At 69.4% G+C, this 57,671-nt stretch carries 48 protein-coding genes (1 of these 48 running past the window's edge); 29 read left to right on the forward strand and 19 right to left on the reverse strand.

The features are described 5' to 3' along the window. Positions 1 to 123: 123 nt before the first annotated feature. Positions 124 to 1,971, reverse strand: a complete 1,848-nt coding sequence (locus WBA97_RS01245; protein ID WP_424228752.1) for a tetratricopeptide repeat protein — start codon at positions 1,969 to 1,971, stop codon at positions 124 to 126. Between the two features lie 253 nt (positions 1,972 to 2,224). Continuing rightward, positions 2,225 to 3,070: a DUF5753 domain-containing protein gene (locus WBA97_RS01250; RefSeq protein WP_424228753.1), complete on the reverse strand. Its 846-nt coding sequence runs from the start codon at positions 3,068 to 3,070 to the stop codon at positions 2,225 to 2,227. A 900-nt stretch (positions 3,071 to 3,970) separates the two neighbouring features. Between WBA97_RS01250 and WBA97_RS01255 the strand changes: the two genes are divergently transcribed. After that, positions 3,971 to 4,843 carry a class I SAM-dependent methyltransferase gene (locus WBA97_RS01255; RefSeq protein WP_424228754.1) on the forward strand — a complete coding sequence of 291 codons (873 nt, stop codon included), beginning with the start codon at positions 3,971 to 3,973 and terminating at the stop codon, positions 4,841 to 4,843. On the opposite strand, the gene WBA97_RS01260 is transcribed toward WBA97_RS01255, so the two are convergent. Beyond that, positions 4,807 to 5,118, reverse strand: a complete 312-nt coding sequence (locus tag WBA97_RS01260) for a hypothetical protein (protein WP_424228755.1) — start codon at positions 5,116 to 5,118, stop codon at positions 4,807 to 4,809. The two genes, WBA97_RS01255 and WBA97_RS01260, sit on opposite strands and share 37 nt — an antisense overlap. Before the next feature lie 323 nt (positions 5,119 to 5,441). Between WBA97_RS01260 and WBA97_RS01265 the strand changes: the two genes are divergently transcribed. The 6 genes from WBA97_RS01265 to WBA97_RS01290 all read left to right on the forward strand — a co-directional run bounded on the left by WBA97_RS01265 (position 5,442) and on the right by WBA97_RS01290 (position 11,579). After that, a complete protein-coding gene (locus tag WBA97_RS01265) occupies positions 5,442 to 5,885 on the forward strand; it encodes a hypothetical protein (RefSeq protein ID WP_424228756.1) in 444 nt (147 codons plus the stop codon). After that, positions 5,882 to 7,102 carry an ATP-binding protein gene (locus WBA97_RS01270; protein WP_424228757.1) on the forward strand — a complete coding sequence of 407 codons (1,221 nt, stop codon included), beginning with the start codon at positions 5,882 to 5,884 and terminating at the stop codon, positions 7,100 to 7,102. Before WBA97_RS01265 ends, WBA97_RS01270 begins: the two co-directional genes overlap by 4 nt. Beyond that, entirely contained in the window at positions 7,099 to 8,826 is a 1,728-nt protein-coding gene (locus WBA97_RS01275) for a tetratricopeptide repeat protein (RefSeq protein WP_424228758.1), read from the forward strand. Before WBA97_RS01270 ends, WBA97_RS01275 begins: the two co-directional genes overlap by 4 nt. Positions 8,827 to 9,192: 366 nt before the next feature. Continuing rightward, complete coding sequence (locus WBA97_RS01280; protein WP_424228802.1) at positions 9,193 to 9,978, forward strand: ESX secretion-associated protein EspG; 786 nt, start codon at positions 9,193 to 9,195, stop codon at positions 9,976 to 9,978. Beyond that, entirely contained in the window at positions 9,962 to 10,447 is a 486-nt protein-coding gene (locus WBA97_RS01285; RefSeq protein ID WP_424228759.1) for a hypothetical protein, read from the forward strand. The genes WBA97_RS01280 and WBA97_RS01285 overlap by 17 nt, the downstream gene beginning before the upstream one ends. Continuing rightward, entirely contained in the window at positions 10,440 to 11,579 is a 1,140-nt protein-coding gene (locus WBA97_RS01290) for a PPE domain-containing protein (RefSeq protein WP_424228760.1), read from the forward strand. Before WBA97_RS01285 ends, WBA97_RS01290 begins: the two co-directional genes overlap by 8 nt. Positions 11,580 to 11,610: 31 nt before the next feature. On the opposite strand, the gene WBA97_RS01295 is transcribed toward WBA97_RS01290, so the two are convergent. Next, on the reverse strand, positions 11,611 to 12,417 hold the full coding sequence (locus WBA97_RS01295) for a hypothetical protein (protein ID WP_424228761.1): 807 nt from the start codon (positions 12,415 to 12,417) through the stop codon (positions 11,611 to 11,613). 50 nt (positions 12,418 to 12,467) lie between these two features. Then, positions 12,468 to 13,532: an LCP family protein gene (locus WBA97_RS01300; protein WP_424228762.1), complete on the reverse strand. Its 1,065-nt coding sequence runs from the start codon at positions 13,530 to 13,532 to the stop codon at positions 12,468 to 12,470. Between the two features lie 242 nt (positions 13,533 to 13,774). Here WBA97_RS01300 and WBA97_RS01305 point away from each other — a divergent pair, with 242 nt between their 5' ends. After that, positions 13,775 to 15,214 carry a polysaccharide biosynthesis tyrosine autokinase gene (locus WBA97_RS01305; RefSeq protein ID WP_424228763.1) on the forward strand — a complete coding sequence of 480 codons (1,440 nt, stop codon included), beginning with the start codon at positions 13,775 to 13,777 and terminating at the stop codon, positions 15,212 to 15,214. Here the strand turns inward: WBA97_RS01305 and WBA97_RS01310 are convergent. The 5 genes from WBA97_RS01310 to WBA97_RS01330 are packed head-to-tail and all read right to left on the reverse strand — an operon-like array spanning position 15,208 to position 19,646. Then, the gene (locus WBA97_RS01310; protein WP_424228764.1) at positions 15,208 to 16,578 is read right to left on the reverse strand and encodes a sugar transferase; all 1,371 of its coding nucleotides are present in this window, start codon (positions 16,576 to 16,578) and stop codon (positions 15,208 to 15,210) included. The genes WBA97_RS01305 and WBA97_RS01310 overlap by 7 nt on opposite strands. Next, positions 16,575 to 16,856 carry a hypothetical protein gene (locus WBA97_RS01315; protein ID WP_424228765.1) on the reverse strand — a complete coding sequence of 94 codons (282 nt, stop codon included), beginning with the start codon at positions 16,854 to 16,856 and terminating at the stop codon, positions 16,575 to 16,577. Before WBA97_RS01315 ends, WBA97_RS01310 begins: the two co-directional genes overlap by 4 nt. Beyond that, complete coding sequence (locus WBA97_RS01320) at positions 16,853 to 17,434, reverse strand: hypothetical protein (RefSeq protein ID WP_424228766.1); 582 nt, start codon at positions 17,432 to 17,434, stop codon at positions 16,853 to 16,855. Before WBA97_RS01320 ends, WBA97_RS01315 begins: the two co-directional genes overlap by 4 nt. Next, a complete protein-coding gene (locus WBA97_RS01325) occupies positions 17,431 to 18,672 on the reverse strand; it encodes a glycosyltransferase (RefSeq protein WP_424228767.1) in 1,242 nt (413 codons plus the stop codon). The genes WBA97_RS01320 and WBA97_RS01325 overlap by 4 nt, the downstream gene beginning before the upstream one ends. Then, entirely contained in the window at positions 18,669 to 19,646 is a 978-nt protein-coding gene (locus WBA97_RS01330; protein ID WP_424228768.1) for a GDP-L-fucose synthase family protein, read from the reverse strand. Before WBA97_RS01330 ends, WBA97_RS01325 begins: the two co-directional genes overlap by 4 nt. Before the next feature lie 138 nt (positions 19,647 to 19,784). Between WBA97_RS01330 and gmd the strand changes: the two genes are divergently transcribed. The 8 genes from gmd (at position 19,785) to WBA97_RS01370 (ending at position 28,475) form a co-directional block, all read left to right on the forward strand. Then, positions 19,785 to 20,816, forward strand: a complete 1,032-nt coding sequence (gene gmd / locus WBA97_RS01335; protein ID WP_424228769.1) for a GDP-mannose 4,6-dehydratase — start codon at positions 19,785 to 19,787, stop codon at positions 20,814 to 20,816. 24 nt (positions 20,817 to 20,840) lie between these two features. Next, on the forward strand, positions 20,841 to 22,019 hold the full coding sequence (locus WBA97_RS01340) for a glycosyltransferase (protein WP_424228770.1): 1,179 nt from the start codon (positions 20,841 to 20,843) through the stop codon (positions 22,017 to 22,019). Then, positions 21,998 to 22,804, forward strand: a complete 807-nt coding sequence (locus WBA97_RS01345; RefSeq protein ID WP_424228771.1) for a glycosyltransferase — start codon at positions 21,998 to 22,000, stop codon at positions 22,802 to 22,804. The genes WBA97_RS01340 and WBA97_RS01345 overlap by 22 nt, the downstream gene beginning before the upstream one ends. Further along, positions 22,801 to 23,466 (forward strand): acyltransferase, encoded by a 666-nt coding sequence (locus WBA97_RS01350; RefSeq protein WP_424228772.1) that lies wholly within the window; start codon positions 22,801 to 22,803, stop codon positions 23,464 to 23,466. The genes WBA97_RS01345 and WBA97_RS01350 overlap by 4 nt, the downstream gene beginning before the upstream one ends. Further along, entirely contained in the window at positions 23,451 to 24,965 is a 1,515-nt protein-coding gene (locus WBA97_RS01355; RefSeq protein ID WP_424228773.1) for a hypothetical protein, read from the forward strand. The genes WBA97_RS01350 and WBA97_RS01355 overlap by 16 nt, the downstream gene beginning before the upstream one ends. A 996-nt stretch (positions 24,966 to 25,961) precedes the next feature. Beyond that, entirely contained in the window at positions 25,962 to 26,717 is a 756-nt protein-coding gene (locus tag WBA97_RS01360) for an FkbM family methyltransferase (protein ID WP_424228774.1), read from the forward strand. After that, the gene (locus WBA97_RS01365; protein ID WP_424228775.1) at positions 26,714 to 27,595 is read left to right on the forward strand and encodes an FkbM family methyltransferase; all 882 of its coding nucleotides are present in this window, start codon (positions 26,714 to 26,716) and stop codon (positions 27,593 to 27,595) included. The genes WBA97_RS01360 and WBA97_RS01365 overlap by 4 nt, the downstream gene beginning before the upstream one ends. Positions 27,596 to 27,650: 55 nt before the next feature. Then, entirely contained in the window at positions 27,651 to 28,475 is an 825-nt protein-coding gene (locus WBA97_RS01370; RefSeq protein ID WP_424228776.1) for a class I SAM-dependent methyltransferase, read from the forward strand. A gap of 15 nt (positions 28,476 to 28,490) precedes the next feature. On the opposite strand, the gene WBA97_RS01375 is transcribed toward WBA97_RS01370, so the two are convergent. Then, a complete protein-coding gene (locus tag WBA97_RS01375) occupies positions 28,491 to 29,147 on the reverse strand; it encodes a hypothetical protein (RefSeq protein WP_424228777.1) in 657 nt (218 codons plus the stop codon). Between WBA97_RS01375 and WBA97_RS01380 the strand changes: the two genes are divergently transcribed. Next, positions 29,128 to 29,544 (forward strand): hypothetical protein, encoded by a 417-nt coding sequence (locus tag WBA97_RS01380; RefSeq protein WP_424228778.1) that lies wholly within the window; start codon positions 29,128 to 29,130, stop codon positions 29,542 to 29,544. The genes WBA97_RS01375 and WBA97_RS01380 overlap by 20 nt on opposite strands. 6 nt (positions 29,545 to 29,550) lie before the next feature. Here the strand turns inward: WBA97_RS01380 and WBA97_RS01385 are convergent, their stop codons facing one another. Beyond that, on the reverse strand, positions 29,551 to 30,255 hold the full coding sequence (locus WBA97_RS01385) for a DUF4328 domain-containing protein (protein WP_424228779.1): 705 nt from the start codon (positions 30,253 to 30,255) through the stop codon (positions 29,551 to 29,553). A 91-nt stretch (positions 30,256 to 30,346) separates the two neighbouring features. Beyond that, entirely contained in the window at positions 30,347 to 30,547 is a 201-nt protein-coding gene (locus tag WBA97_RS01390) for a hypothetical protein (protein WP_424228780.1), read from the reverse strand. 573 nt (positions 30,548 to 31,120) lie between these two features. Here WBA97_RS01390 and WBA97_RS01395 point away from each other — a divergent pair. From WBA97_RS01395 to WBA97_RS01425, 7 genes are read left to right on the forward strand one after another with little or no spacing between them, the layout of a single operon-like run. After that, positions 31,121 to 31,927 (forward strand): SCO2525 family SAM-dependent methyltransferase, encoded by an 807-nt coding sequence (locus WBA97_RS01395; protein ID WP_424228781.1) that lies wholly within the window; start codon positions 31,121 to 31,123, stop codon positions 31,925 to 31,927. A 20-nt stretch (positions 31,928 to 31,947) separates the two neighbouring features. Further along, entirely contained in the window at positions 31,948 to 33,786 is a 1,839-nt protein-coding gene (locus WBA97_RS01400) for an SCO2524 family protein (RefSeq protein ID WP_424228782.1), read from the forward strand. Then, positions 33,783 to 34,703, forward strand: coding sequence for an SCO2523 family variant P-loop protein (locus WBA97_RS01405; RefSeq protein ID WP_424228783.1), 921 nt, complete (start codon positions 33,783 to 33,785; stop codon positions 34,701 to 34,703). The genes WBA97_RS01400 and WBA97_RS01405 overlap by 4 nt, the downstream gene beginning before the upstream one ends. Positions 34,704 to 34,705: 2 nt before the next feature. Next, positions 34,706 to 35,662: an SCO2522 family protein gene (locus tag WBA97_RS01410; protein WP_424228803.1), complete on the forward strand. Its 957-nt coding sequence runs from the start codon at positions 34,706 to 34,708 to the stop codon at positions 35,660 to 35,662. A gap of 13 nt (positions 35,663 to 35,675) precedes the next feature. After that, on the forward strand, positions 35,676 to 36,647 hold the full coding sequence (locus WBA97_RS01415; protein WP_424228784.1) for an SCO2521 family protein: 972 nt from the start codon (positions 35,676 to 35,678) through the stop codon (positions 36,645 to 36,647). Positions 36,648 to 36,675: 28 nt separating this feature from the next. Beyond that, positions 36,676 to 37,626, forward strand: a complete 951-nt coding sequence (locus WBA97_RS01420; RefSeq protein WP_424228785.1) for a hypothetical protein — start codon at positions 36,676 to 36,678, stop codon at positions 37,624 to 37,626. A 29-nt stretch (positions 37,627 to 37,655) separates the two neighbouring features. Then, positions 37,656 to 38,168, forward strand: a complete 513-nt coding sequence (locus WBA97_RS01425) for a GNAT family N-acetyltransferase (protein WP_424228786.1) — start codon at positions 37,656 to 37,658, stop codon at positions 38,166 to 38,168. A gap of 12 nt (positions 38,169 to 38,180) precedes the next feature. Here WBA97_RS01425 and WBA97_RS01430 read toward each other — a convergent pair whose 3' ends face one another. Continuing rightward, positions 38,181 to 39,458: a PHB depolymerase family esterase gene (locus WBA97_RS01430; RefSeq protein WP_424228787.1), complete on the reverse strand. Its 1,278-nt coding sequence runs from the start codon at positions 39,456 to 39,458 to the stop codon at positions 38,181 to 38,183. 234 nt (positions 39,459 to 39,692) lie between these two features. On the opposite strand from WBA97_RS01430, the gene WBA97_RS01435 reads away from it, so the two are divergent. Further along, a complete protein-coding gene (locus tag WBA97_RS01435) occupies positions 39,693 to 40,520 on the forward strand; it encodes a PaaX family transcriptional regulator C-terminal domain-containing protein (RefSeq protein WP_424228788.1) in 828 nt (275 codons plus the stop codon). A 9-nt stretch (positions 40,521 to 40,529) separates the two neighbouring features. Here WBA97_RS01435 and WBA97_RS01440 read toward each other — a convergent pair whose 3' ends face one another. From WBA97_RS01440 to WBA97_RS01450, 3 genes are all read right to left on the reverse strand, one after another. Next, entirely contained in the window at positions 40,530 to 41,606 is a 1,077-nt protein-coding gene (locus WBA97_RS01440) for a tartrate dehydrogenase (RefSeq protein WP_424228789.1), read from the reverse strand. 89 nt (positions 41,607 to 41,695) lie between these two features. Then, positions 41,696 to 42,403 (reverse strand): hypothetical protein, encoded by a 708-nt coding sequence (locus WBA97_RS01445; protein WP_424228790.1) that lies wholly within the window; start codon positions 42,401 to 42,403, stop codon positions 41,696 to 41,698. An 88-nt stretch (positions 42,404 to 42,491) separates the two neighbouring features. After that, complete coding sequence (locus WBA97_RS01450) at positions 42,492 to 42,947, reverse strand: hypothetical protein (protein WP_424228791.1); 456 nt, start codon at positions 42,945 to 42,947, stop codon at positions 42,492 to 42,494. A gap of 311 nt (positions 42,948 to 43,258) precedes the next feature. On the opposite strand from WBA97_RS01450, the gene WBA97_RS01455 reads away from it, so the two are divergent. The 3 genes from WBA97_RS01455 to WBA97_RS01465 all read left to right on the forward strand — a co-directional run bounded on the left by WBA97_RS01455 (position 43,259) and on the right by WBA97_RS01465 (position 47,240). Next, positions 43,259 to 44,569 carry an RICIN domain-containing protein gene (locus WBA97_RS01455; RefSeq protein ID WP_424228792.1) on the forward strand — a complete coding sequence of 437 codons (1,311 nt, stop codon included), beginning with the start codon at positions 43,259 to 43,261 and terminating at the stop codon, positions 44,567 to 44,569. A gap of 42 nt (positions 44,570 to 44,611) precedes the next feature. Further along, entirely contained in the window at positions 44,612 to 46,105 is a 1,494-nt protein-coding gene (locus tag WBA97_RS01460) for an RICIN domain-containing protein (RefSeq protein ID WP_424228793.1), read from the forward strand. A 460-nt stretch (positions 46,106 to 46,565) separates the two neighbouring features. Continuing rightward, complete coding sequence (locus WBA97_RS01465; RefSeq protein WP_424228794.1) at positions 46,566 to 47,240, forward strand: GOLPH3/VPS74 family protein; 675 nt, start codon at positions 46,566 to 46,568, stop codon at positions 47,238 to 47,240. Between the two features lie 13 nt (positions 47,241 to 47,253). On the opposite strand, the gene sbnB is transcribed toward WBA97_RS01465, so the two are convergent. Both sbnB and sbnA read right to left on the reverse strand, forming a co-directional pair. After that, a complete protein-coding gene (sbnB, locus tag WBA97_RS01470; protein ID WP_424228795.1) occupies positions 47,254 to 48,270 on the reverse strand; it encodes a 2,3-diaminopropionate biosynthesis protein SbnB in 1,017 nt (338 codons plus the stop codon). Between the two features lie 11 nt (positions 48,271 to 48,281). Then, positions 48,282 to 49,280: a 2,3-diaminopropionate biosynthesis protein SbnA gene (gene sbnA / locus WBA97_RS01475; RefSeq protein ID WP_424228796.1), complete on the reverse strand. Its 999-nt coding sequence runs from the start codon at positions 49,278 to 49,280 to the stop codon at positions 48,282 to 48,284. Between the two features lie 150 nt (positions 49,281 to 49,430). Between sbnA and WBA97_RS01480 the strand changes: the two genes are divergently transcribed. Continuing rightward, positions 49,431 to 57,671 carry the 5' portion of an amino acid adenylation domain-containing protein gene (locus tag WBA97_RS01480; protein WP_424228797.1) on the forward strand. It continues 1,491 nt past the right edge of the window, so only the first 8,241 of its 9,732 coding nucleotides appear in the window; the start codon lies at positions 49,431 to 49,433; its stop codon lies off the right edge, out of view.

Below are 57,671 nucleotides of genomic sequence, written 5' to 3' on the forward strand. Positions count from 1 at the left end.
CAGGCGGCCGCTGGCGGCGTTGCGGGAAAGCCCAAGTACAACCCGGTACGAGCGGCTTTCCCGCGCCTTGCCAGCGACCACCTGGATCCACGGACAAACGACCCACTTCACCTTGACGGGGCACTAGCCATCGGGCCGCAGAATGTTTTCCGCCTGCGCCCGGTGGTGCCCGGCGCGATCAGGGTCGCCGCTCAGGTCGTGCACGTCGGCGAGCGCGTGGTGCGTGGCGGCGAGTTCGTGGTCGGCCCCGACCTGCTGGAGCAGAGCGAGTGCGTCATCGAGTAGTCGGCGCGCTGGTTGAGGCTCGCCCTGAAGCAGGTGGGACTGGGCCAACAGCCGGGTTGCCCGGGCCGTGTTGTACGGGTCGGGCGGGTCGAGCGCGCCGAGGAGACTCACCGCCTCCGCCAAGCGGACGGCGGCCTGTTCGGAGCACCGTAGGTCGAGGAGGGCTCGGCTCTCGTCGATGAGCGCCAACGCCAACGAACGGGCAGAGCCGATATCACGCATGAGCCGGGTGGCCTCCTCGAACATGAGGACCGACTGCTCGTGCTCTCCTCGTCGTGCGTGCAGTCCGCCGAGGGTCTTCAACCCGCTGGCGATAGCACGATGGTCATCTCTGCTCTGCGCGTCGTGGAGGAGCTGATCGATGTGCTGGCGCGCGTCGTCGAGTTCCTCGAGGCGCAGGTGCGCGCGTGCCAACCTCTTGCGCATGTTTGCTTCGGCGGGCCAGTTGCCCCACCTGCTGGCGGCGGTCACCGCGAGGCCGTTCACCTCGACCGCTTCGCGGTTGTGCTTGTGCAGGATGAACAGCGGCTGCATGGCGTCCGCCAGCTTGTAAGCGATCTCGTTGTCGCCTCGCGTCACCGCGGCTCGCACTACTGCTGCCAGGTCGAGACGGTGCCGTTCAAGCCAGGCGAGCGCTCCGTTGTGATCATCGATGCCGACGGGAAGGTCATAGCGCGACGTGAAGTCGAACTCGAGTGATCTTCGGGCCGGCATGACGGTCCGGCTTGCGGCCTGTGCGGCGAACAGGTGCCACTCGAACACCTGACGTTCCATTGTCGCCCTGTCCTCGGCTGACACCATCTGATAGGCGATCGTGCGCGCGTGAGTTCGGAGCAGGTCGTGGCAGTGGTAGATGTGCGGAGCGAGCTCGCGGAGCACCTGTGCGTCGACGAGAGCATCAATTGCGGTGGCGACATATGCGGGAATGATCGAGCACGCTGCTGCGAGCAACTCGGTGGTCACCAATGAACCAGGGTGCATACCCAACGCTTGGTAGGCGTGTGCGGCTGCTGGGGAAAGAAGCCGATAGGAGACGTCGAATGTCGTACGTACCGACAGGTCCTCGTCGACCGACAGCACATCCAGTCGACGTCGCTCGTTGTCGAGTTCGGCCACCAGTTCGGCGATCGAACGCCGGGGCCGTAAGACCATCAGCGCCGCCGCGACGGCAAGTGCGATCGGAAGGCCTTCGCACCGGTTGATCAGCGCCTCGGTCGCCGCCCGCTCCGCGTCGAGACGGCTCTCCCCGACGTGGCGTTCGATCAGGTCCGCGGCGGCTGCCGGATCCAGTGGCTCGGTGGTCATCATGACCGCGCCCTCTGGCAACAACCCAGCGAGCGGACGTCGGCTCGTCACGACGACCACGCTCGTCCCAGAGGCCGGCAGAAGTGTCCTGACCTGACCCGCAGAGTACGCGTCGTCGAGCAGTACCGCGATCGACCTGCGAGCGGTCATGGAACGGAACAGGGCCACGCGCTCGCTCATGGCCCCAGGCACTCGGTCGGGCAACACACCCAGTGCTCGCAGAAACTGGCCAAGCACATCCTCTGCGGCCACCGGGTGACCCGTCGATTCAGTCAGCACGGCATACAGCGCGCCATGCGGTAACCGATCGAGCTCACTGTCGAGCCAGTGCAGGGCCAATGCGGACTTGCCGACACCGCTGGGGCCGTTGATAACGATCAATCGCGGCGCACGTCTCCCGCGTGGTCGTACCTCACCCATGCGAGCCAGTTCATCTACGCGGTTGGTGAAGTGTACCGGCGGAGCCGGCAGTTGCTGAGGGACGAATCCGGGCTCGTCAGACGATCCGTCCGACAGTCTCTCTGATTTCGGCGCGACAGTATCCCCGTTGTGGCCCACAGCATCGTCCCCATCCCCACTTACCCAACCCGCAACCATCCACTATACGTCATGTCGATGTGACCGTACGTAGTCGTCAGGGTGTGCTGGAGGCGGTGAACTCGCTGAGCCAGGTCCGCGAGCCGTGCTCATCGAGCGCGGTGTTCTCCAGGTCGGCGAATGCGCGGTGAAAGACCTCCACGGTGGTGGGTTGTTCGAGGAATCCCGCTACGTTCAGCATCTCCAGATACACAGCGGGCTTGCCATCGCTAAAGGAGAGCAGCGCGAACGCCGGGTATCCGCGGATCAGGCCCGCGCCGTCGGGGAGCACTCGGATCGTGACGTGGGGTCGGTCGGATAGCCGGAGCAGGTGGTGGACCTGGTCTACCGCAGTCCGGCGCTCGGCACGTGAATGAGTCAGGGCGTGCTCTTCGACAATGAACTGCAGCCGGGGCGGTTCCTTGCGGTCGATCACGGTTTGCCGGTGGTTCAACAAGGCCACGTGCTTGTCGATTTCGCCGGGATGCACTGCTGATCCCGCGCGGAGCAGTGCCCGGGTGTAGTTCGGGACTTGGAGCAGTGCGGGCACCAACGTGGGGTGAAACGAATCTATCGCTGTCGTGGACCCTTCCTGGCTGCTCACGACAGGGAGTTGTGCCGGAAGCCGGTCGCCGTGCTCCCGCCACCAACTGCACTCGTAGGGACTGGCCGCCAGGTCGAGGATTTCATCGCGGTCCGTTCCGCGCACACCAAGATGGCCGAGGGCAGTGGCGACATCGAGGACATTCGTCCCTCGCTTGCATGACAAGAACCGACTGGTCCTGCTTTGGGTCCACCCCATAGCTTGACCGAGCATCGCCACGGTCCAGCCCTTGGCCTTCAGCGCCAGGTGGAGCCGAGCGGTCAGCGTCCGGGACCGTACGGTTGTGTCGCGGTCGTTCATCGTGCCGAAGTCCAGAGCCGCTGCGCATACACAGTCCGCACCAGACTGAGGCCAGGTATTGCGTCGCCCCCCGGCGATCTCTTGTCTCCCACCCGTCTCCTTCCTTACCCTGGGTGCCACCCAGTGTCCTTCTTCGTGTTTCTATTGTGGGAATCCGAATTCGAACAACGGTGGCCGCAGGCAGGGTCACCAGGCGCTCGACGAATCCGATGTTAGTGGGCGACGGAACAGCCTGCTGAGCCGAAATTTGTCTTCACCCGCACGGGTGATCGTGGTTGAACGCACGCAAAACGATACGGTCCAGGCAGTGTGTGCTGCCCGCTTCAGTTTTTCGCGTCGGGGCCCAGATTCGGACGGATGCGTGTTATTAGAACTCCGTGCTCGCGCCGCTTGCCGGTCGACGAACGACTCGGCCGCTGCGTTGTCGAAACACGATCCGGGTTCATCGACTGTCGAATGCCGAGCTTGTCACAGCGCGCGGTGAAATCGTGTGCGGTGTAGGCCAAGTCGCGGCCGCGATCGGCGCGGCCATCGCGTCGCCGGACCCGGTCGCCGCGTTGTCCATCGGCCGCCGTGCCGGTCTGCTACCCCGTTAGATCACCTTCGTCGAAGGCGAGGGCTGCTCAACAACGCGACCGCGCGAGCCGGTGGAGGTAGGCCCCAGCGTCGAATCGTCCATCCAGCCAATGCAACGGGCTGCCGAACTATGGCTGGAGCGCTACACGAATCGCGTCATCGAACTGTCCGCGGTGGAGAACGACGAGTTGCCTGCCGCGAGTGTGGCGAAGAAAACCCGACTTCACGCCGCATCCTCGATGGTGCTGGACCGGGGTCGGCGAGAAGTCGGATGGCGTTGGGGTGCCAGGACGACGTCCCGCATGTTGAACATGTTGGAAAATCTTGGGGGTAACGCTGTGTATCCTCGAAATCATGCGAGAGAGTGAGATGTCCTCAGGGCTGTCGCCGGTGGTCGAATCTGTGTACGGGAAGGAAGATTTGAGCCGGGATCCCTGTTTCGCAGGGGGCTTCATCAACTTTGGCTACTGGGAGTCGATCGACATCGACGCCCCCTTGGGGGAAGCCGATCGTGTGCGTAGTCAGGAGGACCTGTACCGCTTGGTGTTGGGTGCCGTCGGTGTGGAGGAGTCCAGTCGCTTGGTCGAAGTAGGTTGTGGCCGGGGGCTCGGGTGTGCGCTGGCGTTGGTGGAGTTCGGGCCTGCGCAGGTGCACGGTGTGGATGCCCATCCTGAGCAGGTGCGCCGGGCGCAGGGGAGCAGGGCCGACAATTCCGGGCGGTTGAGCTTCCGGCTCGGGTCCGCGTCGTCGTTGCCGTTTCCCGACAACAGCGTCGACTGCCTCTACTCGGTCGAGGCCGCGCAGCATTTTCCGTCCCATCAGGAATTCGTCGCCGAGGCCGCTCGGGTACTCGTGCCCGGCGGCCGAATCGCGGTGTCCACGTTCTTCGCCATGCGAGCCGGGCTCGGCGACCGGCTCAGCGGCCTGCTCGACTCTTTCGCCACCGGACTTGACGTTCCGCATTCGTTGCCGTCGTTGCTGGATTTCCTCGCGGCGAGTGGGTTCTCGGAAATATCCGCGGTGCCGATCGGCGTTCACGTCTGGCCCGGCTACGACCGATGGGTCGCGAGCACCAAGTACGCCGACTCCTGGCCGAGGAACTACCTGCGTGCCTACACAGAAGGACTACTGGACTACTTCCTGGTCACCGCCGCGGCCGGTCATCCGCGCCGCGCCGACTCCCCTGGCGGGACGTAGAGGTCGTAGTAGTAGTCGAGTCCCTGCACCCGGCCCTCGCAGTGGTAGTCGGACCACCGGCCCTGCTCGACGCCCTGCCGGCCGTACGCCTGGCAGCTCGGGCACGACATGAAACCGTTCCGTACCCGTTCCCAGTCGGCGGGGGCGGGGAGGAGGCACAACGTCCCCTGGTCGGACGTCGCGGCCGCGCACCGCACACGCTCGGCCGTGGCCGTCGGAGCGGAGAGCGTCAGTGCGGCGAGTAGTGTCACCGTCGCGGTGAGGAGCCAGCGCATGACCGGAGTATCGGCGCGGCCATGTGGGGAGAACAGGGGCGCGTGGAGTTCCGGTGACAAACGCGGAGCTGCCGGCCGTCGTTCGGCCCAACGGCTGGGCGATGGAAGTACTCCAGGGCACTGAAGGCTCCGTCCATTGGGGACGTGACGGAAAGCGCTGCGGTAGGCGCACCGAGTGATCGCCGGGTGGCCTGGTCGATGTGCGAAGAAACTGTGTCCACTGTGACATGTCCGACCGCCTGTTTCGTCGTGATCGACGGCATGCTTGTCTCTGGGCCTGAACCCGGACGCGCGGACAGCATGAGCAGACGAGAGAGCACCGAATGACCAGAGACAACAACCCCGAGATGGTCGCCGAGCTGGACCGCCTCGACCAGGCGGTCAAAGCAGCGCCAGCAGGAGACACGACGGCGCAGATCGCGCTCTGGCGGCAGGTGACCGGGTTGGAGCACTGGTTCTTCATCGCGCGGGGCGGAGCCGACCAACCCCGTCCCTATGTCGTGGCCGCCGAGCAGGGGCCGGTGATCTGCCTCTACAGCAGCGCCGCGGGGGCGAGCGAAGCCGCCCGCGTCCTCGGGCTCGCCGACCCGGAGGGTGGCGCGGTGCCGTTGTTCGGCGTGCCGATGCCGACCGCGATCGACTATGTCGCCTCGTTCGGCAAGGCCGGGGTCGTCGGTGTGACGCTGGACCATCCTCGGCTCGGTCACTACATCCCGCTGGCGAACCTGGGTCTGCTCAAGGGCTGGATCGAAGGGGCCGCGCGGTGACCGGTGCCAGTCCAGACGACGGCTTCGTCGAGGTGATCGCGCGCGAGGTGGCGGCCGATCCCAGCAATCTGGCGCTGCGTGAGGACTTCGTCACGCTGCTGCTGGCGCAGGACCCTGGCCGCGCGGCCACCGAACTGGAAACGCTGGAGGCCCTGGGCGGTGATCCGGCGCGGATCCGCCTGCTGCGTGCCCGACTGATGGCGGCGCGGTTGCGAGCCTCGAATCCGCCGCCGCCCGCCGAGGCCTCGGCGCCGGCGGCACGCTCCGGGGGACCGGTGCCGACCCCCGCCGACGAGGACCGTCAGGACAGCGGCGCCGCCGTGCCGGCGTCGCTGTGGGACGCCGAGCGTCCTGCGGTGACGCTGGCCGACGTCGCGGGTCTCGCCGAGGTCAAGCGGCACCTGGACACCACGTTCCTGGCTCCGCTGCGCAATCCCGAGATGGCGGCGGCGTTCGGGCAGAAGCCGGGCGGGTCGCTGCTGATGTACGGCCCACCCGGTTGCGGCAAGACGTTCATCGCCAGGGCCATCGCGGGCGATCTCGGCGCGTCCTTCATCCACGTGACCCTCGCGGACCTGCTCAGCAAGTGGATCGGGGAGAGCGAGAAGGCCATCCAGAGCGTGTTCCGCAATGCCCGCGCGGCAGCGCCGTGCGTGATCTTCTTCGACGAGTTCGACGCGCTCGGCGGACGACGTACCTCCGGTGGCGGCGGGTCGCAGTCGATGCGGATGCTCGTCACTCAGCTGCTGGAGGAGCTCGACGGCGTGGCCAGCGAGAACGACGGGGTCTACTTCCTGGCCGCGACGAACCGGCCGTGGGACATCGACTCCGCGCTGCGCCGACCTGGCCGGATCGACAAGACGGTGCTGGTGCTGCCACCGGACGCGGTCGCCAGGGCGGCGATCGTCCAGGGCGTGCTGGCGGGCAAACCGGCCGACGATGTCGATGTCGTGGCCGTCGCGGCGGCGACCGAGGGGTTCTCCGGTGCCGACCTCAGTCACCTGACGACCACCGTCCTGCAACAGGCGATGGTCGAGTCGATGAGCAGCGGTGAGCTGGTGCCGGTCACCACCGCCGCGATGCTGGCCGCGGTCGGCGGCATCACGCCGTCCACGACGTCCTGGTTCGACCAGGTGGCGCCGGTGCTGGAGTACGGCGTCGACGACGGCACCTTCGATCAACTCCGGGCTTACCGGGTCAAGCGAGGCATGCGATGAGTGACAACGATGCCCTCGAGCGAACCCTTGACCTGGCCTGGGAGCTCTTCGAAGCACAGCCGACGCATCCCAGGGTCGCCGAGCTGGCGTCGCAGGTGCTCGCGGCCCAGCCGGAGCGAAGCAGCGTGTCGCTGTTGCTCGGCAATCATCGTGAGATCTGTGGCGAGGCTGACGAGGCGCGGCGTCTTTACCTCCAGGTGGCTGGTCGCCGCGACGGCCAGTTCATCAACGCGGCTCGTGCCCTTCGGCATCTGGCGTTTGCCGAGCGCGATCATGCCGAGGCGCTGCGGTGGGCGCACACCGTGCTGGGCGAGGACCACGAGGATTGGGACGACTGGATGGAGCTGGGCTCTGCCCAGGCGCTCTGCGGGGAGCACGAGGACGGGTGGCGCCAACTCGACGAGGCGGTGGCACTGTGTGCTCGGACGGCACCGGACGAGCTCCCCGAGGCGTTCGGGAAACGCGCGGCGTACCTGCTGGGGAGCTTCGCACCACCCGAGCGGTTCGTCCCCGCTGCCGAGGAGGCCATCCGGGCCGACGCGGCGAACTCCTGGGTCGCTCTGATGCTCGGCTGGGCCTACCTGGTGCAGTACCGGTTCGCCGACGCCGAACAACTCGGTCTGCGACTGCTGCGCGAGAACCCGACCGAAGACATGCTGCAGAACATGATGGGCACGGCTCGGACGTTGCGAGGGATCGCCGAGAACGCGCACGCCAAGGACATCACGATGGACGACATCCGCAATACCGGGGTGATCGAACTGGGGTGGCAACAACTCCGCGACCAGATGCTCGGCACCGACCTGGCCTCCGCGCTGGCGGCGTTGGACGACGTGATGCCCGCCGACCTGCGCGCCACCCTGCGACCAGGGGCCTCGATCTCCGATGAGCCCGAGAGTGACAAGGTCGGCGCCATGGTCGCGGAGGACCTGGTGGCCTGGCACGACGGCCAGCAGCCCGGCTCCGGTGCCGTCTGGGGGCTGGCCGAGCCGTTCCGCCTGATGTCGGCAGCCGAGATCATCGCCATGAGCACCGAGATCGAGGCCGACCCGGCAGCGCACCCTGACTGGCCTGAGAACGACGTCTGGGAACAGGTGATGACCGACGACGCCGGGGCGTACCTGGTCGCCGTCGGGTTCGGGGCGCTGGTCAAGCGTCGGCCCGGACAGCCCGACGAGCCCGTCGCCGCGTCGATGGCCGACTGGATCTGGGACCGGGTGGCCGCACTCGGTGGTCCGGACCCGCGACCGGCACCCCGCAAGACCGAGGAACTCCCAGCCGACCCGCCCCCTGTCTCGGAGACGTCGCTGACCGGCGTCATCGAGACCATGTGCGCCGCGCTGGGTGCGTCCGAGACCTCCGCGGCGTACGCGGAACTGCGCGGGCTCTTTCCCGGCTCGACCGTCCGGCAGAATGCGCTGGACCCCGTGGTCCAGGGTCCCGACGGCGTCGACATCGCGTTGCTCGACGGGCTGGTCAAGAAGGTCACTGTCGAGGTCGCGCACTGCCGCAGCGCTGACCGCGTGATCTCCGGGCTCGACCTCGATGGGCACCGCGGGCCGGTCGATGCCTTCGTGCGGGCGCGCGGCGCCGTTGCGCACAACAGCTGGGAGAACCGCGCCACCGGCGAGGTCACCGTCAACTACGACCTCGCAGAGCATCGACTCGGCCTGCAGTGGGAGACCGGGAGACTCGCCCGGATCTTCGTGTCCGCCACCGACTGACCGGGAGCTTGCCCGACAGCTCGTGGAAATTCGAGTACAGGCGGGCGGACCTCCTCGGCGTGGAGGTCCGTGAAGATGGCCGGCGCCGCGCGCAGGTGTTCTGCCGCGGTGTCCGGCTCGCCCGTCTCCGGACCCGTTCACGAGATTCTTGAGATCACCCGCGAATCCCTCGCGCAGCCCGCCGCCGTCGGACTTCGTCCGATCTCGTCCGGAATTCTTGCGTGCGCGCTCACCATCCACGTATAACCTGCCTGGGGGGTTTCTTCGCGCTGGTTTCCTGGCGGCGCGAATCCTCACCGCGCCCGTGTTTCGACGATTGTCGGGAGGCTGTTCAGGTTGCCCGGTTGGACGCTGTCCACTGCGGAGGTGGATGTCCTCGTCGAGACGTCGCGCCTGCCGCCGTTGCCGTACCCCCTGGAAATCCCCGTCACGGGGGATACCGTCGGCGCGCGCCGGCGTCACGTGGCCTCGATGGCGGCGGTTCTCGCCGAGCGCGGGCTGATGGAGGACGGCGAGGTCGTCCCGGGGCTGCGCAACGCGCTCCAATTGCTGGCGTCCGGTGAGCTCGTCCTCGACGGGCGGCTCGGCGGGCCCCGGCCTGCCGACATCGTCGCCGTCGTCCGCCGGGACCGGGCGGTGGTCGCCGTGCAGACGGGGGACTCGGTACGGCTCGACCGGGTGCCCGACCACGCCGTCGTCGGCATGGTCGTGGACCTGTTGCCCGCGACACGACAGCTCCAGGGCGGCTCGACAGCCATCCGGCAGGACACGCTGGACGCGGCGCTGTCCTCGGCCGTCGACTCCGGTGACATCGGTGAGCTGACGCGGGTTCTCCGCGACGGCGGCGTGCGGGACCGCGACGTGCACATGGTCGCCGACCTGGCCAGATCGGACGGCATGGCCGCGCAGTTCGGCGTCGCGTTGCGCAACCCGGCCACCGAACGCTATCGCGAGCGCGGCGTGTGGTCCTGGTACGCGACGAAGAGCGGTGGTGTCCTCCTGTGCCTCGACCAGGACGGAACACCGCCGTGGACGACGTTCGTGCCCGCCGACCCCGCCCGCGTCGGGCGGTACCTCCAGGACGCGCTCGACGCCCGCAAGCACGCCCGCCACACGACCCCGAGGGAGGCACGTCGTGTCGTACGAGGTTGACGACAAGAAGGACGTCCGGGAGAAGCTCGACGAGCTGGGGATCGACAGCGTCGACGACGTCAGGAGGGCGGGCGGCGCCCGTCACCGCGACGTGCCCGCGCTGATCGAGGCCGAGCGGCTGGACCTGACGGCCAACGGATCGCCGGACGCGATGGCCGCGGTGCCCGACGAGCTGGTGCGGATCAGCAGGTGCGTCAGCGACGTCCGCGACCACATCCACGAACTGCTCGGCGAAGTCAGGCACCTCGCGGGACACCAGTTCGACGGGTGGGGCCCGATCGCGAAACGCATGGCGGCCTGCATGACCGACCGGGCGAGCGCCGCCACCGGCGCGGAACTGGCGGTGAACGGATATCTCGCCGAGCTGGCCGCACTCGACGCCGCACTGAACAGCGCGGCGGTCACCTACGCCACGCGGGACCAGGAGAACGCGGCGAACCTGAGAAGAGCGGTGGGCGACTGTGGCTGAGCGCAGGAAGGCGGAGCGGTACGGCATCGTCGACAACGGGTCGGTGGTCAGCGGCCTGAAGGGCTCTGACGACGGTGTCTTCTGGGAGGGGTACTCCCACCAGGAGATGTGGGGCATGATCATGCGCTCCGAGCCGTCGAAGCTGTTCGAACGGGTCGACCAGTGGCAGCGGGTGGCCGCCAAGCTGGAGGAGCGCAACGTTCAGCTCCAGACGGAGCTCAACAACCTGCTGAAGACGTGGCAGGGTCCCGCCGCCGCGGCCGCGGCGGCGAGCCAGCAGAAGTTGCTCACCTGGGCGCAGGACGCCGCCACCCGCGCGAGCACGATCAGCACACAACTGGCCGACTACGGCAACGCCCTGGTCGACGCCAGGATGCGGATGCCCCAACCACAACACCGGCAAGCCGAACTTGGCTTCCGCGACGACGAGGGTGCGACGGTCCAGGACGGCACAGTAGGCGCGTACAAGCTGCTCCAGTTGAACTCCGACCGCTTGCCGACCGAACAGCAGCGGCGAGAGGCCAAGAACGAGGCCGTCCGCGTCATGCAGCGGCTGGAGAAGGACGCGGACACCGCGGAACGTGCCATGCCGCGGTTCAGCCCCGCGCCCCCGGTGACGGTGGCCCCGGACCCCGCCCCGCCCGCACGTCCGGCTCCGGCGAACCCCGCGATTCCCGATGCCCCACAGGATCCCGGCCCGCAGACGCCGCCCGGCATGGGCTCGCCAGGGTTCGCGTCCGGCGCCCCGACCGCACCCTCGGCAGTGTCGTTCGACGCTCCCGGTACGGGCCTCGGACCGGGCGCCCCCGAGTCCGGCGGGCGCCCGTCGTACGGCGACGGCCGGTTCGGCCCGCCGGGCAACGGACCGCTGGGCGCCGGGCCGTTCCGCGGCGAGACAGGAGTTCTCGGCGAACGACCGGTGGCAGGGGTGGGCCCGGTGACCCAGTCCGTTGGCGCGTCTGGCATGCCGGGACGCCCCGGCAACGGCGGACACGCTCCCGGCGTCATGCCGGGCTCAGCAGGCACCCGCGGCGACGAGGACAAGGAGAAGCCGTTGGCCGACTACCTCGATGGACCGGATGACGTGTTCTCCGTCGACCAGCCGGCATACCCGCCCGTACTGGGTACCTGACGACGTGACTCTCCGCTCGACCTGTCGTGGGTCAGGTGTAGAAGAAGCTGACAGAGCGGGTGAAGGCGTCTCCTCCCGGCCCGACGACACGATGACGGATCTTGCGGTCCCTTTTGGAATCACCCTCCCACCTGGTCCACTGCCAGTATCCGGTCGGCAGGTGCCAGGTGTACAGCTCCTTCCAGTTGCCGATGACGTTCTGGTAGTAGTGAGTTGTCGCGCCCGGCCCGAAACAGGTCGAGGTGATACCGAGTGAGTTGCGGCGCTTGTGGTCGTCCGTCCAGCGTTCGCGTTGGGAGTTGTTCGCCGCTGGGTCACACCACCACCAGGTGTTGGCAGGGAACGTCGACACGTCACACATGTCCTTCTCGAACAACGCGGCGCCGCCCTGACCGCAGTACTGCGAGCCGGGACCCCCACCCGCGTCGCCCGACCGGACTCCGACGACCTCGATGCCGAGGACATCGATGTCCACCTCGATCGGCTCCGGTATGGACTCCACGGTTCGTTCCACTGGGTGCGCCGGATCCGCGTAGCGGGCCAGCATCTCCGGGACAGGGTGGTCCGGCGCAAGTCTCCTGAAGATGTCCAGTGTGGACAGTTCGATGGTCCGCAGGACTGCTGCCGAGCCCGGCCGGGGGTCGCCCCCGAGCTCGCGGACGCCCACCCCCGCGCCGTCGCCGGTGTCCGCCACGGCCACGAACTCGATCGTGTTGCCGTTGGTCAGCTGGATTCGGGCCAACTCCTGGCTACGCGGTCCGTCGACCGCGACCGACGATCGCTCCGGCGCGCGCCCATCCGTGGTGTCGGTACTTTCTCCGTCGGAGTCGCAGCACATGAATTTCTCCTTGCGTATGTTGGTCTTCTTCGACACAGGTGATCCCGCGGCTACGGCGTCGTGGGGCCGAGTGCGCTGCCGGGGTTCGCGCGCACGTAGTCCGCGATCTTCCCGGCGTTGAACAGGTCCCACAGTTGCGCACCGCGTGCGGCGTCGAGATGGACGACCGACTGTTCGCCCTCCCAGCCGGTCCCGGCCACCGGTGCGGTCAGGAACGTGATGCCCTCCGGGCGCAGGTCCTGGAGTTCGCTACCGAGCGTGCGGAGACCCTCGTTGGTCAGGCTGTCGTCCACGGTGATCCAGCGGCTGAGCTCGTTGAGGAAGCTGAGCGACCGGATCGGGTCGTTCATCGGTCCACCGGTCGCGATCTTCGCGAGGAACGCACGCAGTGCGTTCTGGTGCCGTGCCGCCCGGTCGAGGTCGCCGCCGGGCAGGCCGACGCGCTGGCGGACGTAGTTCAACGCCTCCTCGCCGTTCAGGTGGTTGCGGCCCGCGTCCATTTCCAGGCCGTTGAACGTGGTGGCCGCCGCGACGTTCACGTCGATGCCGCCCACGGCGTCGGTGAGGGCCTGGAACCCGACGAAGTCGATGATCGCGAAGTGGTCCACCCGCACCCCGGTGAGATTCTCGACCGTGTTGACGAGCAGTGGCGGACCACCGTAGGAGTAGCTCGCGTTGATCTTCGTGGTGCCGTGGCCGGGGACCGGAACCCAGGCGTCCCTGGGGATGGACACCGCGGCGGCGGTGGTGAAGCCGGCGTCGATGCGCACGAGCATGATCATGTCGCTGCGCTGCGAACCTGGTGCGTACCCCGGCTCCGTGGCCGCGCTGCCGGTGGTGGCGCCCCCGGCACGGGAGTCGCTGCCCACCAGGAGGAAGGTCAGCCCCGCCGACTCCTGGGGACGGCTCGCGTCGTCCATGCCGACGAACACGTCAGGATATCGCCGCACCTGGTCGGCCAGCTGTTCGGTGATCAGATAGCCCGCGCCGATCACCATCGCGAGGATCGCGGCGAACAGGCCACTGAGGACCTTGAGCGCCAGCATCGTCCTGCGCCGCCTGCGGGGTGATTCCCGTACCTCTTCCTCTTCCTCGGGCCTGTTCGGTTCCGACATGAGACCTCGATCCACGGACCAAATTATCTCGGGACCTTACACATCTCCCCGCGACCTATCGGCTCATTCACCGGAACGGGGTACGGAACGGATTGTCCCCTTCGGACATCGTCCTACCCGGACGATCGAGTGGATCCCGGTAATGACGGGTGAACGTGGCTCGTTCGAACGATGTCGGATTGATAAGTGGGTCGGCCGACGCGAGACTGGGCGAACGGCCGGCCGAGCGCGGAGGACCCATCATGGAGCTTTCCGAGTACTTCCGTGCGCTCCGGGCGCGCTGGCGCTGGCTGCTCGCCGGCCTGCTGCTCGGTCTTGCCTGCGCGGGCATCGTGGTCGCCACGACGACCCCGGTCTACGAGGCCCACTCGCGCCTGTTCGTCTCCACCTCCGGCGGCGCCGACAGCAACCAGCTGAACTCCGGCGGCACCTTCTCCCAGCAACGCGTCAAGTCCTACGCACAGATCGTCACGCTGCCCAGGGTGCTCGACCCCGTCGTCGAGAAGCTCGGCCTTCCCGGTGACTCCACCGATCTCGCGGGCAGGATCACCGTCGACGCCCCGCTGGACACGGTGATCGTCGACATCGCCGTGCGCGACCAGGACCCCGGGCAGGCCGCCCGCATCGCCAACGAGGTCAGTGCCTCACTGGGCACCGTGGTGGACGAGCTCGAACGGTCGGGAGGAGAGGCCTCACCGGTCCACGTCAGCTCGGTCGGCGAGGCCAAGACGCCGGTCACGCCCGTGGTTCCGGCGACCACCCTCATCCTCGGTGCCGGTCTGGTGCTCGGCCTCCTGCTCGGCGCCGCGGCCGCGGTGATCCGGCACGCGACCGACACGCTGGTGCGGTCCGACACGGACCTCGGCGAACTGACCGGCGCGCCGGTGCTCGGCGAGATTCCCTATGACCGGCACGCCGCCGGTGATCCCGCGCTTCTCCGCGACGCCTACGGTCCACGCGCGGAGGCGTTCCGCACGCTGCGGACCAACCTCCAGTTCATCGAGGCGACGGGTCGGCTCAACTCCGTGGTGATCACCTCGTCGGTGGCGAGCGAGGGCAAGACGTCCACCGCCATCAACCTCGCGCTCACGTTCATGGACAGCGGCATGCGGGTGGTACTCGTCGATGCCGACCTGCGCCGCCCCCAGGTCGCGGCCTATCTCGGGCTGGTCGACTCGGTCGGGCTCACCACCGTGCTGACGGGCCGGATCGGGTTCGCCGACGCGGTACAGCGATGGGGCGAGGGCCTGTACGTGCTCACCGCGGGCGACCTGCCTCCCAACCCGAGCGAACTGCTCGGGGCGGCCCCGATGACCGAGTTCCTCAGCCGGCTCGAGCAGGAGTTCGACCTGGTCATCGTCGACACCTCGCCACTGGTCCCGGTGACCGACGGCGCGTTGCTGGCCGCTCGTGCGAGCGGCGCGCTCGTGCTCGTGGGGGTCGACCGGGTGCGGCGCGACGAGTTGGTCCGCTCCTGCCGGGCGCTGGCCGCCGTCGGCGGCCGTCAGCTCGGGTTGGTGCGCAACCTGGTACCGACCCGTGGCCAGCCGTTGGTCGACTACTACAGCGACCAGTACGCGCCGGCCCGCAGACAGCGACGGTGGCCGCGGCGCGAATCGTGGAAGCGCAGGTCGCTCGTGCGGACGGGCGGCGACAGCTTCGGGAACGGCCGCGCTCAGTAGGCGCCTGCGCCGCGGACCACGACCCGCACCGTCTTCCACAGGATCTCGAGGTCCGTCGCGAACGTCCAGTTCTCCACATAGGACAGGTCGAGCGCGATTCCGGCATCCCATGCCAGGTCCGACCGGCCGCCGACCTGCCACGGGCCGGTGATCCCCGGCCGGACCAGCAACCTGCGGCGGGTGTCCTTGGCGTACATGGCCACCTCGGTCGGCAGCGGCGGACGCGGACCGACCAGGCTCATCCGGCCGGAGAGGACGTTCGCCAACTGGGGGAGCTCGTCGAGCGAATGCCGCCGAAGGATCCTGCCCACCCTGGTCACCCGAGGGTCCGCGTGCATCTTGAACAAGGGACCGCTCGACTCGTTGTACGACAACAGTTCCGCGTGCCGGTCCTCCGCGTCGACCGTCATGCTGCGGAACTTCCACGCCCGGAACGGCTCGCCGTGCTGCCCGATGCGCCACTGCCGGTAGAGCGCCGGGCCGGGGGAGTCGCACCGCACGAGGGCCGCGATCGCCAGGAGCGCCGGGCTGAGCACCACGAGCGCGGTGGCGGCCACCACGACGTCGAACGACCGCTTGGCCAACTGGCGGACGCCGGTCAGCGCCGGCCCGTCGATGTTCAGCAACGCGAGGCCGGCGAGCGTCCGCACCCGCACCCTGGGCACGGAGACCGGCGCCAGCACCGGCGCGATCACCAGCTGGATACCGGTGCCCTCGAGCAGCCAGCCGAGACGTCGCAACGTCTCGGTATCGGCGGCATCGCACGTCGTCACCGCGATCATGGTCGCCGACTCGCGCCTGGCCAGCCGGAGCACCCTGCGGGCGCGGTCGATCGGCGGTGAGTCCACATCGGACATCAGGCAGGTGCCGACGAGCCGGTAGCCGGTGTGCGGCAGCGCGGCGAGCTGACCGGCGAACACGTCGACGCGCGGCTGCGAACCGGCCACCAGCACCCGGTCCGTCCAGCTGCCGCGCGAGCGCAGGTTGCGCAGCCAGCGGCGCCACGTCAGGCGGGCGAGCATCAGCGCCACTACCCCGATCGGCAACGCGACGAGCACGTAGTCGCGGGCCAGATCGGTGCGGACGAGGTAGTCGGCGCAGACGGTCGTCGCGGCGAGCACGGCCGTCGCCGCGAGGATCCGCCGGTACTCCTCGTACCCGGCCCCGAGGACCCTGGGGTCCCGGCTACCGGAGAGCGCGAGCGCCAACCACCACGCGACGACCGCGCCCGCCGTGGTGGCAGGCGGGTGATTCGCGTTCGGTGCCAACACGTGGACCGCTGTCACCGCCCACAGCACCAGTAACGTGTCCGTCCACAGCAGACAGAGCTGATAGCGCTGGTGCCACGGCGGGTCCCAGGTCACGACACCCTCGGCCGATCTGTGGTGGTGTACCTCGGGTCAGCTGTCCGGCGTGCGGGCGCCGGTCCGCCGACCGCACGCCGGTTCGGTCTGCTCAGCAGGACGCCGAGCAGACCGGTCAGCATGGCGACCACCCCGGCCCCGAGCCAGCACAGCAGCGCGAGGCGCGTACCGCCGAAGCCATGGAGCTCCCCGAGGAAGGCGGTCGTCAGCGCACCGGCCGTGCCGAGCGCGACGCACGTGCCCGCGACCGCGATGCCCGCCTTGCGCCACGGGGTCATGACGGCCGCCCGGCCGGCACGGCGGTCCTGGTGAGGTGCACGGCCACCGTGTCCACGTGCCGGATGACCGTCGCCGCCGCCGCGCGCACCGTCTCCAACGGCTGCCCGGCCGGATCCGGGATGTCGGTGTCGGCCGTCCCGTTGGAGCCGCGGTGCCGCACGGTCCACCGGACCAGACCGCGCAGCCGGACGCCGGGGCCGGCCGGGGCGGCCCTCGGCATGAACCGGCAGGTCTGCGCCAGCTCGCCGAGCGTGACCGCCACCGGGAGCGAGGCGGGGCTCCTGCGCAGTACCTCGTTCAGCTCGGCGCGGGTCATCGCGACCACGACGTCCGCCGTACGCAACAGATCGACCTCGAGCGGCCGGGTCCGGAACTCCGCCACCGACGGCCCGGCGTCGGCGAGCAGCTCAGCGCACACCGGGAGGATCGGCAGGCCCGGTCTGGCGGACAAGCCGGCGCTGGTGACGTCGATCGAGCGCTGCGCGCCGGTGCAGGCCAGCACGTGGGTCATGCGCAGGCGCGCCACGGCGGACCGGCACTCGTTGGCGCGGCACACGAACAACAGGCCGGTTCTCATGGGGTATCGCCTGCCGCCAGCCGGGTCACCCACCGGGCGTAGCGTTCGATCGCGCCCCGCTCGGTCAGCTTCTCCCGTGCGTACCGGGTACCCCGGTCACCGAGTTCCGCGCGACGGCGGGGATCGGTGCCGATGGCGCGCACGGCGTCGAGCAGCGCGCCAGGCTCACCAGGCGGCACCCGGACGCCTGCTCCCGACCTGGCAAGCTCGCGACTCGCCGGGCTGTCCGGCTCACTCGCGGCGACCACCGGCCTGCCGACGAGGAAGTACGAGGTCAGCTTGCTGGGCACCGACATCGTGTGCAGTCCGGGACGTTCGTTCACCAACAGCACGTCCGCCGCGGCCAGCACGTCGGGGAACCGGGCCTCCGCGACCGGGTCGAGCACGGAGACCGCGGTGACGTCCCTGGCATCGGCCACCACCGACGCCCGCCGGGAACCGTCGCCGAGCAGTACGAAGTGGACCCGGTCGCGGCCACCGGCGAGCCGTGCCGCCGCCACCACGTTGCCGAGCTCCTGTTTCGCGCCCATGTTCCCGGCATGCAGTGCCACTACCTGATCGGCGGGCCACCCCAGCTCGGCGCGGACTCGCTCCCGGTCGCCGCCCGGCGGGCGAATGTGGGTCCAGTTGCGGATGACCTCGACGCGCTCGGGGTCGACACCGTGCCGCCCGACGAGCGTGTCGCGGAACTGTTCGTGCACGACCACCACGCCGTCGGCGGCCAGGAGCAGCCCGCGTTCCAGCCGCAGCACCGCGGCGCCGCCGCGCCCGCCGAGCGAGCCGACCTCGGCGGCCGACTCGGCGTAGATGTCCTGCACGATCACCCCGAACGGCACCGAGAACCGACGTGCGGCCAGCCGCGCCGCGCCGACCGACAGCAGCGACGGGCTCACCCCGAGCACGACGTCGGGTCGTCGGCGTAGCGTGTGGGCGAGGGTGTGTGCCGCGAAGGAGGCTTCGTGGACCATCCGGCCGACCCCGGTCGAGTCCGACGGGACGAAGTGGCGCAACCGCAGCAGGTCGACGTCGCCGTCCCGTTCGTGGCGCGCCAGGCCGGCCCGCCAGCCTCGGTAGCCGGGCGCGGTGGTCCACTGTGGATAGTACGGGAATCCGGTCACCACCCGGACGCGGTGACCCTCGGCGGCCAGTCCTCTGGCGGTGCCGGTGGTGTACGGCGCGATCCCCGCGTGCTCAGGCGTGTAGTTGAGGCCGACGATCAGTATGTTCAGCGGGCTCATCTGCGGACGTGCTCCCGGTTGTCGAGGTACCACTGGTAGGTCGCGGTGACGCCGTCCGCCAGGGAGATCGTGGGGCGCCAGCCCATGGCGGAGAGGCGGGAGATGTCGAGCACCTTGCGGGGGGTCCCGTCGGGCCGGTCCTCGTCGAACGCGATCTCACCCCGGTAGCCGACGGCGTCGGCCACCGAACCGGCGAGGTCGGCGATCGGCAGGTCCTGGCCGGTGCCGACGTTGACCGGCTGGTCGCCGTCGTAGTGCCGCAGCAGGGTCAGGCACGCCCGCGCGAGATCGTCGGCGTGCAGGAACTCCCGCCTGGGCCTGCCGGTGCCCCACACCCGCACGACCGGCTCCGCGCGGACCCGCGCGTCGTGGAAGCGCCGGATCAGCGCGGGCAGTACGTGTGAGTGCTCGGTGTGGAAGTTGTCGTTGGGCCCGTAGAGGTTGGTCGGCATGGCCGAGATCCACGGCAGGCCGTCCTGCGCCCGCACGCCCCGGACGTGGATGAGCCCGGCGATCTTGGCGATCGCGTACGCCTCGTTGGTGACCTCGAGGGGACCGGTGAGCAGCGCGGACTCTCGAATCGGCTGCGGGGCGTCCCTGGGGTACACGCAGGAGGAACCGAGGAACAGCACCCTCGGCACACGCAGCTCCCGCGCGGCGTCGAGCACCGAGAGCTGGATGCGCAGGTTGTCGGACAGGAAGTCGGCGGGTGCCGCCGAGTTCGCCGCGATGCCGCCGACCCTCGCCGCGGCGAGCACGATCGCCTCCGGCCGGTTCGTGGTGAGGAACCGGCGGGTGGCGTCGCGGTTCCGAAGGTCCAGTTGGGACGAACGGCGAACGAGGATCCTGGTGAAGCCTTCCGCGCGGAGGCGCCGGAGCACGGCGGAGCCGACGAGTCCCGTGTGGCCGGACACATAGATCGGTTGGTCGCTGTCCAAATGGTCTCTGTCCGAACCGGACGATACCTCAGGCATCGAACTCCTCTACGGCTTGTCGGTGATCCTTTCGGGTGGATTCGGTGACAGCCACTGTGCGGTTGCAATTGTCTGCTCTAGCTTTCGATGGCTTCACCTAGGCACACCAACCCACGACCGCTTGGAGGTGGGGAACCGATGAAACGTGCTCTGATTACCGGGATCACTGGGCAGGATGGCAGCTATCTCGCGGAGTTGCTGCTCGAGAAGGGGTATGAGGTACACGGGATCGTGCGCCGGGCAAGCAGTTTCAACACTTCCCGTATTGATCATCTGTATGAGGATCCTCGAGAGTCACTCACCAGACTGAACTTGCACTACGGAGATATGACCGACAGTTCGCGCCTGGTCAGGTTGATGCTGGAAATTCGGCCGGACGAGGTCTATCACCTCGCCGCGCAGAGCCACGTTCGGGTGAGCTTCGACGAACCTGTCCACACGGCGGACGTCACCGGACTCGGTACCATGCGGCTGCTTGAGGCGATTCGGGCGTCGGGTGTCCCTGCCCGCTTCTACCAGGCGTCGAGTTCGGAGATGTTCGGCGCCACTTCGCCGCCCCAGTGTGAACTCTCACCGTTCCAGCCACGATCGCCCTACGCCGCGGCCAAGGCGTTCGCCTACTGGGTGTGCCGCAACTACCGCGAGGCGTACGGCGTCTACGCCGTCAACGGTCTTCTGTTCAACCACGAGAGCCCCCGGCGCGGGGAGACCTTCGTGACCCGCAAGATCACCAAGGCGGCCGCACGGATCAGCGCGGGCCTGCAGGACACCCTCTATCTCGGCAACCTGGACGCCGTGCGCGACTGGGGCTACGCGCCGGAGTACGTCGACGCCATGTGGCGGATGCTCCAGCGGCCGGAGCCCGACGACTACGTCGTCGCCACCGGAACGTCGCGCACCGTACGACAGTTCGTGGCGGACGCCTTCAGCCAGGTCGGTCTGGACTGGACACAGCACGTCCGGTTCGACGAGCGACATCTGCGCCCGACGGAGGTGCGTGTGCTGATCGGCGACGCGAGCAAGGCGCGCGAGGAGCTGGGCTGGCAGGCGACCGTGCACGGCGCGGAGCTGGCGCGGATCATGGTCGACGCGGATGTCGCGGCACTCGGCGCCACCCCGGTCAAGCGGGAGGCACGGCCGGTGCCCGTGATGCGCCCGGTGGCACCGTGAGGACGAGACGGTGAGGACGGCACGGTGAGCAGGCGGGTACTGCACGCGGTGGCGAGTGCCGGCGACTCCTACGGCGGGGTCTCCACCGCGCTCGCCTCTCTCGGCGCGGTCGAGGCGGCGGCGGCGCACGACGCTTCGCTGCTCACGCTGTACCGTCCGGAACAGGGCACGGCCGTCCTTTCGAGACTGCCAAGCTGGTTCGACGTCGAGGTGGTGCGGCCCGGCCCACTGGCGGGCCGGTTCCACGGCGGCAGCAGGCTGACCGCCGGACTGGAACGGTTGGTGCCGCAGCACGACCTCGTGGTGCTGCACGGTGTCTTCGACCTCGCCTCGCTGGTCGGCGGCCGGATGGCCCGTCGCTTCGGGGTGCCCTACCTGTTGTGGCCGCACGGCAGCCTCGACCCCTACGACCTCACCAAGCACGCGGTGGCCAAGCGGCGGCTCGCCGGTGTGTGGCGCGAGAACCTCGACGGTGCCGCCGCGCTGATGTGCACGACCACCAGGGAGGCGGAACTGCTCACCACGTTCGGCTCGCGGACCCGGCGCGAGGTGCTGCCGCTGCCGCTGCCGCTGCCGCTGTACGACGAGCTGTCCGAGTTGGACAGGCCGGCGGCCAGGAGGCTTCTCGGGTTTCGGCAGGAGGCACGGGTCGTGCTGTATCTCGGCAGGATCGATCCCAAGAAGGGGCTCTCGCTCCTGCTGGACGCGTTCGAACAAGTTGCCGAGCGGCACGATGTGCTGTTGATCGTCGGGTCAGGTGACCGGAAGCTGACCGAGGCGCTGCGGATGCGGGCGCACGCCTCGCGGAACGCCGACCGGATCCTGTTCACCGGCTGGGTGGACCAGCGGCGACGCGGCGAACTGCTCGCCGCGGCCGACCTGTTCGTCCTGTTGTCGGACAACGAGAACTACAGCATGGCCACGGCGGAGGCGGTCGCGGCCGGGCTGCCAACGCTGGTCAGCGACCAGGTCTACCTGGCGGACGAGCTGGCCAGGTGCCAGGCGACGGTCGTGGTGGCACGGTCTCTGCCGATGGTCGCGCGCCAGCTTCGGCGGCTGCTCGACGACGCGTCGCTGCGGGACGTGGTCGGGGCGACCGGCCGGCGGTGGGCGGCCGAGCACCTGAGCGTCCCCAGAGTGGCGCAACGGTACGCGAACCTCGTGGGAAAGGTGCTCACCTCGTGCCAAGCATCAGCGTACTGATGCCCTGTTACGACGCCGGCCGGTATCTGAGAGCCAGTGTGGACAGTGCGGTCGGGCAGCTGGGACCGGACGACGAGCTGGTCGTCCAGGACGCGTGTTCGACCGACGGGTCCTCGGAGCTGCTGGACGAGATCGCGGCGGCCGACCATCGTGTCTCGGTCCGCCACGAGCGGGACGACGGGCAATCCGACGCGCTCAACCGCGCGCTGCGCCGTGCGCGTGGTGACCTCGTCTGCTGGCTCAACGCGGACGATCTGCTGTTGCCCGGCGCACTGGCCGCGGTGCGGGCCGAGGTCCTCGCAGGCGGCCGCACGCCGGAACTGGTGGTCGGGGGCTGGCAGCTGTTGTCGGCGAACGGTCTGGTGCTCCGGGAGAACCCGGCCGAGCGGCTCGATCACCGGACGGTCCTGCGCCGGGGTTGCTACGTCTTCTCCGGTGCGTTGCTCGTCCGCCGCGACGTGCTGGTCGCAGGCGGCGGTTACGCCGCCGACCTGCACTACGTGATGGACTTCGACCTGATGCTGCGCCTCGCCGCCCGCCGCGACCAACTGCTCGTCCGGCATCCGCTGGCCGCGCTGCGCTACCACCGGGACAGCAAGTCCGGCGACGAGGTCGGCAGGTTCTTCACCGAGGCGCTCGGGGTCCGCTGGCGCGGTGTGCGCCACCCCGCCGACGTGCCGAGCGCCGCCGTGGGTTCGGTGGTCCACGGCATGGCCGTGGCCACCATGGGGCTCCGCTTCGGCGCCGTGTACTCCCGACTGCGCAGGAAGGCGATGACCCGATGACCTCACCGCGTGCCCGGCTGGCAGGTCTGTGCTGGCTACTGCCTCCCTGCCGGGCCAAGAACGCGTTGCTGACCCGGCTGGGGCATCGGGTGCATCCGAGCGCTCGGCTCGGCATCTGCGTCATGCTCGACGTCGGCGAGGTCGTCGTCGGCGCGGACACGATCATCGGCCACGGCAACGTCTTCCGAGGGCTGCGTGCCGTGCGCATCGGCGTCGAGGCGATCCTCGGCCAGTTCAACTGGTTCTCCAGGGCTCCCACGCTCACGCTGCCGGACGACGATCTCGCCGGCTCGCTGGTGATGGACGATCACACGGTGATCACCAGCCGGCACTACGTCGACTGCTCCGGCGGGCTGTGGATGGGCCGGTTCGCGACCATCGCCGGGGTGCGCAGCACCGTACTCAGCCACACCATCGACCTCGGGCTCGGCCGCCAGGGCATCCGGCCCGTGCGACTCCTGGAGAAGGTGTTCGTCGGCTCCAACACAACGATGATGCCCGGCACCACCGCCGCGAGCGGCGCGGTGTTCGCCGCGGGCAGCGTCACCGCCCTCGACGGCGATTACGCGGCGGGCACCCTGCACGGGGGCGTACCGGCCAAACCGATCAAGCCGATCGACGGCGCCTACTTCCACCGCACGCGGACGTGGGCAACGGAGTGACGTCCGCGCAGGGAACCCTCTCGCGCACGACGGGCACCGCACTGGCCGCGCCGGTGCTCGCGGGCCTCGCGGCGTGGACGTTCCTGCCGGAGGTCGGCCGGATCTCGCTCACCGAGATCGCCGCGCTGCTGCTGGCACCCTGCTGTCTGGTGGCGCTGGTGCGCCTGCCGAGAGGCGGGGCGCTCGTGGTGTTCGCCGTGCTGTGGCTGGTCGGCATCACGCTGGGCCAGCTGACGCATCCTGCCGACACGACGACCGTCGTCAAAGCGGTCTCGTCGGCCGTGATGCTCGTGCTGACCGTCGGCCTCGTGGTCGCCGTGCTCCGGCACGGTTCCCCTGGCGGGCTCGACCTCGCGCGTCACCGGCTGGTCGTCGCGTTCGCGGTCGGCCAGCTGATCGGCATGGCGCTGACACCGCCCGCGGTGGCGGTGCTCGACCCGTGGAAGTTCGGTATCGGGCAGGCGGTCACGCTGCTCGTGCTGGTCCTCACGGAACGGGCGTGGCGGAACGCGCGCCGGGTCGTGGTGCCAGTGGTCCTGGTGGGAATGGCAGGCGTCCACCTGGTGCTCGGCTCACGCAGTCTGTGCCTGCTCGCGCTGATCATCGCGCTGGCGGCGGTGGTCACCTGGCTGGGCGGCACGCGGCCATCGGCGAGGATCGTCGTGTTCGGACTGTTCGCGGTGGTCGGCGCCGTGCTGCTCGACGGTTTCTACGTCGACCTGGCCGGCTCGGGAACACTCGGCGACGCCGCGACGCAGAAGCTGCGCTTCCAGGACGGTGAGCTCGGCGTCGCCGTCGGCGGGCGCAAGGACTTCGTGTTCGTGCTGTTCGGCGCGCTGCACTCACCGTGGGTCGGGTGGGGACCCGCCGCCGTGGTGCCGCCCGAGGTGAAGTCGGCCGCCGTGCACTGGCTGGTGGACCACGGTTATCCCATCTACGGCTACGACCTGATGACGTTCGTCATGCCGGAGTCGCTGTTCGTGCACTCGGTCGTGCTCGGCGGCTGGGTCACCGCGGGCGTCGCCGCGCTGCCCTTCTGGGTGCTGGTGATCGTGTTCCTCGTGCGCGGGTTCGCGGACGCGGTACGCCGAGGCGCCTTCGCCGAGGCGTTCCTCGTGCTGACCGCGTTGTGGCACGTGTTCTTCTCACGCCTCGGCGACACCACGCGCGGGCACATCGCGGTCGCGGTGGCGCTGGCGATCATCGGACTGGCCGCGCGTGACGCGGTACGCGAGCAGGGCGGTGACGAGGACACAGACAATCCCGTACCCGACGGCGGCTCCGACGGCGGGCTGCGGCGCTGCGGCGGCGCCGAGGCCTGCGGCGCCGAGCCCGAGCAGCACCCCGGCAGGCAGGATGACGGTGACCGCCAGCTCGTCCCCTGCGGCCTGCAGCCGCAGTACCAGCAGCTGCGCCAGCAGCACGCACGCGGCGGCGACCAGGTAGCAGCGCACGGCGGGCAACGCGGGGACGAACACCGGACCCGCCAGGGTCGGTAGCAGCACGGGCATGGCCACGAACACGACGGCGAGACCGGCCAGGCTCACCACGGCCAGCAGTCGCAACGTCCTGCCCGCGGCACGGTCACCCGCGGCGAGCGCGGGCAGCAGCGCGCTGCCCGCGGCGCCGATCAACAGCAGCACCGGACCCAGCAGCCGGGCGCCGAGCGCGTACTGACCGGCGGCGACCGATCCCGCCACCATCGCGACCACCACCGAGTCCAGCAGCACCAGGTTGCCCGCGACACTCGCACCGGCGAAGCGGATGCCGTAGCGGAACACCGCGCCGGGACGGGCGGTCCGCGCCGCGCGGACGGTGGCGCGCAGACGCGGAACCGCGGCCGCCGCGGCGATGGCGGACCCGGCCAGCAGTCCCGTTGTACAGGCCACCGGAGCCGAGCATCCGGCTGACCACACGCCGAGTCCCAGCACCAGCGCACCGGCGCGTTCTCCGGCCGCCAGCAGCGCACTGCGTCTGGCCAGACCGTCCACTTGCCACAGTGCTTGTGCGACAAGAACAGGACCGCGCACCACGGGGTAGGCCAGCGCGCAGCCCAGCGCGACGTTCCTCGTCACGGCGACGACCGCGAGCACGGGCACGATCGCGACCGCCGGCTTGATCAGCACCAGTCCGCGCACGACGGCGCGGTCAAGGTGGCCGAGGCCGCCGTCGCGAAGCAGGCGGGTGGTGGCGCCCGCGTCGAGCAACGGGGTGAACGCCATCGCGACGCCGTAGTAGACGGCCGTGATGCCGAGCGCGGCGGCGTCGTCATGGGTGATCGTGACCAGCAGCACCAGGGTCAGCGCCTGGGCGACCAGCTGGCCGCCGCCGATCGTGACGACCGCGGCGGCCATCGAGCGGACGGAGCCCCGCTGCTGATCACTCGATCGTGTTGAGGTCGGCGGATCCGAAGGCGCCATGGAGCGCAGTATGCGCACAATTTGAGCCCCGGTGCTCGCCGGGAGCTATCGCGATCCAGGCAGAGGAAGTGGAACGTGCGCGCCGACCTCGTCGGGTACGTGCCTGGCACCATCCGCTCGGCGGTGCGCCGCGCGGCCAACCGGTTCAATGTGGACATCGTCCGCAACCCGTTTCCCCGCAGGCTCGCCAAGCTCTGTGCGCTGCTTGGCATCCGGACGCTGGTCGACGTCGGCGCCAACTCGGGCCAGTACGCCACCATGGTGCGTGCCGCTGGCTACGAGGGCCACATCGTCTCGTGCGAACCGCTCTCGGCGCCGTTCGCGCGCCTGCGTGCGAACGCGGCGCGAGACCCGGCCTGGCACACGGAACGACTGGCACTCGGCGCCAAGGTGGGGGAGGTGTCCGTGCACATCGCGGGCAACTCGTACTCCTCCTCGGTACTGCCGATGCTCGACGCACACCTCGACGCGGCACCCGAGTCGCGGTACGTCGCCGACGAGCGTGCGCCGATGTCCACGGTGGACCGGTTGCTCACCGGCTACACCCACCTGCCTGACCAGCTCATGCTGAAGATCGACGTCCAGGGCTACGAATGGGAGGTGCTGCTCGGTGCCGAGCAGACGCTGTCGCGACTGGCCGCCGTACAGGTCGAGCTGTCCATGACGCCGCTGTACGACGGCCAGCGCCTGATGGGAGACATCGTCGACCTGCTGACCTCGGCCGGTCTCGAACCGTGGGCGCTGGAACCCGGTTTCTGCGACTCGCGCACCGGCCGGATGTTGCAGTGCGACGGGATCTTCGTCCGTCCTGCCGCGGTGGCGGCCAGGTGAGCCGCTCCGCCGTGGCCCCCGCCAGCGTCCGCCTGCCCCGCCCCACCGTGTCGGTGGCCGCCGACCCGGCTCCCGGTCGCCGGTTGCGGATCGCGCTGGTCTGCGCGGTGGCCGGTGTCCACGCCACGATCACCGGGGGAGCGTTGCTGGTGCCGGTGTTGGTGGCGCTGGACCGGTTGCTGCCGCGCGGAGCGCTGCCCGCCGTGCGCGCCAAGGTGGCACCGGGGGTCGAGATCGAGCTCGACCGCGCGGGGGCGATGGCGAGAGGCGCGGTGATCGCCGACGGCTACGAGCACCGTGAGTGCGAGATGCTGGTGTCGGCGCTGCGACCCGACGGCATCTTCCTGGACGTCGGCGCGAATGTCGGCTGGTTCAGCCTGCTCGCCGCCGTGCACCGCCCGGAGGCGCGGGTGTGGGCGGTGGAGCCGGTACCGGAGACCGCCGACCGGCTCGAGGCGAACCTGCGGGCGGCCGGCGTGTCCGACCGGGTGCGGGTCGTGCGGTGCGCGGCCGGTCCCGCCGCGGGCAGCGCGTCGTTCCGCACACCTACCGACCTGGCGTTGGCCAGCAGGGTGACGGACCCCGCCATCGGCGACCCGGTGGTGCGCTGCCCGGTCGTCGCGCTGGACGAGCTGTGGCGCGCAGCGGACTGCCCAAGGGTGGACGCGATCAAGCTCGACGTGGAGGGCGACGAGGTCGCCGCGCTGCGCGGTGCGCGTGAGCTGCTCTCCCAGGACCATCCGCTGGTCGTCGCGGAGGCGGCGTCACCGGCCGCCCGCGCGGCGTTGACCTGCGAGCTCAGCAGGCACGGCTACCGGTCCCGCCAGGAACCGGGCCTGTTGGCCTACAACACGGTGTTCACGGCGGACCGGTCGTGACTATCGCGCCGCACGATCCGTGCCGGGGTGCGGACTTGCCAGGAGAGTAGGGCGGATGACGGTCGACGACAGCACTTCCACGTTCGCTCGGCACCAAGGTGTGGTGCACGACCACACCTTCGACTACGTGGCCGGGTCGCCCCACCTCAAGCACGCCACGGTCAGGGACGCCGTGGTCCGGGTGTGTCGCGAGACGGTGGCCGGACACCTCGCCAGGACGGGACGGTGCCGCGTGCTGGAGGTCGGCGCGGGACACGGCACCTTCACGAAGGTGCTGGTGGACCTGGGTGCGCAGGTGTGGGTGACGGAGATGAGCGCGGACAGTGTCGCCGTGCTGCGCAGGGACTTCGGGGATGAGCCCGCGGTGCGCATCGAGTACGACAGGGACGGCACCGGCGCGGCCACCGGACCTCGGGTCGACGTGGTGCTGTTCGTCTCGGTGCTGCACCACATCCCGGACTACGTCGCCGCGGTCGAGGCGACGTTGCGCAGGCTCGCGCCCGGCGGCTCGGTCATCAGCTTCCAGGATCCGTTGTGGTACCCCCGGCAGTCGAGGGTGGCCCGGTGCACCGATCGCGGCGCCTACCTGTTGTGGCGGCTGACGCGGGGCAACCTGCGCAGGGGTGTCGCCTCGACGCTGCGGCGGGTGAGAAACGCTTATGACGACACGAATCCCTCGGACACCGTGGAGTACCACGTGGTCAGAAAGGGCGTCGACGAGCGGGCACTGGCCGCCGTGCTGGCCCCGCACTTCGACGAGGTCACCGTGCACCGCTACTGGTCGACCCAGGCCGCCTGGCTGCAACGCCTCGGTGAGCGGTCCTCCCTGGTGAACACCTTCGGCATGACGGCCACGGGACGGCGAGCCGGAGGTCAGTGACGCGCCGGGGGAGGGTCAGTCGCGCCCGCAGCGCGCGTTGATGACGGCCTGCGCATCGTCCGGCAGTGTTGCCGGGTCGTCGAAGAAGCGTCTGGACTGGCAGATCCGGACGAGGCGCTCCCACACCTCGCGGTACAGGAGGGAATCCGCCTGCAAGCTCTCCGCCTGACGCGGTGTGAGGGGGAACTTGTAGGAGCCGTCCCAGTGGCCCTGCCCGACGTCGAGGTTGAGCAGGTACGCCGCGCCCCGCCGGACGATCGCGGGAGCCCAGTTCCAGTCGCGACCCTGGGGCCGGAAGATCTCCTCGTCGACGTTCGGAAGCCGGAAGGCGACGGCCCGGTCGCTGATCGACCCGTCGACAAGCGCCGGAGACAGGGTGAGCCACACGATCGTGTCGTCTCGAATGCCAAGGTGCGTGGCCGTGTAGTTGTTCGCGGGAGGTGCGGAGGGGAAGTCCCATGCCACGGTCCGTGCGGTGTCCGGGTCATAGCGCGCGGCCGAGGGCTCGAGATGGCGAACCTCCCAGACGCCGCCCAACGCGTCGATCACCGTCTGGGCCTCGACGCTGTCGATCGGTTTGCCCAGCGCGTTCGCGAACGTCTCATATGGAGTCGCAGCCGTCGTGCGCTTCGGTTTTCTGCGGTTCGCCTTCGTGCGCTTCGCCTTCGTCACGACCTCATTCTCCCGACGCAAGAGCGACGGCGCTTGCCGGGAGAATGGCACGGCTGCCACCGGGCAGCCGTGCACCATCGGACGCGAGGGCGACATCGTGGAAGATCGAGAACTGAGTCAGGCCATCGTCACGTACATCGGGAAGGGGCGATCGGCGTTTCCACTCAGGGATGAGGACGCCGTCGCGGCGTCCTCGGCCGGCGCCGACCCGTCGGCGCTGTTGGCCAAGGTGCGCGCGATCGTCTCGGAGTGCATGTCGCTCGAGGTCGACTGGTCGGCTCATTCTCTCGTGGAGGGAGGCCGGGAGGCCGAGCGGTTCATGGCCGCTCGGCACCCGGACCTCGGGAGAGACGCGTTGGACGCCCTGAGCTGGACGTTCATGTACGACTGGCGCTGAACGCGGTCAGGCCTGGGGTGCCTGCTGGTACGCGGTGCCCTCCATGGCGGTGCGGGGCGTGGACTGCCACTCGGTGATCTGGCGGATCACCCGGATCAGGAGCACGCCGGCGACGAGGACGAGGCCCGCGCTGATCGTCGAGTAGATCGCGATCGTCTCGAAGTACTCGACAGTGATGTCGCTCGAGTTCGTCTGGGCGCGGAGGATGTACATCATCAGGTAGTTGGCGATGACGACCAGCCACCAGGCGCGGACCAGCGGGCTGAGGGGCAGCGGGTCGATCTGGAGCTGGTCGGCCGGTACGCCGGGGCGGCTGGCCCGCCAGATGTCGTCGACGATGCGGCGGGGGAACCACAGGTTCACGATCGGGCAGAACCAGGCGCCGATGGTCCAGCCGCGGCTCATGCGCTGGTGGACGCCGGACAGGCGCTCGGAGTTCACGCGGGCGCGCCACAACCAGATCAGGAACACGGTGGCCGACGCGACCAGGGCGGCCAGGCTCACCCAGATCGCGGTCATCGTGGCGTCGTCGGCGGCGTACAGATCGCTGTCGGTGACTCCCGGCAGGCCCGCGACGTAGTCGTCGACGACGGAGTGCGCGTTCCACGCGGCCCAGGTCCCGTACAGGTTGGTGGCGCAGACCGCGGCGATGAGCACGGACGCCGCGGTGGCGAGGGTCCGGACAGGCGTGAGCGGTGGTGGTGTGTACACAGTGATCCCCAGGGGAGTCGAAACGAGTCAACGGTCCATCGCTCCGGACTGATCAACTGTTTCACTCCCCGAGGAGGTTACGAAAGACGGACTAACGTTCGACCCGGTTGATCTGGGCGAGCAGCTTGGCCGCCTCCTTCGAGTCGACGGCCGACGCGATGCGCGCGGCCTCCCTGGCTCCCTTCGCGGCCAGGTCGGAGCGGCCCGTGCCCTCGTGCACCTGCGACAGCACGAACAACGCCCTGGCGAGCCACAGCGTCGCGCCGAGTTCCTCCAGCAGCCGCGTCGCCATGACCAGGACCGGCTATCGCCTGGAACCCCGCTGACGTGATATCGGGGGAGCGGCTCGTTCTCGGGATGGCAGGCAGTCCAGGGTCTGGTGTGGTGTGGCTTGCGCCGTCCACACAGGGAGATCGTTTCGGCGGTCAGAAAATGTCCAACTCGTGGGCGAGAATTACTACCTGCACGTTGTTGTGCGGTCGGGACTGACCTGAACCGCGAGTCACCGTCTGTGTCGAAGATGGTCCTGAATCACCTGCATACGCCACTCGAAGGATGACGTAGCGCCCGTACTGCACATACGGTTGCAATCCCTAGATCAACCGGCTATCCCCGACCGACATGGGTGGGCCCGGAGGTAGCCCCGGCCGATACGGCCGAAACCATTGTAGTACGGTCGCTCCTTCCTCGCCTACGGTGCCGACTCCCATCGGGCGAAGAGGCTTGCCGGTGATCTCCGGATCCCACGCGGCGCACGGAACTATGTCATATTTCTGTCTAGTGCAGTGGGATTAATCCTGAATACGCGTCGTGGACGCAGCGTAACCGCTGTTGTACCATCCACCTACCGGAAGTAGGGCGAATCATGAGCCTCGAAGATCGCAAAGGTGAAGGTCAAGAAGGCGGTGGCCACGGTAATCGTGATTACCCGTGGAACGAGTTCAACGCCGCTGAGTACTTCAAGTTCAATTATGTCCACCTCCGGGATGACGATCGTGAGATCGTCGAAATAGTCCGAGACTTCCTGGCGAGGAAACTCAGGGATTCGCCCCTGCCCGCCGGTGCCCGGGGTATCGACGTCGGCACCGGAGCCAACCTGTACCCTGCGCTGACGATGCTTCCGTTCTGTGACAGCATCACCCTCTACGAGCACTCCGAGGCCAACGTCAAGTGGTTGCGGGACCAGACGGAGAACGACGTGCCGTCATGGGACGAGGCGTGGAGCCAGTTCTGGAAACTGCTCATCGAGCGCGAACCGTACAACAATGTTCCTGAGCCGCGCACGTTGTTCTCCGACCCGGACCGCGTCCGGGTCGTGAAGGGTGATGTCCTCGCCCGCTCCGCCCTCGGGCTGTTCGACATCGGCACGATGTTCTTCGTGGCGGAGTCGATCACCGAGGAGCGCGCTGAGTACCTCGAGGCGATGGACCACTTCTTCACCATGCTGAAGCCGGACGCGCTGTTCGCGATGGCGTTCATGGAGCATTCACAGGGCTACCAGGTCGGCGTGCAGAAGTACCCCGCGACCGACATCGGCGAACGAGACGTGTGGAGCTGCCTGAGCAAGCACGCGAGTGATTTCTCCCTGCACCGGCTCAGTGCGGAGGACAGGCCCCTGCGCGAGCACTACACGGGCATGATCGTGGCGCACGGCCGGCGCAAGAAGAACTAAACATACTGGAGGGTTTGTTCTTGAGACTTCAACCGCGACTGCAAACCCTCGAGATTTGGCGTGCTGTCGCCGGCTTCTCGTATCCAGACGGGGAGTGGAAGTGGGGTGGCCGGTACGACCGCAACTCGATCAGCGACGCTGAACAGCTTTTGTGTCTCATGTACCCGGCGGCCGACGTCAGCAACCTCGCGGTCGACAAGCCGGACGCCACCAGTGAGGACGTGCTGGAGGCGTTGCGGCCGCTCGGCAACCGGACCGAGATTCCCAAGGTGCTGATCGACGTGCTCGCCGACTACATGTCGACGTATCGCACGAAGGACGGCACCCCGGTATTCTCCGGCGACACGTACTTCGCCCCCGTGGAGAAAGGCGTCGAGCTCACCGCGGAGCAGCGAGCGCTCGACGTCGTCGACTCCTTCGCCATGTCGATCTCGCTCGCCTTGTCGACGCTGGGTTTTCTGCGGGTGTTCAACAGGTCGGTCCACAAACCGTTGCTGAAGCAGAGGATCGCCGATCTCGAGGCCGCCACCAGCGCCCGCCTCACGGCGGCGATGATCGGTCTGCTGCGCAGCTTCGCCGTCAACGTCTTCGACGCCGACTCCGAACAGGGGCGGGTGCTCCTCAGCACCCTGAACCAGGAAGCGCTGCCCAACCGCTCCATGCTCGATGAGCTGCGGCGGACGCTGCAGCCGATCCGGGTCAGCCTGCGCGAAGCCACGCTCGGCCTGAGCCAGGACGAGGCGCTAGAGGACGAGGACACCTTGTTCGAGTGCGGGTGGTCGTGGGGCGTGACCCATGACGCGCCACCCGTCGTCACGACCGCGAGCATCGGTGTCCAGCCCGACGGGGTCGCACTCAGCGCACCGTTCCTGTACTTCACGGTGGTCGCGCTCGACGGCATCAACGACCTGTTCTCCGACCGGACACGCATCCTGGGGCTGCTCAACACCGAACAGCAGAACCTGGCACAGGCACTGCAGCTGCGCTGGGACATCACGCTCGCCTACTGGTCCAGGATGGCCCGCTTCGGCAAGGGCAAGTGGCCACTGGAGGACATCCCGTGGCGGACCACCGACAACGAGGAGTCCACGTACTTCAGCCTCCTGGTCAGCGCCGTGGTGCTGCTCGACCTGCTGGCCCGCCGCGCGACGGACGACGACCTGACCCGGACGGTGGCGATCCTCGAGGAACTCGCGATCCGGGGGCGGGTCAACCGCAGGGTCACCAGGGGTGACTCGGCGACCCTGTTGCACGTTCCCGGTGTCCGGATCGAACTGTCCGGCGCGGAGAAGCTCGGCTCGGTGATGAGCTGGGTGGTCTCCGACTACGCAGCACTACTGCTCAAGCGCGCCGTTCGCGCGGCGGAGCTGTCCAGGAACAGTGTGGCCCGGGAGCGGCTGCTCACCGTGGCGGAGGAGTCACTGACCCACCTGTGGCGGCGCAGGCTGACCGGAGGAGAGGGATCCGGGCTGTGGGACGACCCTGGCGAGGTCTTCCCGGGAGTCGAGGGCCACTACAAGCTGCCCACCTGGAGTCTGACCGAGCGGATCATCGAGAGTCTGGTGATCGCGGCCGCGGCCGTCGGCGCGGCGCCGATCCGGAGCACCAGACTGCAGGAGATAGCGGGTGACCTGCTCGGCGAGGCCGACCACCTGTTCAACCAGGAACAGCTGCAGACCTCCCGCCACGGCACGTCCCCGATGAACGAGAGCCTGCAGCGGATCGAGAACAAGCTGTCGCGGGCCCGCACCCTCCTCCAGGAGCGACCGGGCACCGCGACGGCCATCGTCATCGACGTGCTCCGCGAGTTGGACGAGTTCGCCGTCGCCCGGCAGGACGCATTGAGGAGCGCGGAGTGACGCTGATCTTCGCGACCTCCGACAAGGGTGGCACCGGCAGGTCGGTCACCAGCTGCAACATGATGTACCGGCGCGCACTGCAGGGTGACAACGTCTGCTACCTGGACTTCGACTTCGGCTCGCCGACCGCGGGCGCGGTGTTCGAGGTGTCGTCCGCGATGACGGGCATCGTCGGGAACGGGTTGCATTCGTACCTGCAGGGCCGGGTCGTCGAGCCCAAGCGCCTCGACCTGTGGACGACCTCGGACCGGTCGGCGCTGCGGACCCGGCCGGTCGGTTCCGGCGCGCTGACCCTGCTGCCCGGTGATCGAGGTGGCGGCGAGTTCGCGCTCACCAAGGACGTGACCCGTCGGTGCACCGAGCTCTTCCTCCGGCTCGAGGAGGAGTTCGACATCTGCCTGGTCGATCTCAGCGCGGGCCGTTCCTTCGCGGTCGACCTCGCGCTGGAGGTGTCCGGACAGCAGGCGCTCAGCGAGATCACCTGTCGCTGGCTCATCTTCCACCGGTGGACCCGGCAACACATCGTGGCCGCGAACGGGCTCGCGTTCGGCGACCGCGGGATCCTCAAGACCGCCAAGGCGTACGGCCACGAGGAAGACCGCCTGCGGGACTCGATCCGGTTCGTGCGCACGGCTGTGCTCGAACCGGACTCCACGCTGCTCACCACGATCAGCCCGGCCAAGTCCGCGTGGTTGCGGGAGTGCAACCGCGATCTGCAGGAATGGGCGTCCCGGCACGAGTTGGGGCTCAGTAACGTCCTCGGTCAGACACCGTTCGACCCGATGTTGCAGTGGCGGGAGCAGCTGATCTCGGACGGGGACGTGTACACCACCCGCATCGCCGCCGAGGAGACGGCCACCGCGTTCGACGAGCTCGCCAAGTGCCTCACCGACGACTCGGCGTGGGAGGGGCTGTGACCATGACCAACGCCGAGTTCCGCGAGGAGACCGCCGACAGCCACGTCGAGGAGGTCGCGCTGTCGCACCTGTCGCTCGAGCTCGGCCACCTGTACATGGACGACTACCTCGCAGGCATGGACCGACTCGTGGCGCAGTTCCTCGGGGTCGCACCGTGGGCCGAGGTCGCGCGATCGGTCACGGCGGCGAACAGCGGCACCGGCCGTCCCCGAATCAGCACGTGCTTCCTGATCGACGACTACTTCACCCAGTTCTCCTCGCCGGCCAAGGTGCTGCCCGACGTGCTCGCCGCCGCCGAGGCGGCTGGCCTCACGATCGACTACATCGCGCGTGAGTCGGCCTGTGTCGTCGCGGACGGGGTGCCGCTCGCCGAGATCGTGGCCGGCCGGCTCACCGCGCGGCCGCCGCGCGGCGCCAACGGCCGCAGGCCGCCGACGGTGGAGGTCGGCTGGCTGTGCAACGGCCAGCGGTCTCCCGGCGTCGACGCCAGCGAGGCGATGGCCAATCCGCACTGGCTGCCGCCGGAGGAGACGGAGGCCACGAACCACTCGATCTTCCTCGATGTCGAGCTGTGGTCGGACGAGCACGGGAAGCGCACCTGGTCGTGCGCCTTCCTCGCGTCGGTGTGGCAGCTGGTCCGGCTCGGCATGATCCGGAACTCGGGGCGCAACGTCGTGACCCCGGTGCCCATGTCCGCCGACTTCCCCGACGAGTGGAAGGACCTCCCACCGGTCGTCCGGGTGGCCGACACGGCCTCGCCGTTCTGCGCCTACCGCACCCAGTCGGTGCTGCCGAGGCGGTTCCTGAACGTCGAGCACGCGGTACAGGTCATCGTCGGCCAGTACTCGGCCCTGCCGGCCGTCATCGACCAGATCGCCTCCAGGATTGGTCGTGAGCGTCTTGAGTTGCCAGCCGATCTCACAGAGCGGATCGACCACGTCTTCTTCAACGGCGGCTGAGCAGGACACCGCGATGCTGGTGATCGGCGAAGTGCGCACCTGCCTGCTGCAGAACAGAGCGGCGGCGAGTTCGGTGGATGTCGCCGAGTTGCTCCGGCTGGAAGCCGGCGAGCGGGTGCGGACCTCGGAGCGCCCGGTGGCCTACGCCGTGTCGCCGGCCCGGCTCACCGGGCTGGACTGCCGGTTGCCTACCGAGTCCGGTGCCCGGGTGCGCGGCATCGGCACCGCCACCGCTCGCACCACGGTCACCGGCGGCCGGCTCCTGCAGGGCTCGGTCTTCACCCGCGTCGAGCGCGGCGCCACGGACCGGCGCCTTCCGTGGTCGCACTACCTCGCCATGCCCGGGATGATCCAGTCCACCGGTCGCTTCAACCCCGCCGACGTGGTGAAGGGGTTCCTGACCGACCCGCTGCCGGACACGGTCGTCGACCTCGGCTCGGTGAGCGAACAGGTCATCCGGCAGGTGCAGGCCAGCGCCCGGCTGGACCACGTCACCCCGTTCAAGGCGCGACGCACCCGGCTCAAATGGGTCGCCTGCACCGGTGGCCCGGCCTACGGCGTGTTCACCATCGCGGACGACAACCTGCGCACCTTCACCATCTCCGCCGACGCGGCGCCGATCGAGTCGATCGTCGAGCTGTGCGAGGACCTCGCGCTGCACGACTGGTTGCTCACGACGGTCCAGCGGATCGTGGAACGGAGCCGGATCGGAGCGGCCAGCAGCGAGAACGTGTTGACGCGCCTCAGGCCGGCGATCGACCATCTGCTGCACCTGTGGATGCCTGGCGCTCGGGTCGCCGACGCGTTGCGCGGCATCTGGGACGACCTCGACCGGCGGCCGGGGTTCACCCCGCAATGGCGATCGACGGTCGCGCGCATCCGCGACCAGCTGTCCGTCGCCACCTTCGACCGGCTGAACCAGCTGAGCCCGACCATGTTCGAAGAACTCGTGAGTGGGGGTGGTTCCGTTGGGGGAGCCCGGTAACACCCGTTCAGTCATACGGAAGATCGGCGTGACGCTGCTCATGGGGGCGATCTCGTTCCCCTTCACGCAGCTTCTGTTCTCCGATCTGCCCGGCCAGATCGCCGCTGCGGCGGTGTTCGGCAGCATCGCACTCGTCGTTCAGTTCCTCATCGACTTCGAGCACCGGCTCGGCCGCGTCGAGGACGGCCTCCAGGCCGCGGTCAAGCAGATCCGGGAGACGGTGCAGCAGGGTTTCGCCAGGGTGAACGACGCGACCGAACTGGTGGCGCGGATGGAGACAGCCGGAGTGCAGAGTGTCGCCGTCACCAAGCTGGTAAGTCGCGCGGCGGCGATCAGTCCGCACGCCTCGGCCCTGGTCCGCAACTTCGTCCACCTCGAGGTGGATCGGGTCTCGGAGCTCCTGCGTGGGCTGACCGTGAACGAAGCCACCTACGACGGCGAGGACCAGGACTGGTTGCTGAACCTGACCAAGTGCGTCACCAGCTCCATCGACGCGATCAGCATTCCCGAGGTCGACGCGGCGGGGAACACCTACCACAGCTTCTGGGCGTCGCCAATGGGCGTCAGGTACCTCGACACGCAACGCGCGTCCGGCAGCCGAGGAGTGCGGATCCGGCGGGTGTTCGTGACCACGCACGACAACGTGGGCACTGATTCGGTACTACACAGTATCTGTCAGTCCCAAGTGGACTCCGGCATCGAGGTGCGGCTGCTTTACCCCTCCGCCGTGCCGCCGGAGATCCGCGGCCAGATCACCGACTTCATCCTCTTCGACGACGAGATCTGCTATGAGAGTCACCCGGCGCCGCACGTGGACCGCGGCGCCGCGCCCATGATCCTCTCCAACCACCTCGAGCTGCGCCACGACCGGCTGCAGGACCGGATCGATCGATACCGGATCATCTGGGAGTCGGCCAGCCCATGGGACCAACTCGTGGCTCCGGAGCGGGTGCTGACCGCGGTACCGGACGAGTCCTGAAACAACCCATCCCTGGGGAGGACGAGTAGATGAGCGCTGACAACGGGATTGTCGCGCAGGACGTGTCCGTTCGTCAGGCGGTACCCGACGATTTCGAGGCGTTGCACGAGGTTGACGGACGGGTGTTCGGCGATCTCGGCTACCCGTACTTCACCCTTCGTCAACTGTTCGACGGGTTCCCGGAGTGCTGGCTGGTCGCGGCCGGCTCGAAAGGGCTCGTCGGCTACTCGCTCGGGGTGCCGAGCATCGACCGCTCGTACGCGTGGTTGTTCGGCCTGGCGGTCGATGCCGCCCACCGCAACCGTGGTTACGGCAGGCGGCTCACCGTGGCCACATTGGACATGCTCAGAGCCATGCGCGTCGAGACCGTGCGGTTGACGACCGAACCAGAGAACGAGGCGGCGATCCGGCTCTACCAGGCGTTCGGATTCCGGGAAACCGGGTTCCGGAAGAACTACCTCGGCCCTGGTGAGCACCGCTTGCTGATGACGCTGCGGCTCGGCGGCATTCCGACGCCCCGGCCGGATCGCGGGCAGGGCTAGCTTGACGGGGCACTAGCTGACCTGCTCAAGGGATGGCGTCGCGATGGTGCAGGCCGTGTCGTTGAGTGTGAAGGACGCGGGTTTGCCGGTGTTGCCGGTGTGGGTGGCCTGGAACCCTATGTTGACCGAGGCGTTCGGCGCGATCGTGGAATTGTGGTTGGCGTTGCGTGCCGTCACCTGCCCTGATGATGGTGTGTAGGTGGCGTTCCACCCGGACGTGATGGTTTGACCGGTGGGCAGGGCGAATGCCAGGGACCAGCCGTTGATCGGGTCGGTGCCGGTGTTGGTGAGGGTGATGTTCTCGGTCAGGCCGGTGTTCCACGCGCTGACGGTGGCGGTGACACCGCACGCACCCGGCTCGGGTTCTGGTGTCGTATCCGAGTTGTCCAGTCCGAAGAACGCGATGGCGGACGCGGCCATGCCGCTTGAGGGCAGGCTGTGCCCGGCGCCCTGGATGCTGTAGGCCTCAACCTGGACGGTGCCGGCGGCGTCGGCGTAGCGGCGGCGGTTCCAGTTCGGTTGCGGGGTGTCGGTGGAGGTCGGTGTCTGGCTCAGCCCGAACACGTTGGTCCACTGCTCGATCTCCTCCTGCAGCAGGGAGTACGGCACGAGGGTGTCGGCGGTGCCGTGCCACAGTTGGATCCTTGGGCGGGGGCCGGTGTAGCCGGGGAAGGCCTGCCGGACCGCGTCTCCCCACTCCTGCGGGCTGCGGTTCATGCTGCCGCCGGTGCACCTGCTGGCGCCCGGTGGGTAGTCGGCGGCGCCCGCGAAGCAGTTGAACGGTACGCCCATGAAGGCCGCGCCTGCCTTGAACACGTCGGGGTAGAGCGCGAGCATGTGGTTGGTCATCATGCCGCCGGAGGACGAGCCGGTGGCGTACACCCGGTTCGGGTCGCCGCCGTAGGTCTGCTCGGCGTAGGTCACCATCGAGACGATCGAGACCGGGTCGCTGCCGCCGCCGCGCCGCTTGGCCGCGTCCGACCAGGTGTCGAAGCACTTCCCGAACCCGGCCTGCTGCTGCGCGCTGGGATAGATGACGATGAACCCGTACCGGTCGGCGAGCGAGGCGAACTCGCTGCCCGAGTGGAAACCCGGACCCGACCCGCCGCAGCCGTGCATGGCGACCACGATCGCGGGGTTGGCCGGGCGGGAGTCGGGCACGTAGATGTGCATGCGCATCCCGCCGGGGTTGGTGCCGAAACCGGTCACCTCCACCAGCGACGCGGCGGCCGCCGCGGGTGGGAACACGACTCCGGTGATGGCGATCAGCAGAGTGCTTGCGAGTGTCACGAGCGCCGTTCTGATCATCGTTGACCTCCGGTTGGCGAACCCCTCTTCTCGAAGATATGCATTCTGAGAACGACCGTCAACGATTTGCCGAATATCAGGCGGCGCGATGCTGGGAGCGCTCCAGATAGTCGAAAGTTTCGTTCCCGATGTCCTGCGAAGACTTGAAGATCGTCAGTCGGATGACGAATATGGTAGGTAGGTCGGCATCGGGTCGATCCCGAGACGAGGTGACCGATGCCGTCATCCGGTGATCCCTCCGCCGGTGGCGAGGTCGTGCGGCCGGAGACGCTGCTGCTCACCCTGTTCGGCGACCAGGTACTGGACCGTGGGACAGCCGTGTCGACCGGCGGTGTCCTCGCGGTGCTGGGCCGCCTCGGCGTCGGTGAACCCGCCGCGCGCGCGACGCTCGCCCGGATGAGCCGCCGTGGCCTGCTCCGCACGGTTCGCCGCGGCCGCCAGGCGTTTCTCACGCTGACCGAGCACGGGACCTCGGTACTGCGCGACGGGCAACGCAGGCTGAACGGCGACGTCGTCGAGCGGCACTGGGACGGCAGGTGGACGCTGTTGACGTTCTCTGTGCCGGAGACCCGGCGCGCCGACCGGCATGCCCTGCGCACCCGGCTGGCCTGGTTCGGGTTCGGCCTGTTGCGCAGTGGCCTGTGGGTCTCGACCTCGGCCACCGACGTCTCACCGGCGCTGGCCGAACTCGATCTCCTCGAGCACGCCGAGGTGTTCCGCGCAGAAGCGATCATGTGGACCGATCCCGCGCGGATCGCCAGGGAGGCGTGGGGCCTGCCCGAGATCGCCACCGGCTACGACCGGTTCCTCCGCCGCTGGAACAACACGGCCCGCGACGACCTCGATGAACTGTCCCGCCGCGTCCGGCTCGGCGCGGAATGGCTGCTGCTCATCCGCCACGATCCGGTACTGCCCGTGGCACTGCTGCCGGGGGACTGGCCGGGCGTCCGCGCCGCCGCCCTGTTCCGCACCCTGCGCCACCAGTGGGCCGGTGGGGCCGACAAGCTGGCCGAGGAACTGTTCGAGTCCATTATGGACGAATGACGGACCTCGCTACAGGTTGTCGATGATCGTCTGCGTCACGGTGTCCGTGTCGGCGGTGCCGCCGACGTCGCGGGTGCGGATGCCGTGGGCGGTGGTGGTTTCGATGGCGGTGTGGATGCGCTTGGCCTGGTCGTGGAGGCTGAGGTGGTCGAGCATCATCGCGGCGCTGCCGATGGCGCCGATGGGGTTGCACACGCCCTTGCCCGCGATGTCGGGGGCTGAGCCGTGGACGGGTTCGAACATGCTGGGGTAGCGGCGTTCCGGGTTGAGGTTGGCACTCGCGGCGAGGCCGAGACTGCCTGCGAGAGCGCTGCCGAGGTCGGACAGGATGTCGGCGTTGAGGTTGGACGCGACGACGACCGACAGGTCCTCTGGCCGCAGGACGAACTTCGCGGCCATGGCGTCGACGAGGACGCTTTCGGTCTCCACGTCGGGGTAGTCGGCGGCGACGCGGCGGAAGGTGTCGTCCCACAGGACCATGCCGTACTGCTGGGCGTTGCTCTTGGTGACACTGGAGAGCTTCTTGTGGGCCCTGGTGCGCGCGAGGTCGAAGGCGAACCGGATGATGCGTTCGCAGCCGACCTCGGTGAACAGGGCGGACTGCACGGCGACCTCGCCGCCCGCGCCGCGTGCGGACAGGTTGCGGCCGCCGAGCCCGGCGTACTCGCCTTCGGAGTTCTCGCGGACCACCACCCAGTCCAGGTCGGTGTCGTCGGCCTTGCGCAGCGGGCTGGTGATGCCGGGCAGGAAGGTGACGGGGCGGACGTTGGCCCACTGGTCGAAGTTCTGGCAGATCCGCAGCCGCAGGCCCCACAGGCTGACGTGGTCGGGCACGGTGGGCCAGCCGACCGCGCCGAAGTAGATGGCGTCGAAGTCACGCAGCGTGTCGAGGCCGTTCTCGGGCATCATCGCACCGTGTTCGGCGTAGTAGTCCGAGCCCCACGGGAACTCCTGCCAGTGCAACGCGATGGTGCCGCCCGAGCTCGCCTCTATGACGTCGAGGACCGCCCGTCCCGCGGCGACGACCTCGCGGCCGACACCGTCGGCGGGGATGGCGGCGATGCGGAACCGCTGCGTGGCATTCATGGGTTCTCCGGTTTCGTCGGGGGACCTGTGCGAAGGGTAGACAACCGGGGTGGGCGCGGCCCCTCGGCGGACGACCGGGCTGGGCGGAGTCAGTCGGGGAGTAGGCGGCGGCCCTGCCAGGTGCCGTGTTCGGACAGTGGGCGGAAGCGCATGAACGCGGACTCGTGGTGGAAGTCCTTCCTGCGCTGTTCGGTCATGGCCACCGCGTGGGTATGGGCTTCCGGCACGTCGCCGCGGCCGTGCACCATGTCGGTCATCTCGCGGACCGTTCGCCAGATGGAGAAGGTGGAGAACGTCCTCGGCGGGCGGATCGCGGCCGTGGCGAAGGTGGTGCCGGGGTGGTTGGCGACCAGGCGCTCCACCGGCCGTCCCCAGCGGAGGAACCGGAAGAGTTCCGGCAGTCTGAGCCGCGCGAGCGTCACGGCGACGATCGGTTCGTCCTGGTCGGATCGGCCCGCTCGCGGTGGCAGGTCGGGCAGCGCGGCGAGCTGCCCGTAGCGGCGCAGGAACCGCAGGCGCACGTGCCAGCCGCCGGCCAGCTGCCTGCCAAGCCGGTCGTGTGCGAGGAAGCGTTCCAGCGCGGTTTCGTCGTCCCATTCGGCGAACATCGCGATCCGGCCGAGCTGCAGGCGCGCGAGGGAGATGGGCGGCGATCCGAGCTGCATCATCGCCAGGCACTCCGCGTGACGCAGCCCCGGTGTCGTCCGCGCGGTCGGCGGGCGGACGAGCGCGCGTGCCGTCGACGTCGCGGCCAGCTCCGCGAGGTGGAAGGAGTGGATCAGGCCGTCCTGCCGCATTCGCCGAGCCTATCCGCGCAGGTAACGCACTCGTCGCACCGGGCATCGTCTGAATGACCGGCGCGACGAGGGGGCGGTCGTGCGGGCGTCAGTTCCCGAGCAGTGTGGCGACGGCCAGGGACAGGCTTGATGGGCTGGTGGCTCCCGTCAGCAGTGGGCGGGCCGAGTCGGTGGTGAGCTCGTGCCGGGTGGTCCCGTCGTCGAAGCCGTTGCGTGCGCCGCCGCTGTAGCGCACGACGACCTCCCGGGTGCCGTCGGCGGTCTTGATCCGCAGGACGACGATCTCAGCGCCGTCGCTTTCGGAGCTGGTGGGATCGTCGGGTCCCTGGCCCTCGGGTGCCGACTGGATGGCGGTCGCGGCTTGTCTGGCCGCGGCGCCGGTGACGAGGCGGGAGGACAGCTGACAGGCCGCGACCAGCGCGTCCTGGACAGCGTCGGCGGCCCGTTCGTGGTCACCGATCACGAGGTACGCGAACCGCATCAGTGCGTCACCGTTCGCCTCGACCCAGGACGGGAAGTCCGGTGGATCATTGCTTCCGCTCAAGACAGCCACCTCCGCTGATACCCACGCACCGGGCCCGCATTGCATTGCATCGGTCGAGTGAAGGACGGAATCCCGAGCCGCTCGGACTCGCCCGTGAGCCGTCGGTGAGTCGACCGCAATTCCGGCCGGTCTGTTAGCGATAACAGAGCTGGCGCGCGTGCCTTGCTTGAGATTCAATCTTGAGCGAACAGGTGGTGTTCTGTTAGCGTTCACATGGACTGGCGCCCGTTTTCACCGCGAACAGTGCTCCTCCGTGACAGGCCTGCACCGCTTCCCGGGCTGAGCCGACCTCACCTGCTAGGAGATCATCCGTGCACGGACAGCTGAAGGTCAGAGGCTGGCTGGCCCGCCTCATCCTCGTGGCGCTCACCGTCGCAGGCACCGCGGTGGCCGTCGCATCACCCGCACACGCCGACCCCGGCTACGTCTACACCACGTTCAAGGGAGACGCCGCCGCCGACCAGGAGCTCTGGGTCTACTCGTCGACCAACGGCACGAACTTCGGCGTGCTGGCCGACACCAACTACCGCGGTCCGTCCGGCGTGCTACGTGACCCCAGCATCATCGCGCACAACGGGCTCTACTACCTCGCCCACACCGTCCAGTCATGGACCACGAACTCGACGTACTTCAACATCGCCGCCAGTCCCGACCTGGTCAACTGGACACACGTGGCCAGCGTCAACTCCGGCATCGCCGACCCGCGATTCACGTGGGCGCCCGAGTTCTACGTCGAGGGCGGCACCATCCGGATCATCGTGAGCATCGCCCAGACGACGTGCTCCAACTGTTTCCGCCCCTACGTCTTCACCGCCCAGAACAGTTCGCTGACCTCATGGAGCGGACCGGTGCAGATGGGTGGGCTCGGCTACAACCACATCGACACCTACGTGGTGAAGTCGGGGAGCACCTACCACGCCTTCGCCAAGAACGAAACTTCCAAGTACATCGAGCACTGGACCAGCGCGAGCCTCACCAGCGGGTGGGGCAACCAGGGCCAGTTGTGGAGCTCTGGCTACGAGGGCCCGGCCGTGTTGGCCATGAGCGACGGCTCCTGGCGCATCTGGGTCGACAAGTACACCAACGGCGGCATCTGGACGGCCACCAGCTCGAACCTGGACTCCTGGTCGGGTCTGAGCCAGATCACGTGCCCCGGCTGCCGCCACGGCACGATCCTGCCGGTGGCCGACGTGCCCGGGTCGGCGCCCGCCTACCGCGTGACCAATCGCAACAGCGGCAGGGTAATGGACGTCATGTCCGCCTCGACCGCGGACAACGCCGAGATCAAGCAGTGGACCTGGAACGGTGGCAGCAACCAGAAGTGGACGTTCCAGGACGCCGGCGGCGGCTACTTCCGCATCGTCAACCAGAACAGCGGCAGGTGCCTCGACGTGGCGAGCGGCTCCACCGCCGAAGGGGCCAACATCATCCAGTACGCCTGCGGCAGCGCCACCAACCAGCAATGGCAGTGGCAGGCCACTGGGAGCTACTTCCGGATCGTCGCACGGCACAGCGGCAAGTGCCTCGACGTCGTCAACTCCGGCACCGGCGACGGCGCCGACATCCAGCAGTACACCTGCGGCAGCGGCACCAACCAGCAGTGGAGCCGCACCGAGGTCTGAGCCCACTGTACGCAACGAAGCGATCCAGTGATTGGACATCTCATGGCACTGATCATGGCGTCTGATGGTTACCCGGCAGGACCAGCGCGGAGCACCCGGGTGCTGAACGCCATCGTGGTGACCGCGCTCGCCGTGCTGGCAAGCCTCGTCGTCCCCGCGTCGCCTGCCCATGCCGCCACCAGCCAGTTCCGCGGCATGAACTGGGCCGTGCTGGGTGACAACTTCAGTACCGGCACGCTTGTCGTGCAGGGCCTGAGCCAGTCCGACAGCAACGCGACAGTACGGGCCAAGGCCAACGCCCTCTACGACGACATGGCCGCCACCATGGGGGTCAACACCGTCCGGCTGCCCATCAACACTCACACGGTGGCCAACACGAACTGGTGGAACGCCTACCGCGGCGCCATCGACGCCGCCACCGAACGTGGGTTCAAGGTCATCCTCGCCTACTGGGAGGACGGCGCCGCCTCCGGTGGCAGGATCACGAACCTCGCCGCGTGGAACACGATGTGGTCCAGCGTCACCGACACGTATGGCTCGAACGGCAACGTCTACTTCGAGCCGATGAACGAGCCGCATGGCTACACGTCGGCGGAATGGCGCAACGTAGCGGCGAACTGGCTTGGCTATCACACCTCGGCGGTGCCGGGCCGGGTGCTCATCGGCGGCACCGGCTACAGCCAGGATCTGCGCGACATCTGCAACGACAGCCGCTTCAGCTCGACGCTGCTTTCCTTCCACCACTACGCCTTCTTCTACGACGCGATGACCTACGATGCCTTCCGGACCCACATCCAGACGCGGCTGGGCAACTGCGCCTCCCGCGCGGTCGCGACCGAGTTCGGCGCGCCGATGTCCACCGGCCTCAACTACGGCGAGGCGAACAGCACCGACAATTTCGTGCGCCACATCCGCGCCATGGCCCAGGTCCTGCGTGACAACCAGATGGGCGGCACCTACTGGCCCGCCATCGGTGGCAAGCCGACCGGAAGCTCTGGCTACGACCACTACTCGATGTACGCCATGAGCGGCAGTGGCACCAATCTCGAACTGTCCGTCCGCAATCCCTCCGGCGCTGACCGGATCCGGTATGCCTGGGGCGACACCATCAGCGGCGGCACGATGTACCGGCTCACCGTGCGCCACAGCGGGAAGGCCATGGACGTCCAGCAACCGAACACCGACAACGGTGCGCGCGTCGGCCAGTACACCTACGGCGGAAACGCGTGGCAGCAGTGGCAGTTCCAGGATGCCGGCAGTGGTTACTGGCGCATCATCAGCCGTCACAGCGGAAAATGCCTCGACGTGTTGAGCGCGTCAACCGCCGACGGTGCCGAACTCGCCCAGTACACCTGTGGCTCCGGCACCAACCAGCAGTTCCAGATGGTCACGAACGGCAGCTACTTCCAGCTCCGGGCCCGGCACAGCGGCAAATGCGTGGACGTACCGTCCGCATCGACAGCGGACGGCGTGATCCTCAAGCAGTATCCGTGCAACACCGGCACCAACCAGCAGTGGTCTCGCGCGGTCGTCTAGGCATCGGGACGAAGACCGTTCGAACGCAGACACTGGGCCGACGAGGCGTGTCCTGCCTCGTCGGCCCAGTGTCTGCGTGTCCAGGGGACTCAGTGCGTCCGGCTGGCGGTCCGGCGGCGTCCGCCGAACAAATGGCCGAGCACACGGAACGGCAGAGTGAGAACGCTCATCACTGTGCCCATGACCGAACCAGCTGCTTTCCTGCCTCGGCGTGCTGGCCTGACCATGATCGAGCCTCCAATTCGTCGGGTGTGTCCAGTCAGAGAGTGCCCCCGTCGTGCTCACCCAAACCGGTGACGGCGATCGGTGGATGAGGCATGTTGGTGGCATGGCGACATTCAATCCTCGTGGGGCGACTGGAAAGGCGCCCCGTTCGGGCCGAAGTCCGAGCTGCACGTGTCGATCTACCGCAAGCCATGACGATCAGCGGTGCGCGGCTCGCGGCGTTAGCCTCGGGGCCATGCTTGTAGCTCATGACCTGTTGCTCCTGTTGCTCGACGACGAGACCGGGAAGATCACCTCCGGTGCCGCCGAACCGGACAAGGCACTGGCCGGGGCGGTGCTGATCGACCTCGCCGCCCGCGAGTTGGTCGGTGTCACGACCGAGGGCAAGAAGGGCCGGCTGGTCACGCTCGGCGGTCAGGTGCCGCCGGAGGCTGTGTTGCGCCATGGGCTCGCGGTGGTCCGGGAGAAGGAGGGGCACAAGCCCCAGTCGGTGCTCGGCCCGTTGGCGAAGGGCCTGCGCGACCAGCTCGCCTCTGACCTGATCGAGGCCGGCGTCCTGCGCCACGAGGAGCGGAAGGTGCTGGGCCTGTTCCGCACCACCCGGCTCCCCGCCGCCGACTCCTCGCACGAGGCTGGGCTACGCGACCGGCTGACCGCGGTCCTTACCGGCGCCGCTGTGCCGGACGGGCACACCGGCCCGCTGATCGCTCTCCTGCACGCGATGGGCGCGGTCACGTCGGTCATCCCCGTCGAGGACAAGCGTGCCGCCAAGCGCCGGGCGAAGGAGATCGCCGATGGTGACTGGGCCGCGGCCGCTGTGCGCAAGGCCGTCGAGGAGGTCCAGGCGGCGGTCATGGCCGCCGTGATCGCGGCAACCACGGCGTCCACCGCCTCGGCGGGCTCCAGCTGACCCGGGTACGGCGTCAGCTCGCCACCTCGCTGAAGAAGTCGGGCACCGGGGTGCCGCCGTCCTGTGTGGTGACACCGGCGTGTACCCATTGGCCGACGGCGAGGTCGAGTACGCCAAGGCCGAACGGGGAGAAGATCACCGGTTTGCCTGCCGGGCGGGTGACGCGTCCGGTGAGCAGGTCGGCGAGGGTGCCGTGAACGAAGTCGCGGTTACCGGTCCGTTGTTCGGTGAGGTGGAGCGAGGTTCGTTCGCGGACCGCGTGGTCGATGTCGTCGGTGTAGTTGTGTGCCGCGAGGATCAGCTCCGGGGACAGGTCGCGCAGTGACACGTGCAGGACGACCGGCGCGTGGTCGAGCAGGGCGGGGTCGTGCAGGTGCGGTTCGCCCGCGACGGTGGTGAGCAGCACCAGGTCGCAGTCGGCGAACGCGGCCGAGGCGTTGTCGACCGCCACCACGTCCGGTGCGCCCTGTTCTGTGAGTGCCGCACCGAAGCGTTCCGCCGCGGCGTGGTCCAGGTCGAACAGCCGGAAGCCGCCGATGCGCCAGTCGAGGTCGCGCAGGAACTTCCACACCTGCCTGGCGATCAGGCCGGTGCCGACGATGCCCACCCTGGCCGCCCTGCGCTCGCCGACGATGGTCTGCGCGGCGAGGACCGCGGACGCGGCCGTGCGGGCGGCGGAGATGATCGACGACTCGAGGCACGCGAACGGGTAGCCGGTCGTGGCGTCGTTGAGCACCAGCACGGCCGACGCGCGGGGGATGCCGCGCTCCCGGTTGTCCGGGAAGCTCGCGATCCACTTGATACCAGCGACGTCGAACTCGCCGCCGAGGTAGGCGGGCAGCGAGATGATGCGCGACCTCGGCTGGTGCGGGAACCGCAGGAACGCGCTCTGCGGGTTCACGCTCTCACCCGCGTCGTGCGCGAGGTAGGCCCGGCGGACCACGTCCAGGCACTCGGCGCGGCGGCCTTCGAGCTGTCCCGCGACGTCGGCGCCGCTCAGCACCCGCAGGTTCGGCAATGGTGTGGACATCTCGATCCCTTTCATGCGGCGGCCGGGCACGGCTCACCGGTGCGGAGTGTCTCGACCCAGGCGGGGTTGTAGACGGTGTCTGCGTAGGCGTGCCCCCGGTCGGCGCACAGGAACGCGACCGTCGGCGTGCGCCTCGGCACGGGGTGGGCGGCGAAGTAGCGCTGGATGGCGTGGTAGACGCTGCCGGTGGAGCCGCCCGCGAACACGCCGTGCTCGCGGAGCAGGTCGTGGCAGCCGGTGACGGCGTCGGGTTCCGGCACGAGGACGACGTCGTCGATGAGCGCCTGCCCGACCAGCGGGGGCACGATGCTCGAGCCCAGCCCGGGGATGCGGCGCAACGCCGGTGGCGCGCCGAAGATCGCGGAACCGGCCGCGTCGACCGCGATCACCGCGCAGCCGGGGAAGGTTTCCTTGACGCGGTGGGACATCCCGGCGATCGTGCCGCCCGTGCCGACCCCGACGAACAGATAGTCCAGGCGCGGCAACGCGTCGCACAGCTCACCGCCGGTGAACCGGTGGTGCGCCTGCGCGGCGTCCGGGTTGCCGTACTGGTCGGGCCAGTAGGCGGTCGGGTCACCCGCGAGCAGCTCCGCTACCCGCCCGAGGCGCGTGCGCAGGTAGCCGCCGGTGCCGTCCGGTTCGGTGACCTTCGCCACGACCGGGCACAGCACCCGCAGGAACTCCTCGGTGCCGCGGTTGCAGTTCGGGTCGATCACCGGCACGAACCGCACCCCGAGCGCCACCGCGCAGGACGCGAGTGACAGCGCGAAGTTGCCCGACGAGGACTCGACGACGGTCGTCCCGGCGCGCACCTCACCCCGGGTGATGGCCTGTTGCAGGATCCACAGCGCGGTCCGGTCCTTGGCGCTGCCGTTGACGTTGCAGAACTCGAGTTTCGTGAAAAGGTCCAGCCGGTCGTCGCGCAACGTGAGCAGCGGCGTCGGGGTGAGCCCACCGCGCAGCACGCGGAGCCTGTCGGTCAACGGGCCGTCCGCGGGACCGGTTGTCATGCCCTACAGGGAAGCCACACCGACTGGCATTCGACTCGTACCTCGTTGGTAACGCCGGTCAACCCGGCGAAACCGGCGATTACCCCACGGTGACCGGCCGTTCCTAGCATCGGAAACGCGGTCCGGGACTGGTGTTGGAGGAGCGGCGGTATGGCACGTCCAGCGGACGGTTTCACCAGCGTCCCGGCAGCGCTCGAGCGCTGGGCCGGGGAACGTGGTGACGACACCGCGTTCACGTTCCTCGGCGCCGGTGGTGCGGTCGACCGGGTGCTGACCTACGCCGGGCTGGCCGACGAGATGGCGCGCGTCGCCGCGTTCCTGCGCACCGAGGTGCGCCCGGGGGACCGGGTGCTGCTGCTCTACCCGCCGGGTGCCGACTACCTCGCGGCGTTCCTCGGCTGCCTGTCCGCAGGCGCGGTCGCGGTGCCGCTGTACCCGCCGAGGCCCGGCGCGAAGCTGGACCGGATCACCGCCGTGGTCGAGGACTGTGGAGCCGCGCTCGCACTGACCACCGACCCGCTCGTGCCGCTGCTCGCGGACCTCCCCGTGCCCGTGCGGGCCACGGGCGGGCTGCCTGCCGCACCCGCGACCCCGGCCGCGCTCGGGGAGCCGGCGTTCCTGCAGTACACGTCCGGGTCGACGGGCACGCCCAAGGGCGTCATGGTGAGCCACGCCAACCTGGCGGCGAACCTGTCCGCGATCGAGGCCGGGTTCGGCATCGGCCAGGACGACGTGGTGCTCAGCTGGCTGCCGATGTACCACGACATGGGCCTGATCGGCACGACCCTGCTCCCGCTGTACACGGGGACACCCGCCGTGCTGATGCCGACGTTCGAGTTCGTGCGCGACCCGCTGTGCTGGCCGCTCGCGATCGCCGAGTTCGGCGCCACGTGCTCTGGCGGCCCGGACTTCGCCTACCGGCTGCTCGCCGAGCGGTACGACCCCGAGCGACTGTCCGGTGTGGATCTGGGCCGCTGGCGGATCGCGTTCAACGGCGCAGAGCCGGTGCGGGCCGCGACGATGGCCACGGTGACCGAACGCTATGCGGCACAGGGGTTCTCGCCGTCGGCGTGGTTCCCCTGCTACGGGCTGGCGGAGGCGACGCTGTTCGTCGCGGGGGTGGGTGCGGGTTACACGACCTCGGCGGTCGACGGGCGGGACGTCGTGTCGTCCGGGGCACCGGCACCGGGCACCACGGTGGTCGTCGTCGACGGCGACGGTGAGCCGGTGACCGGCCAGCCCGGCGAGATCCTCGTGCGGAGCCCCGGCGTCGCCGGGGGCTACTGGGGCAACCCGGACACGTCCGCGTTCCACGCCACGGTTCCCGGGCACACCGGGGAGTTCCTGCGCACCGGCGATCTCGGCGCGCTCGTCGACGGTGCGCTGCACGTCACCGGCCGCGTCAAGGACCTGATCATCATCGGTGGCCGCAACCACCACCCGCACGACCTCGAGGCCGCCGCCACCGGCACCGACGCGCGCCTGCGTGGTGCGGCCGCGTTCCAGACCGCCGACGGCGTCGTGCTGGTCGCCGAGCTGGTCGGCGCTGCGGTACGCCTTCACGCCGGGGAACTGGCGGCGCTGGCGTCGGTCGTGCGCCGGTCGGTGTCCGTCGACTGTGGACTCGACGTCGGCGAGGTCGTGTTCACCCGGCCGAACGCGATCCTGCGCACCTCCAGCGGCAAGATCCGCCGCGCCGCGACTCGCGAGCTGTTCGAGCGAGGGCAGCTGAAGACGCTCGGGCACGCCGCCGCGAGCACGGCGCCCACCGGCCTGCGTGCCGTGCTCGTCGAGAGGATCGGCTTCGCGGTGGGCGCCGCCGACGCCGCCCGGCCGCTGGCGGCGCTCGGCCTGGACTCCATGAAGCTCGTCGCGCTCAAGGGCGCGGCGGAGGCGTACACCGGCACCCGGCTCCCCGCCGAGCTGTTCTTCGGCGACGGCTCCCTGAACGACGTTCTCGCCGCCACCGGCCTGCCTGCGCGGGAGCCCGCCGAGGTGCCGGACGAGTGCGCCGCCACGGACAGCCAGCTGCAGATGCTGTTCCACGACCAGCTCCACCCGGACGACCGCTCGAACACGCTCTCGACCGCGCTGCGCCTGGATCACTCCTTCGAGGCCGACGAGGTCCGGGCCGCGGTCGCGGCCGCCGTCGCCGCACATCCGGCACTGCGCACCACGATCCGCGACGGCCACCAGCACGTCCACGACGACGCCCGGTTCGACTGGACGGTCACGGACCTCACCGACGAGACCGACGGGGCCGCCTTCCTCACCCATGTCGCCGGGCAGCCGTTCGACCTCGCGGACGGCCCGCTCGTCCGCGCGGCCGTGGTGCTCACCCCGGCGAGCACCACGCTGCTCGTCGCCTGCCACCACGCCGTCGCCGACTACGTGTCGCTGCGCGTCGTGCTCACCGACGTCGTCGCCAACCTGGTGGGGGACAAGGGCTTCGCGCTCACCGACGGCACCGCCGCCGACCCGCGTTCCTGGACCGCAGAGCAGGCCCGCCTGCTCGCGACACCGGAGGCGCGGACGCGTCTCGCCGACCTCGCCGACCGGTGGCGACCCGCCCGCAACGAGGTGCTGTTCCCCGCGCCACCGGCCCAGCAGCGGCGCCGCAACCCCGCCGCCGTCGTGGACTTCGCGGTCGACGCCGATCGCACCACCGAGCTGTACGCGCGGAGCGCCGCCCTCGGCGCCACCGCCTTCGTCACCGTCGCCGCCGCGTACCTGCGTGCACTGCACCGGGTGACCGGCAACCCCGCCGTCACCATCGGCACCACCCACCACGGCCGCACCGACACCCGTTTCGCGAACACCGTCGGCTACCTCGTGAACCCCGTGCCGCTGCGGGCCGACTTCGCCGACGGCGACCGGTTCGCGGACGTCGAGAACCGCGCCCGCGCCGAGCTGCGCGACGCGTTGCGCACCGCTGACCTGCCGTTCGCCGCGCTGGTCCGCGCGCTCGCCCCCGACCGGCACGGGCAGAACCCGCTGTTCCAGGCGACCCTCACCTACCAGCAGTCCTCGGACGGACGGCTCGGCGACGGCTTCGCGATCCCGTCGAGTGGCGCGCACGCCACGGTCGGGAGTGTCGGCGTCAGCGTCGTCGACGTGCCGCCGAGCGACGTCGCGTTCGCGCTCAGCCTCTACGGCGCCCGCGACGGTGACCGCACCGTGTACCGGCTCGTGTACCAGCGGGAGCTCGTCGGCGAGGCCGTCGCGCTGCGCGTGGTCGACGAGTTCCGGCTCGCGCTGGACGAGGCGCTCGGCCGGGTGGCCGAGGTCGTCGAGGATGTCGCCGCGCCCACCCTCGGCTGGGCGACCAACCTGTCCTCCGGTTTCGCCAGGTCGGTCGAGCTGTACGGCGACCGCACCGCGATCCGGTGCGGCACCGAGAGCCTGACCTACCGGGAGCTGGAGGAGCGGGTCGCCGCACTCGCCGGGACGGTCGCCGCCCGGTCCGCGTCGGACGGTGCGACGGTCGGCATCCTGCTGGACCGCTCGATCGACATGGTGGTCGCCGCGCTCGCCGTCGTCCGCGCCGGGGCCGCGTACGTGCCGGTGGATCCGTCGACTCCGGTGGCCCGCACCGCGCTGATCCTCGCCGACGCCGCGCCCGCGCTGGTGCTCACCTCGACCGCGCTGGCCGACCGGGTCGGCACCGCCGCGCCCGTCGTGCTGGTCGACGAGTCGGTGGCCGCCGCGCCGCTGCCCGCCGAGGCGTGCCGGGCCGGGTGGGACACGCCCGCGTACGTGATCTTCACGTCCGGCACCACCGGCAGGCCCAAGGGCGTGCAGGTCTCGCACGGCAACCTCGTGCGCCTCTTCACCGCCACCGAGGACCGGTACGGCTTCGGCCCCGACGACGTGTGGACCCTCTTTCACTCGTTCGCGTTCGACTTCTCGGTGTGGGAGATGTGGGGCGCGCTGCTCTACGGCGGCTGCGTGGTCGTCGTGCCCCGCGACGTCGCCACCGACCCGGCCGCGTTCCGCGCCCTGCTGCGGGACGAGCGCGTCACGGTCCTCAACCAGACGCCGACCGCGTTCACCCAGCTGATCGCCGAGGACGCGCGGCACCCCGACCGGCTGCCGCTGCGGCACGTGGTCTTCGGCGGCGAGGCGCTGCGGCTCGCCGGCCTGCGCCGCTGGGTCGCCAAGTACGGCGACACCGCGCCCCGCCTGGTGAACATGTACGGCATCACCGAGACCACCGTGCACGCCTCGTACCGCCCGGTCGTGCGTGCCGACCTCGACCGCACCGACAGCCCGATCGGCATGCCACTGTCCGATCTGGACTTCGTGCTCGTCGACGGCGACCTGAACCCGGTGCCGGACGGGGAGCCCGGCGAGATCGTGGTCACCGGTCCCGGTGTTGCGCTCGGCTACCTGAACCGGCCCGACCTGACCGCAGAGCGGTTCGTGCCGGTCGGTGGCGTCCGGGGCTACCGGTCCGGTGACCTCGCGGTGCGCACCGGGCAGGGGGAGTACGTCTACCAGGGTCGCGGCGACGACCAGGTCAAGATCCGCGGGTTTCGCATCGAGCTTGGCGAGATCCAGGCCGCGCTCACCGATGCGCCAGGGGTGCGGCAGGCTGCCGTGGTGGTGGACCGGCCGTCCGCGGCGCACGTGGTGGCGAAGCGTCCCGCGTCGGTGTTCCGGCTCGCCGACACCCGTGAGCTGGTCCGCGGCACCGGCGAGCGGCCCACGGCGACCACCGGCCCCAGGATCATCGCGTACGTGGTCGGCGAGGTGGTCGCCGATGACGTGTTCGCGCACCTGCACGCCGGCCTGCCCGCCTACATGGTGCCCGCGTTCGTGGTCGCGGTCGAGCAGATCCCGCTCAACCACAACGGGAAGGTCGACACCGGCCGCCTGCCGGCGCCGACCGCGGCGAACGCGCTGCGGGTGTCCACATCGGACGATGTGACGGCGAGCCCGGCCGAGCGGCGGATGTGCGCGCTCTTCGAGGAGGTCCTCGGCACCACCGGCGTCCGCCCCGACGACTCGTTCTTCGCCATCGGCGGCGACTCGATCGTCGCGCTGCGCCTGCGAACCGCGGCACTCGCGGGCGGCATCGCGATCGAGCTGGCGGACATCTACGCCCTGCAGACCCCCAGGGCGATCGCCGCCGCGGCGGGCGCACCACCCGAGGAGGCCGCCGCCCCGGTCGCGCCGTTCGCGCAGCTCGGCGCGGACGACAGGGCGCTCGTGCCGCACGGGGTGGTCGACGCCTACCCGGTCAGCACACTGCAGGCGGGTTTCCTGTTCCACAGCGCGTACCAGACCGACGTGAACATGTACTGCGACGTCTTCATGTTCACCTTCGGCGCCCGCTACGACCACGCGGCGATGCGTGCCGCCGTGGACCGCGCCGTCGCGAAGCACGAGATGCTGCGGACGTCGTTCGACTTCACCCGCTACTCCGAGCCGCTGCAGCTCGTGCACGACACCGCGGACCTGCCGCTCACGCACGCGGACCTGCGCCACCTCGACGAGCAGGCGCGCCAGGCCGAGCTGGACGCCTGGTGCGAGACGGAGAAGCAGACGCCCTACGACTGGGCCACCCCGCCGCTCGTGCGGTTCGCCGTGCACGTCCTCACCGACGACACGTTCCGGTTCGCCATGAGCTTCCACGACGCCACGCTCGACGGGTGGAGCGAGTCGGTGATGATGACCGGCATCCTCACCGAGTACTGGGCGCTGCTCCACGACCGCGCGCTGGGTGAGATCGAGCCACCCGTACGCCGCTACGCCGACTTCATCGCCGCAGAACGCGAGGTCATGTGCAGGCCTTCCGCACGCGAGTTCTGGGCGCGGGAGATGGCCGACGTGGTGCCGACCCCGTTGCCGTCGCTGGCCTCCGGCGCACGCGACATCCATGACGGGCGCATGGGCTTCCTGTCCGTCGACCTGCCCGCCGACGTGTCGCTGCGGCTTGACGACCTGGCCGGTGAGCTGCGGGTGTCACTCAAGCACGTGCTCGTCGCCGTGCACGCCCGCGTGCAGGCACTGTTGTCCGGGCAGGCCGAGGTCGTCGTCGGCATCGTGTCCAACGGCCGCGTCGCCGAGGAGGGCGGCACCGACGCGCTCGGCGTCCACATCAACGTCGTGCCGTTCCGGCTGTCCCCGACCGGGCGCACCTGGACCGAGCTGGCGCACACCGTGCTGGCCAAGGACACCGAGCTGCTCGCGACGCGCGGGTTCCCGTACGCGGAGATCCGCCGGCTCGCAGGCGCTGGTGGCGACCTGTTCGACGTCAGCTTCAACTTCACGCACTTCCACGGCTACGAACGGCTCGCCGCCGCCACCGGCATCGAGGTGCTCGACGCCAGGGCGTACATGCAGACGAGCTTCGCGCTGCGGGTGGAGCTGAACAAGGACCCGTTCACCCGGCTGCTGTCGATCGACCTCGAGGCCAACATGGAGCGGGTCGGCGAGGCGCAGCTGCACCGGATCGGCGAGGCGTACCGCAACGCCCTCGAACACGTCGTGACCGCGCCGGAGCAGGTGCCGACGAACCGGGACCTGCTCGGTGAGGACACCTACCGGCAGCTGCTGGCCGCGAGCCGAGGGCCCGTGCTCCCGCCCGCCGACGACGGTTTCCTCGCCACGTTCGCGAAGTCCGTCGCCGCGCACCCCGACCGGGTGGCCGCGGTGTGCGGCGACGACGCCGTCACCTACGCCGACCTGGCCGCGCGGGTCGCGACCGGCGCAGGGTGGCTGGCGGCGCGTGGTGTGCGGCCAGGGGACGTGGTCGCATTGCGCGCGGGCCGCGACATCGGCTACCTCGTCGCGTTGATGGCGGTGATGCGGGTCGGCGCGGTGTACCTGCCGCTGCCCGCTGGGCCCGCGTCGCGGGTGGCGAGCATGCTGCGGCGCGGCAAGGCGGTGCTGGTGCTGCACGACGACGCCTCGGCGGACCTCGTGCGCGAGGCGGCGGATGGCATCGACACCGCCCGGCTCGCCGGCATCGGCGAGTGCACGCCCTTCACCGGGCCGCTCCCCGGCGGGCGCGACGGCGCCTACATCATCTTCACGTCCGGCTCCACCGGCGAGCCGAAGGGCGCGCTGATCCGGCACGACGGCATGCTGAACCACGTCCTCGCGAAGGTCGGCGTGCTGGGCATCGCGGCGGAGGACCGGGTGTCGCAGGACGCCGCCGCCACCTTCGACATCTCGCTGTGGCAGTGGTTCTCGCCGCTGGCCGTCGGCGCCACCACCGTGATCTACCCGGACGAGATCAGCCAGGACCCGCCCCGCCTGCTGCGCGCGGTCGCCGAGGACGGCATCACCGTGCTCGAGGTGGCACCCTCGGTGCTCAGCGTGTTCTCCGCCGAGCTGGCGCACTACGGGGTTGCCGCGTACCCGCCGTTCGCGCTGCGCTGGGTCGCGTCCAGCGGCGAGACGCTGAAACCGGGTGCGGCCAACGAGTTCCGCCGCCTCCTGCCGGACGTGCGGCTGCTGAACATGTGGGGCATCACCGAGACCTCCGACGACACCACGCACCACGAGGTCAGCTCCGATGTGGACGAGCGGCTGCCGTCGGTGGCCGTTGGCACGCCGATCGAGAACACCGCCGTGTACGTGCTGGACGGGACCGGGCAGCCGGTGCCGGACGGCACGCCGGGGGAGCTGTACGTCGGCGGGGTCGCGGTCTGCGCCGGCTACGTCAACGACCCCGACCGGACCGCGGCGGCGTTCGTGCCCGATCCGTTCGAGCCGGACGCCACGCTGTACAGGACCGGCGACCGCGGCCGGGTGCTCGCGGACGGCTCGCTGGAGTTCCTCGGCCGCGTCGACCGCCAGCTCAAGATCCGCGGCCAGCGCGTCGAACTTGGCGAGGTCGAGGCCGCGCTCGCCGCGGTGCCGGGGGTCGGCGAGAGCGCGGTGGTGGTACGCACCGACGACGGCGCCAACCGTCTCGCGGGGTTCTTCGTGGCCCGCGCCGAACTGTCCACAGCGGACATTCGGGCGGCGCTCGCCGGGGTGCTGCCTCGGTACGCGGTGCCCGACTTCCTCGTCGGCCTCGACGAGCTGCCGAGGACCCCGCACGGCAAGGTCGACACGAAAGCGTTGCAGCGCACCGAGGTGCTGCCCGCCCTCGAACAGACCGCCGTCGAGCCACCCGCGACCGCCACCGAGGCCGCCGTGCTTGAGGTGATCGGAGCGGTGCTGAAGACCGGCGCGCAGAACCCGACCGCGGACTTCTTCGAGCTGGGCGGCCACTCGCTGCACGCCACGCATGTGATGGCGCGGTTGCGGGACCGGTTCGGTGTGCGGCTGCCACTGCGGCTGCTGTTCGAGCACCCCACCGCCCGCGGGGTGGCCTCGGCGATCGACGACGCGGTCGGCGACTGGCGCGCCGAGGAGGTCACCGCGCACGGCATC

The sequence above is a fragment of the Actinophytocola sp. genome (assembly GCF_049647105.1).
Classification (GTDB): domain Bacteria; phylum Actinomycetota; class Actinomycetes; order Mycobacteriales; family Pseudonocardiaceae; genus Actinophytocola.

Coding starts and splice junctions, on each gene's coding strand:
- WBA97_RS01260 (WP_424228755.1), bottom strand. CDS start 5,118: ATGCGCTGGCTCCTCACCGCGACGGTGACACTACTCGCCGCACTGACG.
- WBA97_RS01350 (WP_424228772.1), top strand. CDS start 22,801: ATGACCTCACCGCGTGCCCGGCTGGCAGGTCTGTGCTGGCTACTGCCT.
- WBA97_RS01445 (WP_424228790.1), bottom strand. CDS start 42,403: ATGCGGCAGGACGGCCTGATCCACTCCTTCCACCTCGCGGAGCTGGCC.
- WBA97_RS01410 (WP_424228803.1), top strand. CDS start 34,706: ATGACCAACGCCGAGTTCCGCGAGGAGACCGCCGACAGCCACGTCGAG.
- sbnA (WP_424228796.1), bottom strand. CDS start 49,280: ATGACAACCGGTCCCGCGGACGGCCCGTTGACCGACAGGCTCCGCGTG.
- WBA97_RS01460 (WP_424228793.1), top strand. CDS start 44,612: ATGGCACTGATCATGGCGTCTGATGGTTACCCGGCAGGACCAGCGCGG.
- WBA97_RS01275 (WP_424228758.1), top strand. CDS start 7,099: ATGAGTGACAACGATGCCCTCGAGCGAACCCTTGACCTGGCCTGGGAG.
- WBA97_RS01265 (WP_424228756.1), top strand. CDS start 5,442: ATGACCAGAGACAACAACCCCGAGATGGTCGCCGAGCTGGACCGCCTC.
- WBA97_RS01465 (WP_424228794.1), top strand. CDS start 46,566: ATGCTTGTAGCTCATGACCTGTTGCTCCTGTTGCTCGACGACGAGACC.
- WBA97_RS01370 (WP_424228776.1), top strand. CDS start 27,651: ATGACGGTCGACGACAGCACTTCCACGTTCGCTCGGCACCAAGGTGTG.
- WBA97_RS01250 (WP_424228753.1), bottom strand. CDS start 3,070: ATGAACGACCGCGACACAACCGTACGGTCCCGGACGCTGACCGCTCGG.
- WBA97_RS01425 (WP_424228786.1), top strand. CDS start 37,656: ATGAGCGCTGACAACGGGATTGTCGCGCAGGACGTGTCCGTTCGTCAG.
- WBA97_RS01320 (WP_424228766.1), bottom strand. CDS start 17,434: ATGAGAACCGGCCTGTTGTTCGTGTGCCGCGCCAACGAGTGCCGGTCC.
- sbnB (WP_424228795.1), bottom strand. CDS start 48,270: ATGTCCACACCATTGCCGAACCTGCGGGTGCTGAGCGGCGCCGACGTC.
- WBA97_RS01300 (WP_424228762.1), bottom strand. CDS start 13,532: ATGTCGGAACCGAACAGGCCCGAGGAAGAGGAAGAGGTACGGGAATCA.
- WBA97_RS01330 (WP_424228768.1), bottom strand. CDS start 19,646: ATGCCTGAGGTATCGTCCGGTTCGGACAGAGACCATTTGGACAGCGAC.
- WBA97_RS01435 (WP_424228788.1), top strand. CDS start 39,693: ATGCCGTCATCCGGTGATCCCTCCGCCGGTGGCGAGGTCGTGCGGCCG.
- WBA97_RS01325 (WP_424228767.1), bottom strand. CDS start 18,672: ATGAGCCCGCTGAACATACTGATCGTCGGCCTCAACTACACGCCTGAG.
- WBA97_RS01315 (WP_424228765.1), bottom strand. CDS start 16,856: ATGACCCCGTGGCGCAAGGCGGGCATCGCGGTCGCGGGCACGTGCGTC.
- WBA97_RS01415 (WP_424228784.1), top strand. CDS start 35,676: ATGCTGGTGATCGGCGAAGTGCGCACCTGCCTGCTGCAGAACAGAGCG.
- WBA97_RS01295 (WP_424228761.1), bottom strand. CDS start 12,417: ATGTGCTGCGACTCCGACGGAGAAAGTACCGACACCACGGATGGGCGC.
- WBA97_RS01305 (WP_424228763.1), top strand. CDS start 13,775: ATGGAGCTTTCCGAGTACTTCCGTGCGCTCCGGGCGCGCTGGCGCTGG.
- WBA97_RS01440 (WP_424228789.1), bottom strand. CDS start 41,606: ATGAATGCCACGCAGCGGTTCCGCATCGCCGCCATCCCCGCCGACGGT.
- WBA97_RS01390 (WP_424228780.1), bottom strand. CDS start 30,547: ATGGCGACGCGGCTGCTGGAGGAACTCGGCGCGACGCTGTGGCTCGCC.
- WBA97_RS01395 (WP_424228781.1), top strand. CDS start 31,121: ATGAGCCTCGAAGATCGCAAAGGTGAAGGTCAAGAAGGCGGTGGCCAC.
- gmd (WP_424228769.1), top strand. CDS start 19,785: ATGAAACGTGCTCTGATTACCGGGATCACTGGGCAGGATGGCAGCTAT.